The organism is Alcanivorax sp. (assembly GCF_040118815.1).
Lineage (GTDB): Bacteria > Pseudomonadota > Gammaproteobacteria > Pseudomonadales > Alcanivoracaceae > Alcanivorax.
In genome coordinates this window covers 57,672-114,437 of sequence record NZ_JBEDTC010000016.1, presented here as the reverse complement: position 1 = coordinate 114,437, position 56,766 = coordinate 57,672, and the positions used below count along the sequence as shown (strand labels likewise).

The following is a 56,766-nucleotide window of genomic DNA, read 5'->3' as shown; positions in this document are numbered from 1 at the left end:
CGTTCCCAGAGACGCCCAAGCTTTCTCTGCCCTTCACAAGGGCCGTCTTTTCCCGCTAGCAAGGAAGATCTTTGAGCCCATTAACACTGGCATTACTTCTCAGCCTGGCCGCTGGCCTCAGCATGGCGATTGGCGCCCTGGTTGGCGTGCAGCAGCATATCGCCAGAAGCTGGCTGGAGCAGGAAGTCCGGCACGGCGTCATCGCCTTCGGCGGCGGCGCTTTGCTGGCCGCCGTGGCACTGGTACTGGTCCCCGAAGCGGTCAAACACCACAGCCCATTATCGGCCACCGTGCTGTTTGTCAGTGGCGGGGTTGTCTTCATGCTGGTCGACCGGGCATTGGCAAAGCGCGGCGGCGCCATGTCGCAGCTGTTGGCCATGCTGCTGGATTTTGTTCCGGAAGCCATCGCCTTGGGCGCAGCACTGGCCAGCGGCGGCAGCCAAGCCTACCTGCTCGCCTTCCTGATCGGCATGCAGAACATGCCCGAAGGGTTCAACGCTTACCGGGAAATCTATAACAGTAACGGCAACACCCTATCCAAAAGCCGTATCGTGCTGGCCTTTGCCGGCATGGCCCTGCTGGGGCCATTAAGCGCCTGGTTAGGGTTCGAAGTGTTGGTTGAACAACCGTTTATTCTCGGTGGCATCATGCTGTTTGCCAGTGGCGGGATTCTTTACCTCACCTTCCAGGACATTGCCCCGCAAGTGCCATTGGAAAAACACTGGATGCCCGCTCAAGGTGCCGTAGCCGGCTTTGCACTGGGGCTAGTGGGGCATCTTTTGGTGCAATGAGTTGGAGCCATTGTAGGAGCGCCGCTTGAGGCGCGAGGCGAGAAATAAACGATATCGATTCTTCTTTCTTGTGCTGTCGAACGCTGACCTCCCCGATCGCCCTGCGGGCGATTTCCTTGCTTCGCAAGATTCGCACCTCGAGAGGTACTCCTACAGTCGCGTCGTAGACAGGCCGGGGTTACTCCCCCCAGCGTTTCACCAGGGTCTGTTCCAGCCCGAGATGATCCAGCAGCCGTGCCACCATAAAGTCCACCAGATCCTCCACGCTTTGTGGCTGGTGATAGAAGCCCGGTGCGGCCGGCATAATGGTGACCCCAAGGCGGGAAAGCTTGAGCATGTTTTCCAGATGAATCGCAGAAAACGGCGATTCACGGGGCACCAAAATCAGCTTGCGCCCTTCCTTGATGGCCACATCGGCAGCCCGCTCAATCAGGTTGTCGCTGGCACCTGTGGCAATGGCCGACAGGGTACCGGTAGAACAGGGGCACACCACCATGGCAGCCGGCGCCCCACTGCCTGAAGCCACCGGGGCGGTCCACTGTTCCAGCCCGCACACAACCAGCCGCCCCTTGTCGGTCTTTACCCATTCGCGTAATGCCTGCTCTGCCTTCCCCGTGCCCGCTGGGAGCTTCAGGTCGGTTTCCGTCCCGATCACAACCCGCGCGGCTTTGGACAGCAACACAAATACCTCGCAGTTCGCGTCCAGCAGGCATTGCAGCAAGCGCAAACCGTAGGGCGCGCCGGAGGCACCGGTAAAGGCAAGCGTAACCCGTTGTGTCATGACCCCATCCCGACGCCTCTGGCCATCATCGCGGCCAGAATCGGCATCAATATAAACAAATGAATTTCCGCCACCAGCACGCCGCGCAGGTTGCGTTGCAGCTTGTCATCAATTTCCGGCACATGACCTGCCTTCACCGATTTGCGCCAGCCCAGCAGCACCTTGGTGGGGTACAGGCTCAGCAAGGCAATCAGCACAAACAGCGTGACCTTACCGTGGAACCAAGGGTTGGCTAGGTAAAAGCCCCAGCCTTTTTCCGTCCAGCCAGCCCGCGCGAGGCCACTGATCAGCACCACCAGAGCCGACAAACCATAGCCAATATCCAACCACAGAAGCGTACGAATATTGCGCTCATTGATTCCCGTCCGCCACAGCAGCAGCTCACCATACAGGCACGCAAATAGCATAAGAATACTGAGGTAATGCACCGATGCCCAAAGTACCGACCAGAACATGAAGCCTCCTTGAAACTCACCACACGCTACACCGCATTGCCGCTCGTGGCGTGCAGCGTTTATTCAGCCAACGCATCCAGCAGTTTCTGATGAATACCGCCAAAACCACCGTTGCTCATCACCACCACACTCAGCGGCTCGCCTTTGTGGCAGACGACCTTGGCTATAATATCTTCCAGCGATTCACTCACCGATGAAGGCACCGGTGCCTCGCTCAGTACCGAATCCAGCGACCAGTCCAAGCCCGGCGGCTGGTACCAGATTACCTCATCGGCACAGCCCGTGCTGCCAGCCAATGCCGCCTTGTGACTCCCCAAACGCATGGTATTGGAGCGCGGTTCAATGATAGCGAGAATCTTGCCGTCACCCACCTTGCGGCGTAACCCATCCAGGGTCGTCGCAATGGCCGTGGGGTGGTGGGCAAAATCGTCATAAACCCGCACACCATCCACCTCGCCACGCAGTTCCATGCGCCGCTTCACACCGACAAATTCCGATAGGGCCGCGGCCCCGTCAGCCAGAGTCACGCCCACATGGCGGGCCGCCAACAGCGCCGCCATGCCGTTGTTGACGCTGTGACGCCCAGTCTGATCCCAACGGACCTGAGCCACTGGCTCGCCGTTATCCAGTACCGAAAAGACCGAGCCGTCGTCCTGATCCAGCCGATACCCCAACGCCTCATCTTCGCCAAAGCGCTCCACTTCACTCCAGCATCCCTTGTCCAGCGTCTCCTCCAGAGCGGTCTCGCCATGGGGCAGAATCAACCGCCCGGTGGATGGCACGGTGCGAATCAGGTGATGAAACTGGGTCTGGATTGCCGCCAGATCGGCAAAGATATCCGCGTGATCGAATTCCAGATTATTGAGGATCACGGTACGGGGCCGATAGTGCACAAACTTGCTGCGTTTATCGAAAAACGCCGTGTCGTACTCGTCCGCTTCCACCACAAAGAAAGGCGTCTCTCCCAGTCGAGCCGACACCCCGAAGTTGCCGGGCACACCGCCGATCAGGTAACCGGGGTTTAAGCCCGCGTATTCCAAAATCCAGGCCAGCATAGAACTGGTGGTGGTCTTACCGTGGGTACCCGAGACCGCCAGCACCCAACGACCGGGAAGCACCACTTCCTCCAATAGCTGCGCTCCGGAGGTATAGGGCAAGCCACGGTCCAGTACCGCCTCCACCGCCGGGTTCCCCCGGCTCAAGGCATTTCCGACCACCACCAGGTCCGGCGCTGGCTCCAGCTGGGCCGGATCGTAACCCTGGGTCAGGGTAATCCCTGCCGCTTCCAACTGATCACTCATGGGCGGATAGACGTTCTGGTCACTACCGGTGACCTGGTGTCCCTGAGCCTTGGCCAACTGCGCCAGCGACCCCATAAAGGTGCCGCAAATACCGAGAATATGAATATGCATGGGAAGGAACTGCCAACATTAAGATTCCCTGCACCATAACGGCAAGGGCCACCAAGGTGAAGAGTCTAGTCTCCCTGATTCCCCCCATCACTATTCCCGAGGGTCTCCAGCACCGACCAGCACCCGGTTATGCAGCGAGTTATTGAGTAGAGAAGACGGCGACATACCCAGCATGTTCTGGAATACATGGGACAAGTGTGACGAGTCGGAAAACCCGGCCGTCAGCGCCGCATCGGTGAGCGAGCTGCCCATGGACATCATGCTTGAGGTCACGAACAGACGGTGCCATAGCCGGTAACGACGAATCGGAATGCCCGTGGCTTCCTTGAACACACGCTGCAAACGCGCCCCGGATAACCCTACGTGACGGGCAAGATCATCGTTGGAATAATTTTGTGCCGGATCAGAACGAATCAGTTCAATAATGCACGCAATACGCGCGTCCGGTACGAACCCCTCCACCGCTGTACCGGCAGCAGGGAAAAGCAGATCGGCCAACTGCCGATATACCTCGTCTGCATCCAGGCTATCAAGATAGGCGCATTTCAATACCGCCAGTTGCCGATCCTGTAATACAGAATCACAATAAAAGCCGGGCTCGCAACCTTGCATCAAACGCTTATGGAACAGGTAATCTCGCCCCAGCGGGTCCAGAAAGCAGCAGCCTATTTGCTTTTCCTGCGAATCAGCAGTGAACGATATACCGGCGGGCATGAGGAACGTACGAGCACGAAATTTTTCACCGCCCACGTCGAGCAACACGTCGTCTTCCAAGCCAAACAAGAGCGCATGCGCGCCTGCGGAAAAGGTAATCCTATTACCCAAATAGCCCACGTAGAGAGTCCTTAAACGCCATAAGTACAGCGTCGATGGCGGCATGTCCGGTTGTGTGTGCGCATTATTTTTTTTGTCTTTCATATTTTTATTCTCGACTGAAAAACAGCCTTTTTAGAGATGCTGCACTGGAACAACAGCGCCTGTGAATCCCGTCACAGTGCGTAAAAGCCCGCCTTCGATCACGCCCCGTTCTTACAAGTCAGTATCACCAAACCTTCATATAGTCCAGTCGTCGACAAACAAAACCAGCAGCCATGGCGCCGGCTGCAATCTAATAAATAGGAGAAAATCATGTCGATCACAGCCCGTGGCTTACTCATGGCCACCGTTCTGGTATTAAGCACCAGCCAGGCATACGCCTGGTCCTGGTTCGGAAAAGACACACGCTACGCCGACACCCGCTACCCCATCGTCCTGGTGGGCGGCATCATTGCGTTCGATGACATTGCCGGTATCGATTATTTCTACGGTATCGCCGATGACATGCGCGACTACGGTGCGAATGTGTACGAAAGCAATGTCAGTGCCCTGCAAAGCAATGAGTATCGAGGCGAAGAACTGATTATCCAGATCGAAAACTATCTGGCCGTTACCGGGGCGCAAAAAGTGAACCTGATCGCCCACTCCCAGGGCGCGCCAACGTCTCGCTACGTGGCCGCGGTTCGCCCGGATCTGGTAGCGTCAGTCACGTCTGTGCACGGTGAAAACCGGGGCACCCGGGTCGCTGACATCATTCAGGGAGTACTACCACAAGGCAGCGTATCAGAAGGCTTAGCCGACATGATCGCCGGCGGTTTTGGCACGTTGTGGGAAATGGCGTCCGGCGGCCCCAATGCAAATAACCAGTCCGCCACGGCGGTCCTCGCCGATTCAACCACCGAGGGCATGGCCGCGTTCAACCAGCGCTACCCACAAGCCATGCCCACTACCGCCTGCGGCACCAATGGCCAGCATGCCGTCAACGGGGTGCGCTACTGGTCCTGGGGTGGCACCGGCGTGCATACCAACCTGCTGGACCCGTTCGACAGCCTGCTGGTCACCGTTACCCAGTTTGCCTTCCCGTCCGGGGTCAAACATGACGGCGTACTGCCTCTGTGCGGCATGTACCTGGGCAAGCCCATCCGCCACAACTACCGCCACAACCACGCGGATGCCATTCGTCAGCTGTTTGGCCTGATGGGCTGGGAAACCGACCCGAAAACCCTCTACCGCAACCAGGCTAATCGCCTGAAAAACGCTGGCCTGTAATGCGCCCACCCCGCAGGGCTTCATCGCCCTGCGGGGCAACCCGATTGAGGCAAAACCATGACACGAACACTTGCACTTCTGGCCACCGTTTTTGTGCTGGCAGCCAGTGTGTTCTGGGGGTTAAAACGCATCCCTATCCCGCATCACGCAGCCCCGGCACAGCATCAATCCGATGCAATAACAAACCTCAACCAGGCCACCAACAAGGCGCCGCTCAGCAGCATCAGGCCAGACCGGTCCCTGTCGGACACACTGGCCAGCACCTCCCTGGCGGGCACCCGGATTCCCGGCACACTGGTCACCGATGCCCAAGGGCACCTGATCCCGGACAGCAGCACCAAAGCGATCATGGATTATTTTCTTTCACTGAGCGGGGAAATGCCGGACAACGGCATTCGCAAGCTGCTCGCCCAATGGGCACAACAAAACGCAGGAGCCATCGCCGCCGATGAGCTACTGACCCTGCTTGATCGCTACCAGCTTTACCGCACCGAATTCGCCAGCGGCGACTATGCCGCCCAGTATTCCGGTGACGGCAATAACGATATCCGCCAAAAGCTGACGCTCCGCCAGCAACTGCGCGCAGACATTCTCGGCGCCGATACCGCCAGCGCGCTGTTCGCCGCAGAGAACCGTTACGACCGTTTCAGCCTGGAACGCCACCACATCATGACCTCCAACCGTTCCGAGCAGGAAAAAGCCGACGACCTGCAGGCCCTGCGGTCCACCCTCCCGAAACCACTGGCGGCGCAATACCAGCAACAATATGACCTGCAACAACTGCCTGCTCAGGAGCAGGCCATGAAGCAACAAGGCGCCAATGCAGCCGACCTGTATGCGCTCCGCCAGCAACAGTTCGGTGACACCGCCGCGCTGCGTCTGCAAAAGCTGGATCAACAACGCCAGGCATGGCAAAACCGTTACCAGGAGTACGCACAGCAACGAGATCGGATAGAGAACGCTGCGCTCGACGACGAGGACAAACAGGGGCAGCTGAGCGCCCTGCGAAGTCGTCTATTCAGCGCCAGCGAGCAACAGCGGGCAGCCGCCCTGGATCGTATGAATTAATCGGGGGGTTATCGGAGTGAACCTTTGCTCTGATCCATCGTTAGAACGCAGGATGCCAACCGTCAGGGCAGATGCAATCAGGCTCCACTCTGACCGGTCACCACCTCGGGCAGCAACAACACCACCCCGGCATAACTGGCGACCAATAACGTCATGGCCACCGCCAAGCCGAGGAAGGGGCCCACATTGAGGGAGCGATGATAGATGAAACTCTGCGCCGCCAGCTGCCAGCTCACCAGCACCAGGTACAACAGCTCGATACCGCTAAGAGACTGGCTCACACTCGCATTAATGGCCAGTAACGGCAGGCTTAGCAGGGTCAGCACCACATCAACACCCACCAACGACAGGGCCGTCTGTAACCAGCGCCCCTGCAAGCCCTTGAAGCCTAGCAACAGGCTTGTACCCGCCAGCACCACCAACAATGACAACAGCTGGCTGCTCACCAGCACGCCGATGGGCAAGGCCGTCTGCAGGCTCCCCACCAGCAGCTGCAACATAAACCAGCCCGCCAACACCAGTGCAAGCAAGGACGGGGAATGGGGGGCATTTTCCGGGCTGGCACGGAATATGGCCAACCGCCAAAACAGGGTTATCAATACAGTCATGGATCCTCCGGCCCGCTATTCTTTCAGAGCCGGGGGGAAACAGCTACCGGCTGCGAGCGTCTAGCTACGAGAAAAACATAAAAGGCACAAGACGCAAGATCTCTCCCTTTGCCATTCTCGCGGGCACAGTAGACAAGAATCATGGCTCATTCATCCCGCGTCTCTAGTGGCTAGCAGCTCGTCTTGGCCTCGTCCGACAACATCGGGTGTGTTTCATGGCCTCCTTCGCTAGAATGCACGCAAATTGAATCAAGGGGTCTCACATGGCGCGTAAAAATGCTTTCTACGCTCAGTCCGGCGGCGTCACCGCCGTCATCAATGCTTCCGCCGCCGGCGTCATCGAAGCCGCCCGGGAAAACAAAGATGTGATCGGCAAGGTCTACGCCGGCCGGAACGGCATCATCGGTGCACTCACTGAAGAGCTGATCGACACCAGCAAAGAAAGCAAAAGCGCCATCGAAGCGCTCAAGCACACCCCTGGCGGCGCCTTCGGCTCCTGCCGCTACAAGCTGAAAGACCTGAAGACCTCCCAGCGCGAGTACGAACGCCTGATCGAAGTCTTCAAGGCTCACAACATCGGCTACTTCTTTTACAACGGCGGCGGCGACTCCGCCGACACCTGCCTGAAAGTATCTCAGCTGTCCGAAAAAATGGGCTACCCGATCCAGGCCATCCACGTCCCCAAGACCGTGGACAACGACCTGCCGTTCACCGACGTGAGCCCGGGCTTCGGTTCCGTGGCCAAGTACACCGCCGTGAGCTGCCGCGAGGCCGCCCTGGACGTGGCCAGCATGTGCGCCACCTCCACAAAGGTATTCGTAATGGAAGTGATGGGCCGTCACGCGGGCTGGATTGCCGCCTCCGCTGGCCTGGCCAAGGAAGACGCCGACGACGCTCCTCACCTGATCCTGTTCCCGGAGATCGCCTTCGACAAGGCCGCGTTCATGAAGAAGGTGGATGCCACCGTCAAGAAAGCCGGCTACTGCGTCATCGTGGTTTCCGAAGGCGCCCGCTATGAAGATGGCACTTTCCTCGCCGACGCTGGCAACACCGACGCCTTTGGCCACAAGCAGCTGGGCGGCGTGGCACCGGTCATCGCACAAATGGTGAAAGACGAACTGGGCCACAAATACCACTGGGCAGTGAGCGACTACCTGCAGCGGGCAGCGCGCCACATTGCTTCTGCCACCGACGTGGAGCAGGCCTACGCCGTGGGCCGCGCTGCCGTGGAGTTCGCCGTAGCCGGCAAAAACGCGGTGATGCCCACCGTGGTGCGTAAAGATACCAAGAAATACAGCTGGACCATTGGCGAAGCCCCGCTCAAGAAAGTGGCCAATGTAGAAAAGAAAATGCCGCGCAAATTCATCAGCAAGGATGGCTTCGGCATCACCCCAGCCGGACGCGCCTACCTGGAACCACTGATTGGTGGCGAATCCTACCCGCCTTACAAAAACGGCCTGCCGCAGTTCGCCAAGCTAAAACTGGCCCCGGTGGCCAAAAAGCTGAACGACGCGTTTGAAGTGTAAACGCCGCGCGTTTTGCAACATTAAAAAGCCCCGCATTACGGGGCTTTTTAATGTTCATTCCAAATACGGCAGCTGGGCAGACAACAGCAACCACATGATCATTAATTCATTTTTGCCAGCTCCACCATAAGGTTGACCGCCACTTTCAAGTCTTCCAGCTCTTGCCCGGAAGGAACCGCTTTCTTCGCACAGTTATTCACTGCTACAGCCTGATCCATAAACAGGCGATTTTGCGGATGGCGAGCCTGTAAGCCCTTCACAATCGACGCCCTGTATGCAGAAACCTGTTTTTGCATACCCTCAGCTTTGCTTTTATCGCCACCATTAAAAGACAGCAAACCAGGAGTAATAATTTCTCGCTGAATGTATTCGTTATACCCCTTAAGCCCTGTACGCACTTTTTTTACATCCTGAGCAGGGTAATTGGCAGGCGCAGAGGCAAGCTTAACGTCTACATAATCGAGAATGCCCTGACACCCCTGCATCTCATTCAACGAAGGTGCGGCCATTACCCACTGGGCACTACCGCTCAACATCGCCGCCAATATGATTCTTTTAATATTCACTGACTTACTCCTTTAAGAAGGCATTTTCCTGGAATCATTGATATACGGTTTTAACGCAGCCTCAGTGCCGCGGCGCTAGTAACGTAATTAAACAGAAAAAGGCCTGCCCCACAATTTTCATTCATTCACCCGATACAGCGCTGCAACAGCCGCTCAAGCACGAAGACCGACCTTATTAACCGCTTTGAATCACCCCATGGCTGACACATACGAGAGAATGATGAAAGAAAACTCACCTTTGCCGGGACCGAGGAAAAGAGTGCTCAGGTGCGCTGGCTCCTTTGGAATCGTTATTTCCCGCTAACGAAAACACCCGCATCCGTGTTGCCTTCGACAAGAGTCCTCATCTAGGCATTCTGGTCGCAGGCCTGAACGTCCAGACACGTTTCCCCTTCTGACCAAAGCACACAGAATAGGAAGCACACTATAAGTGCACTTATGCATAAAAATGAGGCTCGCCATGACTGACGCGCTAACCATACAACTGATGTTTCAGGGCCAGGCCAGTGACGCACTGGCTCTGTACGAAACAACCCTCCCAGGGTTCCAGCTAATACAGAAAACACACCATGGTCCCAACGACATGGGTGACGACGGACAGATCAAGGACGGACGCTTCAGTATTGGCGGCATGCAAGTGCACTGTTTCGACAGCCCGATTCCCCACGACTTTGACTTCACCCCATCCATCTCCTTGTGCCTGTCACTGAACAGTCGAGAGGTGGTGAGTGAAACCTTTGAGAAACTGGCAGATGGCGGCACTGTGCTCATGCCGCTGGATCGCTATGATTTCAGCCATTGGTTCGGCTGGGTGAAAGACCGCTTTGGAGTGTCCTGGCAGCTATCTATGGCGTAATTCGGGCGCGCAAGTGGATCCATCCCAGCCTGCACACCCGACACAGCAACCCTTCAGGCTTTCGGGGTAAATACTTCCACGTCAGGGAGAGTATATTCCCGGTTCAGTACGGATTCTCCCGGGCGGTATACGCGCATCAGTAAATTCCAGCCTTTGGTAATATCAAGCCGGTTATCCTGTTCTCCACAGTGTTGTTGTGATCCGTAGTAAACCGTCACGGTGCCATCGTCATTCAATTCAGCAGTGCGATCACTGATCGTTGCATTGTCGGATTTCATGAAAGCATCGTCGCCATACACGGTAATAGACCAGAACGCCTTGTTCTCGGGAATGCCATAGGTGCCCACATAGCATTTATCCGGGTCAGAAGGACCTTGGTAGTTGATGTACACGGATTCTTCTTCAGGAAAAAGCCCCCAAGCACCTGCCGCTGCCAGGTGGCGGGTTGCCTCGTTTGCCTTGCCCTTCACATCCATCCAATCCGCCGGATACTGTTCGAATTCCACGAATTCCTTTTCGTAATTTGCGCGCAACGCAAGCATGCTGTCCCAATCCCAATTCGGTGATTTGAACGCATCGGCACTGGTGGCGTCGATCTTGAACTGATCGAGCAATCCATTGACCCGCTTAATTTCCTCGTTGCTGTAATCGTTAAGCTGAACACGGGGAACCGCAACCACATATTTGGTGGTTCCTTCCGGAATTTTATGCCGCCCGGATTCGGTAATCACGTCCACCACGTAATGATCGTTATCAATAATAAACAGGGAGAAATAACGGTCATCGGGCATCTCCGGCACGTTGACCCAGGCACCGCCTTCCGTGTCGATGACGCTCCCGCCGTAAAGGGTGTCGCGGTTCATCCGCACCACCGGCTGCTCATCGGTGGGCGTGGGTTTGCGGATCAAATAGAAAGCGTTGACCTTGTCGCCCGCCCGCTTTTGGAAAACCTCCATGCGGCCATCCATTTCCGCGCGAATATAGTTATCCGCAGTGACCTCTCGCTTTTCTTCCTTGGCCGCCTCCTGCGTATTCATCGTTTCGTTCTGCTGTTTGTTTTCAGGCTGGGAATCATTACAGCCCGATAACAGCGCACCGATCATCAGAACGCTCAAACCGGTTAGTTTGCGATAACTTTCCATGTCTTGCCCTCTCATTACACACTCAGGATTAAACGCCTTTTCGCAGAGTATCGATTTTTTCTGCCTGAAACGACCTTAACCCGCATTCAATCCCGGTCTTGCTTGCTGCCTCCCCGGGCGTGCTCAAGCAGATCCGCGACATATTCCTGCTCTTCATGCAGATCATCCGCGTGCACCGGGGCGTGAGGCAGGATCTGGTTCAGAATCACCGCCACCAGCCCGCACAGGCTAATCCCTTGCAAGGTAAAGTCGCCGTTGCCCATGACCATGCCACCGATACCAAAGATCAGGGTAACCGCAACGATCACCAGGTTGCGCTGGGCGTGCAGATCTACCTGGGCCTTGATCAGAGTATTCATTCCGACACTGGCGATAGAGCCAAACATAAGAATCAGGATGCCGCCCATCACAGGAGTCGGAATGCTCTGCAGCAACAGGCCAAACTTGCCGATAAATGCCAACAGGATGGCGAAGATGGCGGTCCAGGTCATGACCACGGGGTTGAACACCCGGGTTAACATCACCGCGCCGGTGACTTCCGAATAGGTTGTATTGGGAGGCCCGCCGAACAGGGCGGCCACCATGCTGGCCACACCATCGCCAGTGAGCGTGCGATGCAGGCCGGGTTTGCGGATGTAGTCCTTCCCCGTCACGTTACTGATGGCCAGCACATCGCCCACATGCTCAATGGCCGGCGCCAGCGCTACCGGCACCATGAACAGGATGGCAGGCCAGTAAAACGTGGGCGCAATAAACGTCGGCACCGACAGCCAGCCCGCCTGATTAACCCCGGAAAAATCCACCATCCCCATGCTCAGTGCGGTGAGGTAACCCGCCACCACGCCACACAGGATCGGCAGCAACCGAAACAGACCATGCCCCAGGGTGGCCACCAGCATGGTGGTCAGCAGCGACACCATGGAAACCAGCAGGGCATCCCCGTAAGGGAACATCTGCATCTCGCCATTTCCGGACATACCCATGGCGAAGTTCACTGCCGTGGGCGCCAGGCTCAGCCCAATCACCATAATGATCGGGCCGGTAACCACCGGCGGCATCAGGCGATGCAGAAACCCCGGCCCGCGCCACTTCACCAATGCCCCCAGAATCACATAGACCACGGCGGTACAGAACAACGCCCCCATGGTGGCCGGCACGCCCCACTGCTGCACCCCATGGGAAATCGGTGCCACAAAGACAAACGAGGACGCCAGGAAAACAGGAATCGTGCGACGAGTAATCCACTGGAACAACAACGTGCCCAGCCCCGCTGTAAACAGCGCCACGCTGGGATCCAACCCGGTCAGTAACGGCATTAACACCATGGCCCCAAAAGCCACAAACAGCATCTGCGCGCCGATGAGAATGATCTTCCAGTTCCAGAATCCGCCAGCCTGGCTCATGGAGTGCTCCTGTTGGCAATAATCGGGGAATGCCCCTTACTTTGTTCCGAAAATCTTGTCGCCGGCATCTCCCAGCCCCGGCATGATATAACCGTCCTCATTCAGCCCCTGATCCACCGAAGCCGTATACAGTGAGACATCCGGGTGCGCCTCCTGAACCTTGCGAATGCCTTCCGGCGCCGCCACCAGCACCAGGGCACGAATCTGGGTGCAGCCGGCTTTTTTCAGCATATCGATACAAGCCAGCATGGAACCGCCAGTGGCCAGCATCGGGTCAATCACCAGCGCCATGCGCTCGCCGATATCGTGGGCCAGCTTTTCGAAATAGGCCACTGGCTCCAGGGTAGCTTCATCACGATACACGCCCACCACACTCACCTTGGCACTGGGAATCAGCTCCAGCACGCCATCCAACATACCCAGCCCAGCCCGCAGAATAGGCACCACGGTGATTTTCTTGCCCTTGATGCGCTGGGCCGGCGCTTTGCCCATCCAGGTCTCTACCTGATAATCCTCCAGCTCCAGGTCACTGGTCGCCTCGTAGGTCAGCAAGCTACCCACTTCTGCCGTGAGCTGGCGAAAGCTGCGCGTACTCAGGCTGTTCTGGCGTAGCAGACCCAGTTTGTGTTGCACCAGAGGATGACGAATTTCGTGGACGCTCATGATCATTAACTCCTTGCTACAGGCGAAACGGGGCACGGATAACTCCGGCAATGGCGATATTGTGACGGCTACAGCGAAAATGTCACCGGTGCACACGCTGTCCCGCACCGGACCTATCGCCGGCGAAGAGCGAGTGCTAACGTCAACAAAAGAAAAACAGGGAGAAATCGTGAACAGAGCCCTTGCCGAAATGAGCCGAAAAGCGTTTGTTTATGGTTTGTTTATGAATGTGCCAGCCGCTCTCTAGCGGCCAGCTTTTCCAACCCCACGACCAAGCCGTCCATCGCCAGCATGGTGCGCGACGCCGAAAAGCTGTGGGAGGAACTGCAGGAATGGGAAAATCGACAGGAGTCACCATCATGAAACGTTATTTGATCGCACCACTGTTTGCCGTACTGGCCTTGCTATCTACGCCGCTATGGGCTGCCGACAGCATGTCTGTGGCGCAACTGAAACAGGATATGCAGGCCGGAAAAGGGCCCATCATCATTGATGTGCGCGAAGAGGACGAATATCTGGCCGGGCATATCCCTGGCGCCATCATGGTGCCCGCCAAGCAGATGGAGCACCATCTGGACATGATGGAACAATACCGCAAGGAACAGATCGTCCTGTATTGCGAGTCCGGGCGCCGTGCCAGTGCAGCCGCCACCGTGCTGGAGAACGCCGGTTTCAAGCATGTGAAACTGCTGCAAGGGGATTATCCCGGCTGGAAAGCCGCACAATAAGCATCAATTGGCCCGCTAAAGCGCCACCAGTCACCCCTAAACGCCTATGGAATAAGGATATTCTTATTCCATAGGCGCGTTCGACCTTCGGCGATTAGCCGCAGCCCGCCGCCATTGCTATAATCCGCGCCCACCCCCCACCCTGTTGAGAAGGACAGACCATGGATTTTGCTAAGGTTCCCGTCGGGAAAGACGTTCCCGAAGACATCTACGTGGCCATCGAGATTCCGGCCAATGCTGACCCGATCAAGTATGAGATCGACAAAGACAGCAACGCCATATTCGTAGACCGCTTCATGGCAACCCCCATGTTCTATCCGGCCAACTACGGCTACATTCCGAACACCTTGTCTGAAGACGGCGACCCGCTGGACGTGCTGGTTGTCACCCCCTACCCGGTGGTGCCTGGCTCCGTGATTCGCTGTCGCCCGGTCGGCATCCTGAATATGACCGACGAAGCCGGTAAAGATGCCAAGCTGGTTGCGGTACCGCACACCAAGCTGACCAAGATTTACGACAACGTAAAAGACGTCAACGATCTACCTGAGCTGCTGCTGGCCCAGATCAAGCACTTCTTCGAGCACTATAAAGAGCTGGAAGCAGGCAAATGGGTAAAAGTTGATGGCTGGGATGGCGCTGAAGCTGCCAAAGCCGAGATCATCAAATCCGTCGAAGCTTACGAAAACGCCAAGTAAGCCGACACGAGACTGGCAGAACAGCGCCATCGACAAAAAGGCCGCGCCCGGTTATCTGGACGCGGCCTTTTTGTTGTGGGAACCGCGGTGCAAGACAAGCGAGTTTCGAAAAGCAAAAACCGGAGCGCCTGGCCTTTCACGATTCTGATCTTCACAACCCGAAACTCGCTTCTCACCCCCTCTAGCGTTGTTCCCGGTAGCCCTTGGGCGTCAGCCCACTCCAGCGCTTAAACGCCTTGGAGAAATTTGCCACATCGTTGTAACCCAACGCGTACGCAGCCTCACTGATGCTGTTTCCCGGCTTCGCCAATAAGCGTTTCGCTTGCCGGTAACGCTCTTCATCCTGGAGCTGGCGATAACTGAGCCCCGCCTGCTGCAGGTGGCGTTTTAACGTGCGCGGGGAAACAGACAGCCGATCGGCCATGTTTTCCAGAGCAGGAAGTGGCGCCATATGATCCTGCAGGGCACTACGAATGCGCTCAGCCATAACGCCCTCCTCATCCGTGCGCCACTGGCGAAACTCCATCTCGCACTGCTCCCGGGCCAACGCCGCCACCTGCGGGTCCGCCAGGCGCGGGCGGGCCTGCAAAGCCGATATCGGGAACACCAGGGCATCATCGTCCTGATCAAACAAAACCGGGACACCCACATCCTTTTTCAGGGCAGCCAAATACGCCGGCGCGGGGCCTCGGCGACGAATTTCCAACCCTTCCGGCGGCGCATCCAGCAACTGCTCAATCATGAACACCAAACCCACCAGCATAGCCTCAATGACAAAATCACTGGCCACCCCCAACGATACCGTGCTGCGCAATTTCAAATGCGCCATCCCACCCTGATGCACCTGATCGATACTCAGAAAGGGCGCCCGCAGACCCAAGAACCGACAGGCCGCATCCAGCGCATCATAGGCACTGGCACTGGACAGCGCCAACAGGCCCACCGGGCCGTGCAAGGTGATACTCATGGCCCGGGCGTAGCGAAAACCGAGCCCCTGCTCCTCCGCCATAGCCACGCCACGTTCGGCCACAGTCTGGGCCAGCGACATGGAAACCCGCCGATCCGGGGCCAACAGCTCATCCCGCTCAACGCCCAGCCCAACCAGTAGACTCGGGGCATCCAGCTTCATGGCCACCAGCACGTCGTACAGCAACACCACGTAAATGCCGGGAATACCAGCATGCCCCCAGCGGCGGCCCGAATTCACCATTTGTTGGCCCTCCACGACAAGACCTCGAGTGCAAGAGTCAGCATAGTAGTTGTCATTGAGCAATGTCATCAATGGCATTTGTACCAGGAGACACTGATGAATCTGAAGCTGGTGAAAAAGCAGAAGCACCCTTCTGTCCCTATTATCCCACGCCGTATGGGATTTTCCTTTGCAGGGGTCAAGCACGATGACTACTGGTTCGATAACGACCCGGTGCTGACGCATCTGCTGAATATCCTTTCGCTGACCTTCCCTGACGGCGAGCGCTTCTTCGTGGATTCTGTTCGCGCCCTGCGCGATCAGGTAGAGGACAAGGATCGCCAGAAAGATATTTCCGGCTTCATCGGTCAGGAAGCCATGCACTCCCTAGAGCATCAGGCCTTTAATGATCTGATTGCCGATGGCAAATATGACGATATCGTCACGCATGCCCTGGGCGTCACCAACAAGCTGCTGGCCGGCGCCCGCAAATACATGTCAAAGCGTCAGCAACTGGCGGCCACTGCCGGCCTGGAACACTTCACCGCCATTCTCGCCGACGCCATTCTGCGCCGCCCGGAACTGCTGAAAAAGATGGACCCGGCAGTGCGCGACCTGTGGGTATGGCATGCCATTGAGGAAACCGAACACAAGGCAGTGGCCTACGACCTGTACACGGACGTGAATGGTAACTACCTGGAACGCCAGCGCCTGTTCCTCTCCAGCACAGCCTACCTGATTGGTTTTTCCAGCTACTTCACCTGGCAGATGCTCAAGCGGGATAATGTCCACAAAAAGCCCCTGACCCTGGCCAAAGGGCTGTGGAAAGGTTTTGGCTACAAAGGAGTCATCAGCAGTATCATCCCCGCCTGGTTCACCTACTTGAAACCCGGCTTCCACCCTTGGGATGACGATAACAGTGCGCTGATTGAAGAGTGGCGAACGAGCCTGCCCGAGCCGAAGAAAAATATCCGGGTAGCCTAAGTTCCCGTTGCATACCTCTGCCTCTAGTAGTGCCTTTTAACAAGCAGGCGTAAAAAAAGGCCGCGCCCGGATTCCGGGCGCGGCCTTTTTGGGTTCAACTGCAACCAAGCTTATTAGGTGCTCACTGTTAACGATCAACCACCTTTTACCCTTCCACCAACAGCTTGCGCAGATCAATCAGGGCGGCGTTGGCACGGGAGACATAATTGGCCATAACCAGAGAATGGTTTGCCAGCATGCCAAACCCATCCCCGTTCAGGATCAATGGGCTCCACACCGTTTCCTGGGTCGCTTCCAGTTCACGGACCATTTGACGGAAACTGATAGTGGCGTTCTTCTTGCGCAGCACGTCGGCAAAATCCACTTCCGCCGCGCGCATTAACTGAGTGAGTGCCCAAGTCGCACCACGGGCTTCATAAAACGCATCATCAATTTTGAGCCACGGCGTTTTTACGAAGTCTTCGTCGCTCTCAGGCTTAGCTGCCACGATGCTACCATCCTTGTCCACGTTCAGCTGGCTGCGCCCGACACTCTGGCTCAGTTTCAGGCTCAAGGACCCCAACCGGTTCTGCACCTCGTTCAACCAATAGTTCAGGTTATCGGCTCGGGCGTAGAACTTGCCGTCGTTCTGATTGGCGTCCGCCAGTCGATCCACATAACGCTGCAACGCCTTGATGCCCCGGCGATACTCGCTTTCCGTCGCTGGCATGGCCCAGCTTTGCGCATCGAAATTGAACTGCGGCTCGGCAATAGCCAAGTCCCTGTCTTCCTGGCTCTGGGACTGGGAACGGCTCATGTCCCGGCGTAACACCCGGCTGAAATCGCGCACCTGCACCAACACGCCATATTCCCAAGCGGGCATGTTATCCAGCCACAGACGGTGCGGGAGCACATCATTACTGAGGTAACCACCGGGCTTGGACAGCAGGGTATCTGCGACAAAAATCAGTTCCCGCGCGGTAGTCTCCCCCCGCACGGCATCCGCTTTCGCCGTCACCTCACGCAACTCGGGCTCCTGACTCCAGTACCAGCCCAGCAGCACGTCGACCAACAACAGCAAACCAAGCAACCAGGACAAACCCTTCCAGATTCGATTATTGCGAGGGTCCAGCATGGCATCCCCCATCTTTTCGCTGAATTTATCGTTACTCATGACCACTCCCAGGATCCTTCAAGCCACTACTGCGCCCAACACTATAGCTCACCAACCCACACAAGCTGCAGGCAATTAGGGAACCTCTGAATAACTCCTTACATACTCAGCGTGACCTGAAGCGTGCAAGGAGTTATTCAAAGGTTCCTGAGCTCCCGGCCGGGTTCGCGACATTCCCTCTTATTTCCAAGGTTCCACCATAGAGAGACAAAACACCACCTACAATCCACAACCTCTACACCATCCACACACTCCATCCTGCCATTGATACCTCGCCCCCTTGGCCCTGCCTGACAAACGCGCAAACTCTATCCGCATCAGTGACGCCACTGCTGGTCTACAGCCATGGGCTTTTTGGTTAAACTGCGCCAGCGAGCAGGGCTGGAGCGTCCTATTGCCGGGAGCTGCCGCCCATGTACGCCAGCGGATCCGCTCTGCCATTAACCGGTAACCAAGTAACGGGCGAAAACGCATGGCACCCGCGCCGGTTAACATAGCCTTAAAGTAACCGAATGAAACTAAGTGCCTGTTTTTACATCCAAGCGTCACGCAGTCTGGCGCATACGGCACCGGAGAGGAGTATCGAATGAAGCAGTGCTGGCAACGTTTCCTGGTCGCCATGGTTCTATTGGCCCCACTGTCCTGGGCTAACGCCAACAACCTGTTCGGTGAAGAAGAACGCCTGCCCACCGTGGATGAAGCCATCCAGCTAGTAGCCGATGCGGACTGGGATAACCAGCAACTGCTGCTGAATTTCGAACTGATCGACGAGGTGTACCTTTACCAGCACCGTTTTGGATTCACACTGCGCGACACCAACGGCAATGTGATTAACGATTTTGCCGAACTGACCCTACCCGCCGGCAAAGCCAAAACCGACGAAATATTCGGCGACGTCCAGGTGTACTTCGACCGCCTGGATCTGGCACTTCCCTTAAATAGCGTACCGCTGGTGGATACGGAACTGGAAGTGCGCTACCAGGGCTGCATTGAAGACACCCTGTGCTACCCGCCAACCAAAAAAATCATTGAGTTGGCCAATCCTCAACCGACAAAAAAGCCGGTGGCCGCTCCGCCAGCAGCGGCGTCTAACTCCAGCGCTGGCCCCGGCTTTCTCGACACGCTGCAATCCGAAGATGCCAACGCCTTCAATCAGTGGATGAAGGACCAACCCCTCGGACTGATCATCGGCCTGTTTTTTGTAGGCGGCCTGCTACTGGCCTTTACCCCGTGCGTTTTCCCCATGGTACCGATCCTCTCCGGCATTATTGCCGGGGAAAAGGAGCCCAGCGCGGCTCGCGGCTTTACCCTCAGTGTCAGCTATGTTCTCGGCATGGCGGTGCCATACACTTTGGCCGGCTTGCTGGTGGCACTTTTTGGCGCCGGTTTGAACCTGCAATTTTTGCTGCAGCAGCCCGCAGCCATCATCACTTCAGTGGTGGTCTTTATCGTACTGGCCCTGTCCATGTTCGGGCTTTATGAACTCCAGCTGCCTGCCGCCCTGCGCAACAAGCTTCATCAACCAGGACAGGAAGCCCGCGGCAACCTGATCGGCGCCGCCATTATGGGGACTATATCCGCCCTGGTGGTTTCCCCCTGCGTCACCCCGATTCTGGCAGGCGCCCTGATTTATGTGGCCGCCAGCGGCGATGCCGCCACCGGCGCCGCCTCCCTGTTTGCCCTGTCCATCGGCATGGGCCTGCCGTTAATCATCTTCGGCACCGGCGGCGGCAGCCTACTCCCGCGCGCCGGCATGTGGATGGAAGAGATAAAGCGTTTCTTCGGTGTGGTCATGCTAGGCGTGGCCATCTGGCTACTGGACCGCATCATCAGTGACACCATCACCCTGGGATTGTACGGCCTGCTACTGGCCGTCTATGGCGTACAACTCGGCGCGCTGGAACCGGCCGGCGAAGGCATTGCCCGGCTCAAACGCGGCCTAGCCCTAGTGCTGGCCCTGTATGGCGCAGTAATGATTGTCGGCGCGCTAAGCGGGGGCAAGGACCCGCTGCAACCACTGGCACACATGACCCAGCCAGCAAGCCCCGCAGCAGACAACACCGCCACTGCCGCGGCTGCAACCGCGAACGACCACGGCCCCTGGCAAACCATCGTGGGCAATGCTTCGCTGACGCAAGCGCTGTCCACCTCTCGGCAGGCGGGCAAACCGGTGCTGGTGGATTTCTTCGCTGAATGGTGTGTGGCCTGCAAAGTGCTAGAAGAAACCACCCTGAGCCACCCGGATGTGCTGAACGCCATGACCGGCTTCGACCTTTACCGGGTGGACATTACCGAGATCAACGCTGACAGCCAGACGATCATGGAGCAGTACAACATTCTTGGCCTTCCAGCCCTGGTCTTCTTCACTCCCGCCAGCGCCGAAATTCCCGATTCCCGAGTGTTGGGCGAGATGGGCCCGGAACGCTTTATTGAGCACTTGAACAAGCGGGTGATGCCGGCGCTATAACGCTCTCGGCTTTTCACGCCTGCATCGTCCCCCTGCAAACCTGCAAGCGACACCTCCACGGCAGGTTTGCGGCCCAAGGCCGCGCCCCTATACAAACCCCATGAAACGGTACCGATATCACGCAATCTTCCGGTAACTTGTAACGAATGTTGTAAAGCCCTTTTTTCTGTCATGGTTTGCCCCTAATATTGCATTTGTGCGAGAAAGCCCGGACTAATCCGGATTTTTCCAGCACGATCACTGCAAATAACGACAAATTCGCAAGGGGACCCGTTTTGGCTTCCATTCTGGTCTTACATGGCCCAAACCTGAATCTGCTCGGCACCCGCGAGCCGGACAAGTACGGCCACACCACCCTGGCGGATATCGACCAGCAACTGCAGGAACAGGCCAGCACGGCCGGCCATCACCTGCAACATCTGCAGAGCAACGCAGAGTACGAGCTGGTCGAGCGCGTTCACGATGCCCGCACCGAGGGCATCGACTTCATCATCATCAACCCGGCGGCGTTCACCCACACCAGCGTGGCTCTGCGCGATGCCCTGCTGGCAGTGAACATTCCCTTTATCGAAGTGCATCTGTCCAACGTGCACGCCCGGGAAGCCTTCCGCCACCACTCCTATTTTTCCGATATTGCCAAGGGCGTTATCTGCGGACTCGGTGCCACCGGCTATGCACTGGCACTCACCGCTGCTCTCGAACAACTGGATGACTGAACATGGATATTCGCAAAATCAAGAAACTGATTGAGCTGCTAGAAGAATCCGGCATTGAAGAGCTGGAGATCTGTGAAGGGGAAGAATCCGTACGCATCAGCCGTGGCTCACGCCAGCCGGCGGTCCCGGCTCAGTATTACGCCGCACCGCAGGCACCAGCCCCGGCACCGGCCCCCGCGCCTGCTGCTGCCGAAGCCCCCGCCCCGGCAGACAACACTCCCAGCGGCCATCTGGTGCGCTCTCCCATGGTCGGGACTTTCTATCGCTCACCGTCACCGGGTGCAGCCTCCTTTGCTGAAGTGGGCAAGAAAGTTCAGGCCGGCGATGTGCTGTGCATCGTGGAAGCCATGAAAATGATGAACCAGATCGAAGCCGACAAGTCCGGCACTCTGGATGCCATTCTGGTAGAAGACGGCGAGCCGGTTGAATTCGACCAGCCTCTGTTCTCCATCGTTTAACGGAGGCCCCCATGCTGGAAAAGGTAGTCATTGCCAACCGCGGTGAGATTGCTCTGCGCATCCTTCGCGCCTGCAAGGAGCTGGGCATTCGCACCGTGGCTGTTTACTCCAAGCCCGACCGCGACCTGATGCATGTACGCCTGGCCGACGAGGCCGTGTGCATCGGCCCCGCGTCGTCCACGGATTCGTACCTCAATATCCCCGCGCTGATCAGCGCGGCGGAAGTCACCGATGCTGACGCCATTCACCCCGGCTACGGTTTTTTGGCAGAAAACGCCGACTTCGCCGAAAGCGTAGAGCGCTCCGGCTTTACCTTTATCGGCCCCAAGGCAGACACCATTCGCCTGATGGGTAACAAGGTCGCGGCCATCGAGGCCATGAAAAACGCCGGCGTCCCCACCGTGCCCGGCTCCAACGGCCCCATCGGCGATGATGACGACGCCTCACTGGCCACCGCCGAGAGGATCGGCTATCCGGTAATTATCAAGGCCGCAGCGGGCGGCGGCGGGCGAGGCATGCGCGTGGTGGAAGAGGCAAAACAACTGCTCAACGCCATCACCCTGACCCGCTCCGAAGCCAAAAACGCCTTCGGCGATGCCACCGTATACATGGAAAAATTCCTGCAGAAACCACGTCACGTGGAAGTGCAGGTACTGGCCGATGGTGCCGGCCACGCGGTTCATCTGGGCGACCGCGACTGCTCCCTGCAGCGCCGCCACCAGAAAGTCGTGGAAGAGGCCCCCGCACCGGGGATTCCCCAGCATCTCAAAGACGAAGTGGCAGAGCGCTGCGTTAACGCCTGCAAGGAGATCAACTACCGGGGCGCGGGCACCTTCGAATTCCTCTATGAAAATGAGGGGTTCTACTTTATCGAAATGAACACGCGGGTTCAGGTCGAGCATCCGGTTACCGAGATGGTCACCGGGGTGGATATCGTCAAGGAACAGCTGCGTATTGCCGGTGGCGAAGGGCTCACGCTGCAACAGTCCGACGTGCAGTTCCAGGGCCATGCCATTGAAGTGCGGATTAACGCGGAAGACCCGGTGCGATTTACCCCCTGCCCGGGGAAAATCACTTACTTCCACGCACCCGGTGGTAACGGCGTCCGGGTCGACTCACACATCTACAGCGGCTACACCGTCCCACCGTACTACGACTCCCTGATCGGCAAACTGATCACCTGGGGCGAAAGCCGCGACATCGCCTTTGCTCGGATGAAAAACGCGCTGGACGAAATCGTGGTGGAAGGCATCAAGACCAATATCGCGCTGCACCGCGACAAAATCTTCAAGGACAAGGCGTTCATTGAAGGCGGAGTGGATATCCATCACCTGGAGAAAAAGCTGGGCGATCAGTAAACGCCCTCTTTGACCTCTGCTCTGCACACACCAAAGGCCGCGCCCGGCAACCCGGCGCGGCCTTTGGCTTTCTGCTAACCCCGCCTCGCCCCTCGCAAACAGGGCAGGCAGCGCCGGGCAGCAGAATCGGCTAGACTGCCGCCAGTTTTCCGCCCTTCTATTCACTATATCTTGCAGGAGTGTCCATGGCCTGGCTTCAGCTCCACCTCGCCACCACTGAACAACATGCCGATGCCTTTCAGTCCGCACTGGAAAACCTCGGCGCCGTGGCCGTGACCCTCACCGATGGAGCAGACCAGCCCGTGTTCGAACCACCGCCGGGCACCCGCCCGTTGTGGCAAAACACCGTGGTCAGCGCACTGTTTGAACAGGACCAGACTCCCGAGTTGATACTTGCCGCTCTCACAGCCCAGGGGCTGAGCGCAGAAGCCAGCCACCACGAAACCCTGGAAGACCAGACCTGGGAGCGAGCCTGGATGGACGACTTCGCACCCATGCAGTTTGGTGAACGGCTATGGATCATCCCCAGCTGGAGCGACGCACCGGACCCGCAAGCCGTGAACCTGAAACTGGACCCGGGCCTCGCTTTCGGCACCGGCACCCACGAAACCACCGCCCTGTGTCTGCAATGGCTGGATCAAGCTGACCTGCACGACAAAACCGTACTCGATTTCGGCTGCGGCTCCGGGGTGCTGGCCATCGCCGCACTGCTGCTCGGTGCCGGTGAGACCACAGGCACGGATATCGATCCCCAGGCGCTGATCGCCAGCGAAGACAATGCCCGCAATAACGGCGTAGCCAACTCACTGACCCTGCACCTGCCGGAGCAAATGCCAGAGAGCTACCAGTGCGACGTACTGGTAGCCAACATCCTGGCCGGCCCACTGGTGGAATTGTCCGAGCTGCTGGCTGGTTATTGTCGCCCCGGTGGCACACTGGCCCTGTCCGGCATTCTGGCAGAGCAGGCCGACAGCGTTCGCGCCGCCTATGCCCCCTGGTTTGATCTGACCCCCACCACCCAACAGGGTGACTGGGTACGCATTGACGGGGTGCGCCGCGTCACCTGAATCCACAGATTCGGGGAAAACTGAGTGACAGGTCCTTGCGGCCTGTCCTGCTTTTTCTGTAAAACATAACTAATTCATCTGCGCGCGTTTTCTGGATTCTAGGGTTGCGTAAAGTGTTCCGTGAAAGCCTGTTGTGTGCAGCATGTTGCGTCTCGTCCAATAACAATTCAGGCGAAAGCCATGGCCACCCAATACAAGACCCGCTGCCCCCACTGTGCAGCCCAGTTCAAGATTACCGATGAACACCTGAAACAGGCACGCGGGGCGGTGCGGTGTGGCTCCTGCCTGCAGATCTTCCAGGCCAATGATTATCTGGTTGATCCCCCGGCAGCCCAGCAAATCGCTCCACAAGATCGTTGGGCCGGGGCACTGGACAGCGCCCACAATGACGCTGCGCCTTCCGGGGACGAGCAGAAGTTCGGCGACGATGATGGCGCCGACACCGATGGCCTGAGCATTCAGGGCATGGAGCTGAGCGACTCCTTCATGAACCTGGATGCCGATGACCCCGCCGGCGGGATGGGCGAAGACTTCGCCGACATGCAAGGCGCCGGTCGGGCCAGCCACCATGAAAATGCCGACGAGTCCTGGGCCGAAGCTTTGCTGCAGGAACTGGAAGACGACGAACCCGCCGCCTCCAACCCGAGCGCAACGACAACACCCCCCCAGCCCCCTGCCAGCAACCCTGTAGCTGAACAGCCGAGAGCACGCAAAACAGCGGACACCCAGCAGCAGAAACAACCCCAATCAACAGACACCGAAGACGATGACAACCTGTTCGGCGGGCTAGATCTGTTTGGCGACGACCTTTATGAAGAACCCGTCCCCATCGGCAAGCCAGTGCGCGAACGTGACAACCATTTTCGCCCGCGCCGGGACTGGGGCGGCATGTTCAAGTGGACCTCTCTGTCGGTTATTGCCCTGGTCGTGCTGGTCGGCCAATACGCCTTCTTCAATTTCGATGACCTGGCGCGTAGCCCGCAATGGCGCCCCCTGTATCAGCAAGCCTGCGATGTACTCGGCTGCCACCTGCCCAGCCGCTCAGACATCACCCAGCTGCGCGGCGCCAACCTGGTGGTACGCAGCCACCCGAATTACGCCAACGCCCTGATTGTAGACGCCATCCTGTTCAATGAGGCCAAGTACCCCCAGCCCTTCCCGGAACTGGAACTGAGCTTCAGTGCCCTCAATGGCGGCCCCGTAGCCAGTCGACGCTTCACCCCCCAGGAATACCTGCAAGGGGACCTGCTCGGCATGGACACCATGCCCACACGCACCCCGCTCCATATCTCGCTGGAAATTGTGGACCCGGGCGACAAGGCGGTGAACTACAACCTGCGCTTATTGCCGGCACCACAGCCCCGCGACCAGGTCAGTCAGCGCTAACCGCGCCTCGCACGCCTCATACACCCCATTCGCCTCATACAATAGAAATCGATCGGCAGCCCGTCAGCTCATGACAGGCTGCCCTTTCATCCCGGGCCATCGATCTCTATCATTGTCTCCCCTTTTAGACACTCCAAGCCCGGCGCCATGCAGATCGGACCCTACAACCTGCCCAACTCCCTGATTCTGGCCCCCATGGCCGGCGTCACGGACCGCCCTTTCCGGCGTTTGTGCAGGGATCTGGGAGCGGGCCTGCTTGTGTCGGAAATGGTGACCTCGGACACCCGTCTGTGGAACTCTCGAAAGTCTCGCCAACGGCTGGATCACAGCGGCGAACCGGGCCCCATCTCTGTCCAGATTGCCGGCGGCGAGCCGGCCATGCTGGCAGATGCGGCCCGCGCCAACGTGGACCACGGCGCCCAAATTATTGATATCAATATGGGCTGCCCGGCGAAAAAAGTGTGCAAGCGCGCCGCAGGGTCCGCCCTGCTGGCCGATCCGGATCTGGTCACCCGCATCCTGGATGCGGTGGTTAATGCGGTGGATGTCCCCGTCACCCTGAAAATCCGCACCGGCCCCGACCGCGATCAGCGCAATGCCCTCGCCATTGCCCGCATCGCCGAAGCCGCCGGTATCCAGGCCCTCGCCATTCACGGGCGCACCCGCGCCGACAAGTTCAACGGAGACGCCGAATACACCACCATCAAGCAGGTGGTGGACGCGGTGAATATTCCGGTAATGGCTAACGGAGACGTGGATAGCCCGGAAAAAGCTAAACGGGTACTGGAATCCACTGGCGCCGGTGGTATCATGATCGGCCGCGCTGCTCAGGGTAACCCGTGGATCTTCCGGGACACCCTGTATTACCTCGAGCACGGCTCGCTGCCCGCAGCGCCGTTAGTAACGGAAGTCCATGATTGTGTGCAGCAGCACCTGTCCGAACTGCATCATTTTTATGGTGAGTTCATGGGGGTGCGTATCGCACGCAAGCACTTGGGCTGGTACACACAGAACCTGCCCGATGGGGAAGACTTCCGGCGCGGGTTTAACACACTGGAAAATGCCACCGACCAATGCGTGGCAATCGAGCAGTTTTTCCAACAGATCAGCGCCACTACCGACCGGGTTCGCTTCGGTCGTTATGGCGAGGTGTCTGCCCGGAAGAAAAACGGAGCCCTGGCCGCATGACCCTTTCTTCAGTTAACACAGCCGCTGCACGGACACTTACTGAAATGAACACCGCTGAAGCACGAAAGCAGCCGCATCTCACTATTGCGCGCAGTGAAACCCACGATACCTTGCGCAATTGTGTGCGACGTTCGTTAAACGATTATTTCAACCAGCTGGACGGCGAAGCCGTGAGCGAGCTCTACCCGATGGTACTGGCTGAAATGGAAATTCCCCTGCTTGAGAAAGTGCTCGAGTACACCCGTGGTAACCAGACCAAAGCCGCCGAGCTGCTGGGCCTGAACCGCGGCACTCTGCGCAAGAAACTCAAGCAGTACGGTCTGCTGTAACAGTAGGCCGTTACGAATCAGGGCAGTAGAGACTACTGCCCTTTTTTTGTTTCTGGACGACTCGATTTTCGCTAACTCGCAACACGCTTCATGCACCACGTAACACGCCTTAGCACGCGCGTGATGCGGGTCAGCGTGCAAGCATCAGCAAAGGTGACTTATGAGCAACGCGGTTGAACGTGCACTGATCAGTGTTTCCGACAAGACTGGCATCGTCGAATTTGCCAAGGCCCTGGCCGAGCAAGGCGTGGAAATTCTTTCCACTGGCGGTACCTACAAGAAACTGCAGGACGAAGGCATCGCAGTGCGCGAAGTTTCGGACTACACCGGTTTCCCGGAAATGATGGCTGGCCGGGTGAAAACCCTGCACCCGAAAGTGCACGGCGGCATCCTTGGCCGTCGCGGCCAGGACGAACAGGTGATGGCCGACAATGACATCAGCCGCATTGATCTGGTGGTGGTTAATCTGTACCCGTTCGAAGCCACCGTTGCCAACCCGGATTGCTCCCTAATCGATGCCATCGAGAACATCGATATCGGCGGCCCGACCATGGTGCGCTCGGCGGCCAAGAACAATGCCAGCGTGGGCATTGTCACCAATGCGAACGACTACCAGCGCGTGCTCGACGACATGACCGCCAACAACGGTGCGCTGTCCGACACTCTGCGTTTCGACCTGGCCATCAAGGCCTTCGAACACACCGCAGCCTACGACAGCGCCATTGCCAACTACTTTGGCAAGAAAGTTGGCGAGAATAATGACGACTTCCCGCGCACCATCAACCTGAACTTCGAAAAGACCCAGAACATGCGTTATGGCGAGAACCCGCACCAGAAAGCGGCCTTCTACACCGAGCGCACCCCGGCAGCAGCCTCCATCGCCACCGCGAAACAGCTGCAGGGCAAAGAGCTAAGCTACAACAACATCGCTGATACCGACGCCGCACTGGAATGTGTGAAGGGCTTCACCAAGCCGGCCTGTGTGATCGTCAAACACGCCAACCCCTGTGGTGTGGCCGTCAGCCTGGATGGCATTAGCACCGCCTATGATCTGGCTTTCGCCACCGATACCGAATCAGCCTTCGGCGGCATTATCGCCTTCAACCGCAAGCTGGATGCCGCCACTGCCCAGGCCATCGTCGATCGTCAGTTTGTGGAAGTAATCATCGCACCCAGCGCCACCGAAGAGGCCCTGGCCATCACCGCCGCCAAGAAAAATGTGCGTGTGCTGGTGTGTGGCGAGATCGAAGGCGCGGCGGCTGCCGGCCTGGACTACAAGCGCGTTAACGGCGGCCTGCTGGTGCAAGACCGTGACATCGGCATGATCACAGAAGGTAAACTCAAAGTCGTCACCAAGCGCGCCCCCACCGAGGCGGAAATGCATGACCTGATCTTCGCATGGAAAGTCGCCAAGTTCGTCAAGTCCAACGCCATTGTTTACGCCAAAGATCGTCAGACCATCGGCGTGGGTGCCGGCCAGATGAGCCGCGTCAACTCGGCACGCATCGCCGCCATCAAAGCTGAACATGCCGGCTTGCCAGTGGAAGGCTCCGTGATGGCCTCCGATGCCTTCTTCCCGTTCCGCGACGGCATCGACAACGCTGCCAAGGTGGGCATCAGCTGTGTGATCCAGCCGGGCGGCTCGATCCGCGACGAAGAAGTCATTGCCGCCGCCGACGAAGCCGGCATGGCCATGGTCTTCACCGGCATGCGTCATTTCAGGCATTAACGCTTACACGCCGGCACGCTACACGCACCACGCTTTTTGCGTGCCAGCGTGAAGCGTGGTGCGTGCATGCACTCGAACGGAGTGAGAGAAATCATGAAGGTACTCATCATTGGCGGCGGTGGCCGCGAGCATGCGCTGGCATGGAAAGTGGCTCAGGCCGAACAGGTAGAAACCGTCTTTGTGGCGCCCGGTAACGCGGGTACCGCCCGCGAAGCCAAGCTGGAAAATGTCGCTCTCGACGTATTGGATCAGCCCGCGCTGCTGGCGTTCGCCAAAGACAACGGCATTGACCTGACCATCGTTGGTCCGGAAGCGCCGCTGGTGGAAGGCCTTGTGGATACCTTCCAGGAAAACGGCTTGAAGTGCTTTGGCCCCAGTAAGGCTGCCGCCCAGCTGGAAGGCTCCAAGGCCTTCACCAAGGACTTTCTGGCCCGCCAATCCATCCCGACCGGCGCCTACGGCAACTTCACCGACATGGACGAAGCTCTCGCCTATGTCCGTGAACAAGGTACCCCCATCGTCATCAAGGCCGACGGCCTGGCCGCCGGCAAAGGCGTGATCGTCGCCATGAACTTGCAAGACGCCGAAGACGCCGTGCGCGACATGCTCGACGGCAACAAGTTTGGCGACGCCGGCCACCGCGTGGTGGTGGAAGAGTTCCTGGAAGGGGAAGAAGCGAGCTTTATCGTCATGGTAGACGGCAAGAATGTGCTGCCCATGGCCACCAGCCAGGACCACAAGCGCGTGGGCGACGGCGACACCGGCCCCAACACTGGTGGTATGGGCGCCTACTCCCCGGCACCGGTGGTTACCGATGCGGTCTACCAGCGCATCATGGACGAAGTGATCACACCCACCGTGGAAGGCATGGCCGCCGAAGGCATGCCCTACACCGGCTTCCTGTATGCCGGGCTGATGATCAACCCGGACGGTGCTCCCAAGGTAATCGAATACAACTGCCGTTTCGGTGACCCGGAAACCCAGCCAATCATGATGCGTCTGCAGTCCGACCTGGCCGGGCTTTGCCTCGCCGCGCTGGACGGCAAACTGGACCAGACCGAGATCCAGTGGGACCCACGCCCCACCCTGGGTGTGGTCATGGCCGCTGGCGGCTACCCGGACAGCTACAACAAGGGTGACGTGATCGAAGGGCTGGATCAGGCCGATTCCGACACCGTGAAAGTCTTCCACGCGGGCACCGCCGAAAAAGACGGCCAGGTGGTCACCAGTGGTGGCCGGGTACTGTGTGTCACCGGTGTCGGCGATACGGTTGGCGAAGCCCAGGCCAACGCCTATGTGGGTGTGAAGCAGATCACATGGCGCGACGCCCAATACCGATCCGACATCGGCTACCGTGCAGTGGCCCGCGAAAAAGCATAAAGTACAGGCAACTAAGAATTAAAGGTGAGCCGGCCCCGGCTCACCTACCAACACACCTTCGGGGGTTGCCATGTCGAATCAGACGGCGGATATGTCACGTCTTGAGGATTTCATTCCTTTTGATTGCCTGAGCGAATCCCATCGCAATGAAATTCAGGGCCAGATCGAGGTAGTCAAAATTGGCCCCGGCCGACTGCTGTTCAAACGCGGCCAGAGCAGTGACAAGGCCTACTTCCTGGTAGAAGGTGCACTGGATCTGACCGACGCCAGTTTTCAGGTGCGCCACTTCACTGCTGACGATGATGAAAACTACCTGGCGATCGACAATTACGCCGAACACACCATCAACGCCATCACCGCCGAAGCCACCACGCTCTACGCCATCGACCGCAACAAACTCGACCTGCTAATGACCTGGACCCAGGCCGCTGAGTCCATGCTCGATGAGGACGACGACGAGACGGAACGGGACTGGATGGACGCGCTGCTGTCCTCGGAACTGTTCTCCGCGGTTCCCCCCGCCATGATTCACAGCCTGTTCGTGAAATTCGAGGAACGCGACGTCCAGCTCGGCGAAACCATTGTTACGGAAGGCGAAGACGGCGACACCCTCTTCGTGATCAAACAGGGCAAAGCCATGGTCACGCGAATGAAGGGAGCCAAACAGGAAACCCTGGCGGCCCTCTCCGCTGGCCGTTTTTTCGGTGAAGATGCCCTTATCAGTGACAGCCCTCGCAACGCGACCATTACCATGACCAGCGATGGCGTGTTGATGTGCCTGGGGAAAAATGACTTTCAGGCGATCCTGCAGGACTCTGTGATCCGCCACGTCACTGAAGATGAGCTGGACACCATGGTGTTGGAAGCCGATACCGCCTGTATCCTGGTGGATGTGCGCCTGCCCATGGAATTTCGCCATGACCGCACTCCCGGCGCCCGCAACCTGCCGCTCAACGAATTACGCCGCGATGTACAAAACCTCGAGAAGGATTTTTTCTACGTGGTGTGCGGTGACGGTCGACGTAGTGAGCTTGGAGCCTATATCCTCTCCGAAGCAGGCTTGAACGCCTATGTGCTTGACCGGGGAAAACCGACGGATGCAAAAGAAGAATCCCATGCTGAGGCTGAACAAGCCTGACTCTCTATTCTTTCTTCTGGTGCTGGCCTTGTGCGCCAGCGCCAATGCGGTCTTCGCAGACGTCCCGCCGCCCTTCGTCGTCCATAGCCAGCCCGACCAGGCACGCATCACCATCTATTCCGAATATTACCGTGACGCCTCCGGCGACGCGGATATTGGCACCATCAGCCAACCCCCTGTTACCGAACATTTTCAACCCGCCACACGCTATATCGAACGGCTAGGCATTCGCGACGGTTATTGGTGGGTGCGCGTTGCCCTGCAAAACGAGCTAAGCAACACCCAGGACTACGCACTGATTCTCAAGGGCAACCCCAATGCCCGCGTGTTCCTGCCCGGCACCGATGGCCTCTACACCCGGGCGAGCCAGGAGAAGCGTATTCCAGGGCGCGATGCCAGCTACCGTCTACACCTGCCCACCGGCGAGCCACAGCTGATATACCTGCAGCTCCAACCCCAGGGCTACCTGACCTACGGCCTGACCCTGAACGGGATCAACGCCCAAGTGGAACAACAGAGTCACACCAGCGCGGTGTACATGCTACTCGCCGGCGCCCTGCTAATTCTGGCCATCTACAACCTGATCGCCGGCACCATGCGCGGCGGGAGAACCTACTTTTACCACTGCGGCTTTATTCTCGCCATTATGGTCATCAGCCTGGTGCTGGCCGGTTTTCTTCCCCTGTCGCTGACAGAAAACAGCACCGTTCAGCCCCGCATTCTGTTCGTTATGATGATGATCGCGCTGTTTTCCGCCACCGGAGTGGCACGCTCCTTTTTCGATCTTTCCCTCAAAGCGCCCCTACTGCACCGCGTCACGGTAATGCTGAAATGGGGCGCGCTCGCCGTCATCCCCCTGACTCTTGCGCTCCCCATTGCCCTGGCCGCCAGCCTCAGCTTTGCCTCAGTCAGCCTGGCCGCATTTATCCTGCTGATTCTGGGCTACACCAGCTGGCACCGCGAGCTGAATGGCGGCGGGCTGTTTTTCCTGACCACCCTGCTGGTCAGCGGCCCAGCCCTGCTGGTGTGCCTGGCCTATCTGGGTATCCTGCAAACCAGCGCGGAGCTGCCCCAGTGGCTGCTGGCCACCACCGTGCTGGAAGCCGTCACCCTGGGAATCGGTTTGCGGGTCAGTCATCGCCATCTGGCACTCCTGAATATCGAACAACAACGCTCACAGGCCGTAGCCGAAACCGTGGATACCACTCGCCGAGAAACCCTGTCACGGATTGGCCATGATGTGCGCACCCCTCTCAGCGGCATTCTCGGTATGGCGGAGATCCTCTCCGACACCCCACTCACCCCGAACCAGCGCGAGTGTGTCGGCGCCATTCAGAACGCTGGCGATAACTTACTGCGCATCATCAATGACGTGCTTGAGCACTCGCAGCTCTCCACCCGCGGCACCGATATCAACCACAGCGCCCTGGATATCCATGACCTGGTCATGGAAGCTGTGGATCTGTTCAAGGAACGGGCAGAAGAGAAGCAGATTGAGCTGATCACCCACGTGCATACCAATGTGCCGGCCCGCGTGGTCGGCGATGCCGGTCGCCTGCGCCAGATTCTCACCAACCTGATGGGCGCCCTGATTCGCCACGGCCACCCGGGTGAGCTGGTGGTCGACGTGTCCATGGAACCCACCGGGCAGGCCGACCGCGTGCGTTTTGGCTTTACCGGCAGCGCCATGAACGAGGAAACCCTCAAACGCTTGCGGGACAACCAGAAGCAGAACGAGAGTAGCCACCTGAGCCTGGCCATCGCTGAACAATTGGTAGAGGCCCTGGGCGGCCGCATGGGCACGCTGCAAGATCACAGGGATGTGCACTACTGGTTTGTCGTGCCATTGCCTGCCGAAGACACCCCCACGCCCCCTTCCAACGTGGACACGTCCGTCCTGTCCGGGCGCAGCTTGTTAGTGGTAGATGATTCCAGCACCGTAACGCGAGTGCTTCGCCACCACGCGTTGTCCTGGGGCATGCGTGTTACCGCCTGCCACGACCCACGCGAAGCGCTCGCCTCACTACGCACTCAAGCCAACATCAATGAACCCTACGACGTGGTGGTGCTGGACCACCACATGCCCGGCATGGACGGCATGCAGCTGGCCGCCCGTATCCATGAAGATCCAGTGATCGTACATCCCACCGTGCTGGTCATGCTCACCGGCATCAACAATGCGCCCACCTCCACCCAGGCCCGCAATGTGGGCATTCACCGGGTCCTGTCGAAACCGGTTTCCTCTCCGCGTTTACGGGCGGTGCTCGCCGAAGAGCTGGGTTCCGGGCAACGCCCCGAGCAAGCGGCCAAACCCCAATACCAACCCGACCCGGGCCTGAAACTGCTGGTGGCGGAAGACCATTACCTGAGCCAGAAGGTAATTCGCGGCATGCTGGGAAAATTGGGCCTGAAAGCGGATATTGCCTCCAACGGCAAGGAAGCACTGGAACTGGCCAGTAACACGCGCTACGACCTGATTCTAATGGATTGCGAGATGCCGGAAATGGATGGCTTTGAAGCCACCCGGATGATCCGGGCACAGGAACAGAAACACGCCCTGCCTGCCGTGCCGATTGTGGCGCTGACCGCTCATATCCTGCGAGAGCACAAGGACCGTAGTCTGGCTGCGGGCATGAACGCCCACCTGCCCAAACCAGTGGAACTGAATGTGCTACGCGAAACACTGGTACGCTTTACTCGCCCCGGCCCCACTGATTCGGAGCCATGGCCCGACAACCACGAAAACCGCGACTGAAAGAACCCACGGCAGCCAGCCGAAGATCAATCACCGGCACTGACCGCCCGCCCCTGGCACCACTGGCGCAACCGGCCCAGCGATTCTGCCATGGTCACCGACAGCGGCACCGTGGCGGCCAGCTCGGCCTCCAGCAAGGCCTGATCCAGTGGCTGATGACCGGCGCCAGCGCTGTATAACCCGGCAACCACGGCCTGTTCTATCTCCGCCCCGGTGAAACCATCGCTGTGCTCCGCCAGACGGAACAAATCGAAGCTCTGCGCGTGCTGGCCGCGTTTTTCCAGATGGATGCGGAAAATCACTTCGCGCACAGCACTGGAAGGCAGATCCACAAAGAAAATTTCATCCAGGCGCCCCTTACGAATCAGCTCCGGGGGTAGCCGCTCAATATCGTTGGCGGTGGCCACCATGAACACCTGGCTGCGATTTTCCGCCATCCAGGTCAGCAAGGTGCCGAGCACGCGGCGGGAAGTGCCGCCATCGTTATCCCCCACGGCGATGCCTTTCTCGATCTCATCGATCCATAGCACACAGGGAGACATGGTTTCCGCCATGGCCAACGCCTCACGCACATTGCGCTCGGACTCACCAAAAAACTTGTTATAAATGGCGCCCATATCCAGCCGCAGCAACGGCAGCCCCCACAGGCCGGCCACCGATTTGGCAGCAAGGCTTTTGCCGCCGCCCTGCACGCCCACCAGCATCACCCCACGGGGCGAATCGATACCCTGCCCCTGATTTCCATGGAAGGCGCTTTCACGCTTACCCAGCCAGTCTTTCAGACCCTGCAACCCGCCCACATTCGCGAAGCTGTCAGTGTCGTATTCGTAGCTGAGGACACCATCCATTTCCATCAACGCAAACTTTGCCTTGTTCACTTCCGGCAAGTCCGCCTCGGTGATGGCACCATCGTGGATAATGGCTCCACGGGCCAACTTACGGGCATCTTCCACGCTCAAGCCACGCAGGTTGCGCACCAGCCGGTCAAGCGAGGCCCGATCTGCGCGCACCCGTTCGCCCCGCTCTTTCTTGAAACGCCGCGCCTCATCCTGAACGATATGTTCCAGCTGTTTTTCATCGGGCATGGACAAGCTGAAACGAGTGCAATAACGGCGCAGCTCTGCTGGGATGGTTAGCTCATGGCTGATTAACACCAGGGTGTGATGCAAGCGTTCATGGTGCAGGGCGATTTCCTTGAGCAAGCGCACATGCTTCGGCTCTCCATCCAGATAAGGATGCAGGTCGCACAACGCATAGATCCCCGGCTCATTGGTACCGCGAATCTGCCCCAGCATGGCATCCGGCTCAATGGTGTGCTTCTGGCTGGGGCTATCTTCCAGCTCCAGCCTGCGCAGGCCATCTACCGCATTCCAGCCGAACACCGGTCGTCCTTCCCGCATCCCCAGACGGCGAATTAAATCCAGCGCCCGCAGCTCCTCCCAGGTTTCAATCACCACGATGGGATAGCGGGACTCGAGCAGCATTTTCAGGTCGTTCAGATCACTCATTCTTTAACGCTTCACGCTTCACGCTTCACGCAACACGCTGGCGCGCAACGCCCTTCTTGTTTTGAGGGTTGTTAGGCTACACTAGATATCCCATTTCTTTCAGCATGCAAGCATATTGCGTGTTTGCGTGCAGCGCTGAGACCATGACTGAACGCCGACTATCACCTCTAGATCGCCTGCTGGCCCGCGCCGACAATGCCTTGCGCACCCTCACGCCGGGAACCGTGCACGCGGAACGCAGCCCCACGCCGTCGCCCTCAAGCCCCGGCGGCGCAACACAGCCAGGCCTGTTGCCCACCGACCAGCGCCGCCATGTGCTGGGATTAATGCGCATTAACCATACCGGTGAGGTGTGCGCCCAGGCGCTTTATCAAGGCCAGGCCAGCACCGCCAGCTTGCCGCATATTCGCCACGCCATGGAAGAATCGGCCCGGGAAGAAGAAGATCACCTGGCCTGGTGCGAGGAGCGCATTCAGGAACTGGGCGGCGTACCCAGCAAACTCAATCCTCTGTTTTACGCCATGAGTTATGCGGTAGGCGCCACCGCCGGGCTGATTGGCGATCGCTGGAGCCTGGGTTTTGTCACAGAAACCGAAAACCAGGTGGTGAAGCACCTGGAAGCGCACCTGTACCAAGTGCCCGAAAGCGACCTGCGTACCCGCGCCATTCTTGAGCAGATGAAAACCGACGAACTCAAGCACGCCGTCACCGCCAAAGACGCCGGCGGCGCAGACCTGCCCCCGCCGGTACGCCACGCCATGACCCTGATGAGCAAGGTGATGACTTTTACCACCTATCGGATTTGAGCCGCTGTAGGAGCACCTCTTGAGGTGCTCCTACAGCGGCTTCGTAACCAACAACAAAAAGGTCGCACCCAAGGGTGCGGCCTTTTTGTTGCGTGTTGCATGCAGCGTGAAGCGTGCTGCGGGTTTAACCCAAGTTGCGGCTATAGAAGATCTCCAGCATCTCGGTGCGCAATCGCTCTTCAATCTGGTCCAGCTCTTCCTGCTCGAACTCATCACTACCCGCACCAAACAGATAGTTATCGATATCGAAGTCCTTCAGCAACATCTTCGTGTGGAAGATGTTTTCCTGATACACATTCACGTCGATCATCTGATAGGCGTTCTGGGTATCTTCGGTCAGGAAGTTCTGGATGGAATTGATGTCGTGATCAATAAAGTGCTTGGTGCCATCCAGGTCACGGGTCATACCACGCACCCGATAGTCCACGGTAACGATATCGGAATCGAAACTGTGGATCAGGTAGTTCAACGCGCGTAGCGGCGAAATCACGCCACAGGTAGACACATCCACATCCACGCGGAACGTGGAAATACCGTTATCCGGGTGGGATTCGGGGTAGGTGTGTACCGTCACGTGGCTCTTGTCCAGGTGAGCCACTACCGTTTCCGGCAACGGGCCCGGTGCCTCTTCGTCCCAGTCGGACCCATCCGGCGGCGTTTCGTGCTCAGCGATCAGCATGGTCACGCTGGCGCCCTGCGGGTCGTAATCCTGGCGGGCCACATTCAGAATGTTGGCACCAATGATCTTGGTCACGTTGGTGAGAATCTCGGTGAGACGCTCCGCGTTATACAGCTCGTCAATATATTCGATGTATTCCTGACGATGCTGCTCGGTCTTCGCATAAGCAATATCGAAAATATTGAAGCTCAAGGATTTGGTCAGGTTGTTGAAACCGTGAACCGTAATCTTGGGATTGGGATCTTTCACCACAGCCGTACCCCATGGGCGTTTCACCGCCACGTTAAGACAAACACACCACCGCACTCCGTGCGGCTACCTTGTTTGCAACATCCCTAAGGACGCCGCGAATCACCGACCTTGCCGGCGTATTGCGTTACCGAGACGCCCGTCGGGCACCTCAGTCTTCAATGGTATAACTATGGGTGATCTCGACACCACCGCGTGTCAGCATAATGCTGGCAGAGCAATATTTTTCTGCAGACAGCTCAACCGCCCGTTTCACATGGGCTTCCTTGAGGCTGTTACCGCTGACAATAAAATGCAGGTGAATCTTGCTGAACACCGCCGGCACTTCATCAGCCCGCTCTGCGGTCAGCTCGCACCGGCAATCGGTCACGTCCTGACGGGACTTCTTGAGAATATGGATCACATCAAAGGAGGAACAACCGCCCACGCCCAACAACAGGGTTTCCATGGGGCGCGGCCCACGGTTCTGACCACCGTGGTCCGGCGGGCCATCCATCAGCACCTTGTGGCCGCTTTCTGTTTCCGCTTCATAGCAGGCTTCACCCTGCCATTTAACCACTGCTTTCATGGCGATCTCCTGGTCTGTCACCCCATATCAAACACAGGCCGAACGCCTGATTGCGCGCGCCCCGGAAGGGGGCGCAGAGTACCATAGCAAGGGGCCCGCGCCACCCCTTTCAGAGCGGGCCGATAGGAATATTTTGCTGATTTATCAGCACCCCGGAAAATCGGCGTATTTGGCTGAAAACCCGTTACTTAATCCGGGTTTAGCTACCGCCCACCCTGTGAAAATCGAGAGTGAGAGCCAGTTCCCTTGGCATAACTAATAAAAACAGGCAATATCCGTACGCTTATTGGCTAAGACATTTTTCTGGCTTCAAGACTGAGCGCCCATGACTGACGGCAACAAAATTATACCAAATCTGGACCACTTCCTGGCCCATTGCCACCGCCGCAAATACCCGGCGAAAAGCACGATCATCTATGCCGGCGATGAATCGGATGCGCTGTATTACATCCTGAAAGGCTCTGTGACGGTCATGATCGAAGACGACGATGGTCGCGAGATGATCATGGCGTATCTCAATGAAGGGGATTTCTTCGGTGAAATGGGTCTGTTTGAAAACGACCCCTCTCGTTCCGCTTGGGTAAAAGCCAAGACTGAGTGTGAAGTCGCCGAGGTCAGCTATGCCAAATTCAGGCAGCTGGCCCGCGAAGACGCCGACATTCTGTTCACGGTATCCGCCCAGATCGCAGGTCGCCTTCGCGCCACCACCCGAAAGGTGGGGGATCTGGCATTCCTGGATGTGACTGGCCGTGTTGCAGGCACCTTGCTGGATCTGTGCAAACAGCCCGATGCCATGACGCACCCGGATGGCATGCAGATCAAGGTCACCCGCCAGGAAATCGGCCGCATCGTCGGCTGTTCCCGAGAAATGGTCGGCCGGGTACTCAAGAACCTGGAAGAACAGGGGCTGGTATCCGTGAAGGGTAAAACCATGGTGGTCTACGGCACTCGCTGAGTGACGAATTGAAAGTGCAACGTTAAAACGCGGATTGGCGTAGTGCCAATTCTCAACAAAGAGGCCGCGCCCAACCGATTGGGCGCGGCCTCTTTGCTTTCAGTTCCCGCGTAGGTCGAATTCACCCAAGGGCACAGAGAGCCTGAAAGGCGTAATCCGACAACCAGACCAGACATGCAGCCTTTCAAACCCACCGCAGGCTGTCGGCTTACGCCGCTTCGCGGCTAAGCCGACCTACACAATCAAGTCGACCTACGAAACCACGTAACTGTTCGGCTCAGAAGAACAGTTTCTTGAGTTCAGCGCCCGGGTCCTCCGCACGCATGAAAGCCTCGCCAACCAGGAAACTGTGGATGCCGCTCTTACGCATCAACTGCACGTCAGCGCTGCTATGAATTCCACTTTCGGTAACAACCATGCGATCCCCCGGCACTTGCTGTGCCAGTGTCAGAGTCGTATCCAGGCTGGTTTCGAAGGTGTGCAGATTGCGGTTATTGATCCCGATCAGCTCGGCGTTCAAGGCCACCGCCCGGTGCAGCTCCTCCTCGGTATGAACCTCCACCAGCACATCGCAGCCAGCGCGCTGGGCCGCATGATATAACTCGTCCATTTGCGCATCGGACAGCGCCGCAGCGATCAGCAGCACCGCATCCGCGCCCATGGCACGGGACTCGAAAATCTGCCACGGGTCGATCATAAAATCCTTACGCAGCACCGGCAGGTTCACCGCGTTGCGAGCAGCACGCAGGTAGTGTTCGTCGCCGTGAAAAAAATCCTTGTCGGTGAGCACCGACAGGCAGGCCGCGCCGTTGGCTTCGTAGCTACGGGCAATCGACACCGGATCGAAATCATCGCGGATCACACCCTTGCTGGGTGACGCTTTTTTAATTTCGGCGATCACCGCCGGCTGGTGGTCTCTCACCCGGTCGAACAAGCTGGCGATAAACCCCCGCGCCTTGCGCTGGTTCTCCGCCATGGATTGCAAATCGCCCAGGGTATAATTGTTCTTGCCGACGGCAATCTCTTCCTGCTTGCGGGCGATAATTTTGTCGAGAATAGTGCCTGTGCTCATAACCTCGCTCCTTATGCTGATTCGTCGCCAACCTTGAGGGCTGAACTGAACTGGGCAAGCTCGCGCATACGCTCGGCGGCTTCTCCATTGTGGATCAGGTCTTCCGCCATGCGCACCCCTTCTTTGTGAGTCCGGGTAATATCGCTCACATAAATGGCAGCACCGGCGTTCAAGGCAATCATGTCCGCTGCCTTATTGGCCGCTTCCGTAGTGCGCTTGCTGAAGGCGTCCTTGATCAGCGCCAGGGACGCAGCCGGGTCGGTCACATCCAGGCCCACCAGGGAATCAGATTCCAGCCCCAGGTCTTCCGGTGTCAGGTCGTACTCCTGCACCTCACCGTCCTTGAACTCCGCCACATGGGTGCGTGCGGCCAGGCTGATCTCATCCAGCCCATCCTTGCTGTGCACCACCATGATGTGTTCGCCGCCTAATCGGCCCATCACTTCGGCCAGGGGACGACAGAGTTTTTCCGAAAACACGCCCATCACCAGGCGTTGCACGCCAGCCGGGTTGGTCATTGGGCCAAGAATATTAAACAGGGTACGCATACCCAGTTCCTTGCGCGGCCCCACGGCATATTTCATGGCCTTGTGGTGATTCGGCGCAAACATGAAGCCCACGCCCACACTGTCTACACACTGGCCGATCTGCGCCGGGTTGAGATCCAGCGCAATCCCTGCAGCTTCCAGCAGGTCCGCCGAGCCACTCTGAGAGCTAACAGAGCGACCGCCGTGCTTGGCCACATGAGCCCCGGCGGCAGCGGCAACAAAACTGCTGGCCGTGGACACATTGAACAAATTGGCGCCATCACCACCGGTGCCGACGATATCCACCAGGTACTGGCGGTTTTCCAGAGTGACCCCGGTAACTAGCTCCCGCATAACCATAGCTGCACCGGTGATTTCATCCAGGGACTCGCTTTTCATCCGCAAGCCCATCATCAGAGCACCGATCTGTGCATCGGTGGCACCACCGGTCATCACCTGGCTCATCACATCACGCATTTCCTCGATGCTCAGATCAATGTGGTCAACCACCTTGGCCAGCGCTTGCTGAATATTCATGCCGCGTCCCCCTGCTCGTCGTGCTTCAAAAAATTCTCAAGCAGGGCATGACCGTGCTCACTCAATATGGATTCCGGGTGGTACTGCACCCCTTCAATGGGCAGCGTCTTATGGCGCATCCCCATGACTTCATCCACGCTGCCATCATCCTTCAATGTCCAGGCGGTCATTTCCAGGCAGTCCGGCAGGCTGTCTTTTTCCACCACCAGCGAGTGATAGCGAGTCGCCGTATAGGGCGACGGCAAATCACGAAACACCCCTTGGCCACTGTGATAAATCGGCGACGTTTTGCCATGCATCACCTGGCGGGCGCGAACCACCTTTCCGCCAAAGGCCTGACCAATGCTCTGGTGGCCCAGACACACGCCCAGAATCGGCAGTTTGCCGGCAAAGTGCTTAATGGCAGCAATCGAAATACCCGCCTCGTTGGGCGTACACGGGCCGGGGGAAATCATCAGGCGGTCCGGGTTCAGGCCTTCAATTTCTTCCAGGCTGATCTGGTCGTTGCGATGCACCAGCACCTCGGCACCCAGCTCCTGCAGATACTGCACCAGGTTGTAGGTGAAGCTGTCGTAATTGTCGATCATCAGCACGCGCATTATCGCTGCCCTCCGTCTGCCAGGTTGAGACCACCCAATGCCATGTTTACCGCCCGGAATACCGCCCGGGCCTTGTTCATGGTCTCGTCCCATTCGGATTGCGGCACGGAATCGGCAACGATGCCGGCACCGGCCTGCACGTACAGGCGCTGATCCTTGATCACGGCGGTACGAATGGCGATAGCCGTATCCATGTCGCCGTTGAAGCCAATATAGCCTACCGCCCCCCCGTAAACGCCGCGCTTGGTGGGCTCAAGTTCGTCAATGATTTCCATGGCACGAATCTTTGGCGCACCACTCAGGGTACCGGCCGGGAACGTCGCGCGCAGAACATCCAGCGGCCCCATATCATCACGTAACTCGCCATCCACGTTGGATACGATATGCATCACATGAGAATAGCGCTCCACCACCATCTGGTCGGTAACTTCCACCTTGCCCGCCTTGGAAACACGGCCAATATCGTTTCGCCCCAAATCGATCAACATCAAGTGCTCGGCAATTTCCTTGGGGTCCGCCAACAGATCTTGTTCCAGAGCCTGATCTTCCGCCTCATTGGCTCCGCGTTTGCGGGTGCCGGCCAATGGCCGCACGGTGGTTCGTCCCTGCTCGGCACGTGCCAGAATTTCCGGCGACGACCCGGCAATATGAAAATCATCCAGATCCAGGTAGAACATATACGGAGACGGGTTCAAGTAGCGCAGGGCGCGGTACAGATCCAGCGCCGGTGCCTGGAACGGGCAGCTCATACGCTGGGAGGGAACCACCTGCATCACGTCACCGGCGAGTATGTATTCACGGACCTTCTCGACCCCTGCCTTGAATGACTCTTCCGGGAATTCATTGTGGAAATCGTTCTCGTCCACCGGCTCGCCGTAAACCGTGTGCTCCGGTTCTGGCAGCGGAGAGCGCAGCTGGGTCTCCAGCTCATCCAACCGCTGCTCCGCGCGCATCAACACGCCCTCCTCCGCCGGGTCCACATGCACCACCAGGAACAGCGCACCGCGCAGATTATCGAAGACCACCACTTCCTCGGACCGCATCAGCAGGATATCGGGCACCCCCAGCACGTCCTCACCGGGCGCCGGCCCCAGACGCGGCTCGAAATAGCGCACACTGTCGTAACCGAAATATCCCACCAGGCCGCCGTTGAAACGGGGCAAGTTGGGCAGATCCGGGCTGCGGTAGGCCTGGCGGTACGTCTCAACCCAGGCAATGGGGTCGGCCACGTCCTGCTGTTGGCGACCGCTGGGGCCATCCACCTGCACCCGCTGCCCAGTGATCCGCACCACCTCGGTGGCCGGCAGTCCGATAATCGAATAGCGTCCCCAGCGCTCACCGCCCTGCACCGACTCAAACAGATAGGTATAAGGGCCAGACGCCAGTTTGCGGTAGGCCGACAGCGGGGTATCCAGATCCGCCAGCACCTCGCGAACCACGGGCACCCGGGTATAGCCCTGCCGGGCAAATTGATCCAATTCTTGTGGTGACATGATTGTCCTTAGCATTTCGCTACGGTCCGACTCTCGGACGGACCGCGATCAAGAGCAATAATTGTAGAGGAAAATCGAACAAAAGACGTGTCAGTGCAGACACAGGGGAAGCATCACCATCGCCAGCTGGCGGGTGTGGGGAGGAAAAGCAGATTGTCGATCAGGGCACAGTCCAAGGGACGTCCTTTCTCAATCATTAGCGTTGCCGTGGATTCTAGCGAATGAGAACGCCAGACGCCAGATGCTCGCCGCCAGACGCTGAAAACCCGGAGGAAACTGCTAGACTGGCGTCTTCGATCTGCACGCACTGTAGCGTGCGACGTCAGGCGTCAACTCAGGAGCTCCATGAAAATCCTCGCTCTTTACACCGCCAGCGACTCTCGCGGCCCGGTGGAAAGCCAGCCTGCGGTGCAGCTACGCGCGGGTTGCGGCATTGTTGGGGACCGCCATTACCGCCGCAATGCCAAACCGGCAGAGCAGATCACCCTGATTGAATCCGAGGCCATCGCCACTTATAACCGCGAGCATAAGCAGCAGGTCGAGCCACACACCCTGCGCCGTAACGTGCTGACCGAAGGCGTCGATCTCAACGCACTGGAAGGCCGGGAATTTCTGCTCGGCAACATTCGCCTGCGCGGCATCGAGTTGTGCGAGCCCTGCTCCGTGGTGGGTCACCTGCTGGCCGGCGACCTGACCCCGCCGCAAGTCATCAAGGCCCTGCTGGGCCGTGGCGGGCTACGCTGTGAAATTCTGTCCAGCGGCGTGGTTCGCGTAGGCGATAACATTGACACCCATGTGACCGAAATCCTGTAGGGGAGATATCGGCTCACGCCGATTCCGCCCTACACAACCTTATCCAGGAAGCTTGGCTCGAATGAACGACATGGAAACGATGGAAACGACTGACCCGATCAAGCAAACCCGCCAATGGCTCGAGGACGTGGTCATCGGCCTGAACCTGTGCCCGTTTGCGCGCAAACCCTTCAACGCCGGGCAGGTACGCTTCACTGTCAGCGACAGCCGCAATGTGGAAACGCTGCTGGGCGACCTGCACGAAGAACTGGACCGCATGGATCGCACCCCTGCCGACGAGACCGACACCACCCTGTTGATCATTACCGATCAGCTGGAAGACTTTCTTGATTACAACGATGTTCTGGATCTGGCCGACGGCCTGTTGGAACAACAGGGCTGGGAAGGCACCTACCAGATCGCCAGCTTCCACCCCGCGTACCAGTTCGCCGATACCGCTGCGCATGCCCCGGAAAACTACACCAATCGGGCGCCTTACCCGATCCTGCATATTCTGCGTGAAGCCAGCCTGGACAAAGGCCTGGCCAGCTACCCGAATCCGGAGCAGATCCCCGAACGCAATATGGACACTCTCAACGGGCTAACAGAGGCACAGTGGCTCGCCCTGTTCGGTGGCTTGCCGGGAGCCAGCCGGTGAATCTGGATCTGTCAGATATTTTGCTGGTCACGGCGCTGATCGTCATCGGCGCCCTGTTCTGGCGCTCCCACGGCATTCGCGAGCGAGCACTCACGGCCACCCACCGTTTCTGCGAACGCGAACAGCTGGAGTTTCTGGATGAGAGCGTCGGCCTGGAAAAGCTGACCCTGAGCAAAGACAACAACGGCAAACGCCGCATCACCCGCATTTACCGATTCGAATTCACCGTCACCGGCGGGGAGCGTTACGAAGGGCGCACCGTGGTGCAGGGCGGCGTCACCCAGCGGGTAGAATTACCGCCCCACCGCTACACGCCGCCACCGGAAGAATTGCACTGACCGCAAGGCCCTGCCTCAGGTGTCGTAGCTGGCCTTGCTGCCATCAAAATTCACCATCCAGGGAATGCCGAAGCGGTCGTTACACATCCCAAAACGTTCCGCCCAGGGCGTTTCTTCCATGGGCATCTTTATCTCGCCCCCTTCCGCCAATGCCGCAAACAGGGTTTGCGCCTGCTCCACACTATCGGCCTGCACACTCAGTGTGGTCCCTTGGGCTTTTTCAAAATACTCCGGCGGACAATCCGACCCCATCAACACAATGCCATCACTTTGCAGGCAAACATGGCAGATATGGTGATGGGATTCCGGCGGCACCTCGTCCGCCATGGGCGACTCTCCCATGGTCAGCTGAAAAACGATATCCGCGTTCAGGCACTCAGCATAAAATGCGAACGCCTCACGGCAAGTACCGGGAAAATTCAGGTAGGGATTAAGACGGATCTTGGACATGACATCTCTCCTTGAATGAAATTAGCTTTCCCTAACTAATCGAACGAGACCACCGCTTTTCGACAGACCGCCCTGTTTTGTAGGAGCGTCGCTGGCGGCGCGATAACGACCTTATGGGATCGCGCCGCCAGCGACACTCCTACGGGAAGGGCTACTTCACCCGCTGCTTTTCCAGCTTGCGGGCCAGGGTGCGGCGGTGCATGCCCAGACGGCGGGCGGTTTCGGAGATATTAAACCCGGTTTCCGCCAGGGTTTCGTGGATGCGTTCCCATTCCAGGGTTTTCAGATCCGTGGCACGGGCTGTCAGGGCCACATCGGTGGATCCTTCCGCCCGGTTGAAGGCATCTTCGATATCGTCGGTATTGGAAGGCTTGGCCAGATAATGGCAGGCTCCCAGCTTCACCGCCTCCACCGCCGTGGCGATACTGGCATAGCCGGTCAGCACCACAATCAGCATGTCTTCATCGTGTTCATGGAGCGCCTGCACACAGGCCAGCCCGGACGATTCGCCCTTGAGTTTCAGGTCCACCACGGCATAACCCGGCTGGTGGTTTTTTAGCAGCGCCTGCATGGATTCCAGGCTGTCCGCATGAACCACCTGATAACCCCGGCGCTCGAACGAACGGGTCAGGGTGCGGGCAAAGGCGTCATCGTCTTCCACAATCAATAGCTGTCTTTCAACATCCAGCATTTCAGACACCGTTGTTTCCTCCTGTTTCCTGCTCCAGAGTGACCACTGACAACGGCAGGGACAAGGTCACCAAGGCGCCACCCTGGTCCAAATTACTCGCTTTCAGATTGCCGCCCAGAGTACGCAGTACATTCATCACCAGAAACAGCCCAAGACCACTGCCCGGCCGTCCCTTGCTGGACTGGTAGGGGCGCCCCAGATTATCGAGCATCGCCTGCGGGAAACCCGGCCCACGATCTGTCACCGACACCAACAGGGTTTCTTCTTCGCGGTGCACCGCCAGCCGCACCCAATGGGGAGAAGCTTCCAGGGCGTTATCCAGCACATTGTGGATGCTCTGCCTGAGCGCAGAATCCGACACGATGCTCAGGTCCTCACCAAAATCATTGCGATAGGCAAAGTCCTTCACCGGACGGGTTTCACGCCACTCGTCGACCAGATCATCGAGGAATTCGCGTACCGTGGTTTCCTCCGACGATTCTCCACGGGCCTCCCCGGCCGATAACAGAATGCCGCTGACAATAGACTTGCAGCGCAATACCTGGGTCTGCATTTCGGCAATTTCCTGGGCCATGTCCCCGTCGGTCTTGAACGGCTCCATGTGTTTCCAGTCCCCCAGAATTACCGACAGGGTTGCCAGCGGTGTACCCAGTTCATGGGCCGCGCCGGAGGCCAACAGACCCATGCGCACAATGTGCTCCTCTTCCGCCGCCCGCTGGCGCAGTTCCGCCAGGTGCTCATCACGTTGACGACGGTTGCGGGTAATGCGGTTAATGAAGATCACCAGCAAGCCGCCGTTGAGCACAAAGCAAATCATCATCCCTTCGATGTAGAGGCTGAACAGCCCCTCGGAGTGATCCAGCGGCATGGGTAGCGGATGGCCGTACCAGGCCAGCCAGCCAAAACACAGGGTGGTGGTAATCAGAATGACCCAGGTAGACCAGACCTCCAGCAGCACCGCCCCCAGAATCACCTGCAACAGATACAGGAACACGAACGGATTGGTCGCACCGCCACTGAGCGCAAGCAGCATGGTCAGCGTTGCCACATCGATCAGCAGGGACAGAAACAGCTCGGTATTCCCAACGGGCTTCGCCAGCCGCAGGCGCAACACACTGACCGCATTGAGCAACAACAGACCAAACAGCACCACCAGCATTTGTGACACGGGCAGTTTGATACCGAAGCCGTAGTTAACCACCAGAATGGTGGCGAACTGGCCGAACATGGCAATCCAGCGAAGCTGAATCAGCAACTGCAGGTTCTTGCGACCGGTCAGGTCATCGCTACTGCGGCGCAGCGCAGAAAACAGCGAACCCGACAGGGAAGCCTTGGAGGGTGAGGACGACGACATGGTTTCCATAACCCCAGTTTAGCGCGTTCGGCGTGAATCCCGCAGCACCAGCCAAGCAGCCAGCAGCATGCCGAAGGCCAGGGCAAACCAGGTGATGGCGTAGACGCGATGATTATTGCGGAACTGAATGACAGTAAGCCCGCCCACAGGAAACTCTTGGTCTGCGGCTTGCGCATCCACGAAATACGGCGCCACCGGCGACAGTCCCTGGCGCTCTGCCATGGCCTGCACATCCCGGGAGTACCAGCGATTCTCGGCCGGCACATTATCCCGCAGCACACCTCCGCCGGGATGACTGAGACGCAGCAACCCGGTGACGGTGACCGGTTCAGCCGACGTATATTCGCCCGACTGGGCGGCATCTTTTTGTTCCTGGGGCACAAACCCCTGGTTCACATAGACCCAGCTACCGTCGGCACGTTGTAACGGCGCCATCACCCAATAACCCTGCCCCGCTTGCGTCGCCGCTGAAACCAGCGCAACGGCCCCGGGCCGATACTGGCCGCTCACACTGACATGGAGGTATTCATGACTGTCTTCACTGACAGAGGGCCAGTCAGGTTGCGACGGAGCCATCATGGCGTCGGCATGCACCCGGGCATCCACCCGGGCAATCAGATCTTCCTTCCAGGCCAGCCGTTTCACCTGCCAGGCACCCAACGCCACAAAGCCGGCGAAGGCGACTGCAGTCAACAGCAGAAACAGGAAAGTGAAAATACGCCGACGAGCCATGGTCATGCCTCTTCAAACGTGGGGAAAGGAAGGGAGGAGACCGGCAACGCCGATCTCCGTCTTACGCATGTTGCTTGAAGCATGTTGCGTGATGCGTCTCCTAATCCATCATCCCCGGCATCATGTTCACGTTCAGGTTATGCATTACCCACAGTGAACCGGCCAAGGTAATGAAGACCAGAATCAGCGTGAAGATCAGCGCCAGCATGTTCCAGCCCCCTTCCGAATGGAAGTTCATGTGCAGGAAGAACACCATGTGCACCACAATCTGCACCAGCGCAAAGCCCAGAATCACCATCACGGTGGTGGTGGAGCTTTCCAGCACATCACCCATCACCAGCCAGAACGGAATCACGGTAAGGATCACCGCCAACACAAACCCGGTGGCATATTCCTTCAGGGAAACGTGGGGAATGTCCGCATCGTGATGATCATGATCGTGTGTATGCTCGCTCATGGCAGCACTCCCATCAGGTAAACGTAAGTGAACACGCCAACCCAGACCACGTCCAGGAAGTGCCAGAACATGGACAGGCAGAACACCCGGCGCTTGTTTTCCGGAATCAGACCGTGTTTTTTCAGCTGGAACAGCAAGGTCACCAGCCACACGATGCCGAAGAACACGTGCAAACCGTGGGTACCCACCAGCGCGAAGAAGGCAGTCCAGAAGCCACTGGTTTGCGGCCCGGCGCCCACGCTAATCAGGTGATGGAACTCATACAATTCCAGGCTCAAAAAGCCCAGCCCCAGCAGGCCGGTAACGGCCAGCCAGAACATGGTGCCCTTCACCTTGTTGGCCTGCATATGCAGCATGGCGAAGCCATAGGTGATGGACGACACCAGCAACAACGACGTGTTGATGGCGATCAGGCTCAGATCGAACAGCTCCATGCCGGTGGGCCCGCCCGCATAGCTGCGCCCAAGCACCCCGTAGGTGGCAAACAGGGCAGCGAAGATCAGGCAGTCGCTCATCAGGTAAATCCAGAAACCCAGCAGGGTCCCGTTCTGGGGGTGATGATCCCCCTTCACCAGAAACTCCAGCTGGCCGTCCTGCGTGCTGTTCACATCAGCAGTCATGGTATTTTCAGACATTGGCAAGCACCCGTGTACGTTCTGCTTCAATCCGTTCTACTTCTTCCGCCGGAATGTAGTAGTCACGGTCGTAATTGAAGGTGTGGTAAATCGCGGTTCCAATCAGCGTCACGAAAGACACGCCAGCAACCAGCCACATGTGCCAGATCATAGCAAAGCCGATAACCACACTGATGCCGGAAAGCACGATACCCGCCCAGGTGCCCTTGGGCATGTGAATCGGAATAAAGCCGGATTCAGGGCGCTGGAAACCGTGCTGCTTCATCTGCCACCAGGCATCCAGATCATGCACTCGCGGAGTAAACGCAAAGTTATACGGGGGCGGGGGTGAAGACGTGGACCACTCCAGGGTACGGCCATCCCACGGATCACCCGTTTCATCACTGAGCGCCTCGCGGCGCATGAAGCTCACCACCAGCTGGATAATAAAGGCAGCAATACCCACGGCGATCAGCACCGCACCGAAGGCGGCAATCTGGAACCAGATTTGCAAGGACTGATCCTCGAAGTGGCTGACGCGACGGGTTACACCCATCAGGCCGAGTACGTACAGCGGCATGAAGGCGAAGTAGAAACCGATCAGCCAGAACCAGAAGGACATCTTGCCCCAGAATTCATCCAGCTTGTAACCGGTGGCTTTCGGGAACCAGTAAGTGATGCCCGCAAACAGGCCGAACAGCACACCACCGATAATCACGTTATGGAAGTGCGCAATCAGGAACAGGCTGTTATGCAGCACGAAGTCCACCGGCGGCACCGCCAGCAACACCCCGGTCATGCCACCGATCACAAAGGTGACCATGAAGCCCATTGTCCACAGCATGGGCACATCGAACTTGATGCGGCCCCGGAACATGGTGAACAGCCAGTTGAAGATCTTCGCCCCTGTCGGGATCGAGATAATCATGGTGGTGATCCCGAAGAACGAGTTCACACTGGCCCCCGAGCCCATGGTGAAGAAGTGATGCAGCCACACCAGGTACGACAACACGGTAATCACCACAGTGGCGTAGACCATGGAGGTGTAACCGAACAGCGGCTTGCGGCTGTAGGTGGCCACGATCTCGGAGAAAATACCGAACACCGGCAAGATCAGGATGTACACCTCGGGGTGACCCCAGATCCAGATCAGGTTCACGTACATCATGGCGTTGCCGCCCAGATCGTTGGTGAAGAACGCCGTATCCAGGTAACGGTCCATGGTCAGCATGCCCAGCACCGCCGTCAGCACCGGGAACGCCGCCACGATCAGGATGTTGGTGCACAGGGAGGTCCAGGTGAACACCGGCATCTTCATCAAGCTCATGCCCGGAGCGCGCATCTTGACGATGGTCACCAGCAGGTTCACGCCCGACAACAGCGTCCCCACCCCGGCAATCTGTAACGCCCAGATATAGTAATCCACCCCGACCCCGGGACTCTGCAATATCCCCGATAGAGGCGGATAGGCCAGCCAGCCGGTCTTGGCAAATTCACCCACAAACAGGGACACCATCAACAAGGCGGCGCCACCGGTGGTCATCCAGAAACTGAAGTTGTTCAGGAACGGGAAGGCCACATCACGGGTGCCGATTTGCAAGGGAATCAGGTAGTTCATGATCCCGGTCACCAACGGCATGGCCACGAAGAAAATCATGATCACGCCGTGGGCGGTGAAGATCTGGTCGTAGTGATGGGGCGGCAGATAGCCGGTGGAATCGCCAAAGGCCATGGCCTGGTGCAGGCGCATCATGATCGCGTCGGCGAAGCCGCGCAGCAGCATCACCAAGCCAAGAATGATGTACATGATGCCGATTTTTTTGTGGTCAATGGTGGTGAACCACTCGTTCCACAGGTAGCCCCACAGCTTGTAGCGGGTCAGGGCGGCGAGCGTCGCGATACCACCCAGTGCCACCACGACAAAGGTGCCGAGGATAATCGGGTCATGGAAGGGAATCGCGTCCCAGGTAAGGCGACCAAAAATCAGCTTGGTCAGGTCCAGGTTCTCAAACATGGGCGGCACCTACTGCGTTTGCGATCAGGAAAGAATTATTCATGGTGGCCTCCATGCTGCTGATGATCACCATGGCCTTCATGGTCAGCCTCGGCATCGCCATGGTGACCGGCGTGCTTGTCCATGCCACCGTGGTACATCATGTCTTCCATACAGGTCTGGCCGGGTTCCACGCAGCGATTGAAGATGCCGTAGTAAAGCGTCGGATCCACCTGGCCGTAATAGCTCACCGGGTCAGCAATGCTCGGCTCTTCCAGTTGCAGGTATTCATCGCGGCTCAAGTTCCCGTCGCTGGCTTTCACCTTGGCGACCCAGCTGGCGAAGTCCTCTTCGCTCAACCCGTGGAAATCGAATTTCATCTGCGAGTAGCCGGCACCACTGTAGTTGGCAGAAAAACCTTGGTAGACGCCCGGTTCGTTGATCACCCCATGCAGCTTGGTCTCCATGCCCGCCATGGCATAGATCTGCCCGGCCATGGCCGGAATGAAGAAGGAGTTCATCATGGTAGAAGCGGTGATCTTGAAACGAATCGGGTGATTCACCGGCGCCGCCAATTCATTGACGGTGGCGATGCCCTGCTCCGGATAGATAAACAGCCACTTCCAGTCCAGCGCCACCACTTCCACGGTGAGCGGTTCCAGCCCCACCGGTACTGGCGTTTCAGCATCAATCCGATCCAGCGGACGATAGGGATCCAACTTGTGGGTGCTCACCCAGGTCATGGCGCCCAGCGCGATGATGATCATCAGCGGAACAGACCAGATCACCAGCTCGAGCACGGTGGAATGGGTCCAGTCAGGCTTGTAGTTGGCCTCGGTGTTGCTCTCCCGGTAATGCCAGGCAAACCAAAACGTCAGTACGATCACCGGTACAATGACCAGCAACATCAGTACGGTTGCCCAGACGAGCAAATCCCGCTGTTGCACGGCCACGTCACCAGAGGGGGACATCACGACTGCGTCACAGCCCGATAGCAAGGCGGCGACAAGCAACGTCAACGACGCTCCACGCAAGTATTTGAATAATTGCATTGGCGAATCTTCTGGTTGGCTTTTAGGTAAACAGGACTCTATCCAAGGGCATGGGTAGCCGGTATTGGACATTTTGTCCCATAGGCTTAAAGTCCTAACCATACTTGATGAACATCAAGGCACAAACAACAACTCTGGTGAAGAGCCCCTAACATGTCTCAGACCTATCCGGCGTCCATGCCGAGCGAAAAAAACCACGCTTCCGTGGCCCCAAATGAAATCGCCGTGGGCGTGGTCATCGGCCGTACCTCCGAGTATTTCGACTTCTTTGTATACGGCATCGCCTCCGTACTGATCTTTCCGCAGCTGTTTTTCCCTTTTACCGGCCAGCTGCAGGGCATGCTCTACTCCTTCATGCTGTTCGCCCTGGCCTTTGTGGCGCGTCCCTTCGGCACGGCCCTGTTTATGTGGATTCAGCGCCAGTGGGGGCGCGGCATCAAGCTCACCGCCGCGCTGTTCCTGCTGGGCACCGCCACCGCGGGCATCGCCTTCCTGCCCGGCTATGAAAAGCTGGGCGGCTACGCCATTGCCCTGCTCGCCCTGTTCCGGGTAATACAGGGCATCGCATTCGGCGGCTCCTGGGATGGCCTGCCCTCCCTGCTCGCCCTGAACGCCCCCAAGGAAAGCCGCAGCTGGTACACAATGATCGGCCAACTGGGCGCGCCGCTGGGCTTTGTGATCGCCAGCGCCCTGTTCCTGTATCTCTATAACAGCCTGAGCGCCGCGGACTTCCTGGGCTGGGGCTGGCGTTACCCGTTCTTCGTGGCCTTCGCCATTAACGTGGTCGCCCTGTTTGCGCGCCTGCGCCTGGTGCTGGGTGAGGAATACACCGAAGCCATGCAGGAAAGCGAGCTGGAACCGATCCGTACTTCCGAGATGGTGCGCGAGGAAGGCCACAATATTTTCATTGGCTCTTTTGCCGCCTTGGCCAGCTATGCGCTGTTCCATGTGGTGACCATCTTCCCGCTCTCCTGGATCGCCTTTCAGGGCAGCCAGACCACCGCCGAAGTGCTGACCGTACAGGTGTTGGGAGGCTTCGTGGGCATCCTGGCCACCATCGGCTCCGGCTGGATCGCCGCCCGCATCGGCAAGCGCACCACCGTGGGCGCCCTGGCCGCCATGATCGGGGTCTTTAGCCTGCTTACGCCGCTGTTGATGGGCGGCACCCCGGTCATGCAAGACACCTTCATCCTGCTCGGCTTTGCCCTGCTCGGCGTCTCCTACGGCCAAGCGTCCGGCACGGTGACCGCCAACTTCGCCCCGCGCTTTCGCTACACCGGCGCCGCCCTCACCTCTGACTTCGCCTGGCTGTTCGGCGCTGCCTTCGCCCCACTGGTAGCCCTGGGCCTGTCCGCCAAATTCGGACTCATGTCAGTGACGGTGTATCTGCTATCCGGCGTGATCTGCACCCTGCTGGCGCTGGCAGTGAATCAGTCGCTGGAGGAACACGGGGACGAGGGTTGAAAGTGCAAAGTTAAACGTTGAAACGCGGCCTTGCGCCGCCGTTCAGCTGAAACCACAGAGGCCGCGCCCGGACATCAGGCGCGGCCTCTTCGTTTTCGCCACTCCTGATCTACAACGCCGCTGCAGGAACGAAGCGAAGCGTAGTAACGCACGAAGTGCGGCCCGAAGGGTGAGCGTAGCGAATACGCCGCTTGAGGCGCGAACCGCGTGTTAACGCGGAATCGTCCAGAGGACGATCAAGCATCTCTGAACTCGATGATGCTGCAGATATCCTGTTCCTCGCTGTCGCTCGGTTCGCGGCTCAAGCGCCGCTCCTACGGCGGCTCTGTAGAAAACATAAAAGGCGAATCCCCCCCTGTGGGAGCAGGCGTTCGACCGCGATAGCCGTGGCACTGTGTTGTTTCGCGGTGGAACCACCGCTCCCACAATGCTATCTGCACCAGTAAAAAAGGCCGCACCCAGATCAGAGCGCGGCCTTTTTCCTATCCGACCCGGCAAACCCCAGATCGCGTTTGAACTTTACACTTTCAACTTTTAACTCAGACTCCCCAGCGCCGCCTTGGTAAACGGCGCAATGTCCTCTTCTTTCCCTTCGCGCATTTTTACCAGCCAGTTCGGGTCCTGCAGCAGGGCACGGCCCACGGCGATCATGTCGAACTCGTCGTTATCCATGCGGCGCTCCAGCTCGTCCAGCCCCGCCGGGTTGGCGGTGCCGCCCATGCCATCCGGGCTGTTGAGGAAGTCCCCGTCCAGACCCACGCTACCCACGGAAATCACCGGCTTGCCGGTAATCTTCTTGGTCCAGCCCGCCAGGTTCAGGTCAGAGCCTTCAAATTCCGGCAGCCAGAAACGGCGCGTGGACGCATGGAACACATCGACACCGGCCTCAACGAACGGCATCAGAAAACGCTCCAGCTCTTCCGGGTTCTGGGCCAGCTTCGCCTCGTAATCCTGCTGCTTCCACTGGGAGAAACGCAGCACGATGGCAAAATCTTCACCTACCGCTTCGCGTACCGCCTTGACGATTTCAATGCCGATACGGGCACGGTTCTCGATGGAGCCACCATATTCGTCATCACGCTGGTTAGTGCCTTCCCAGAAGAACTGGTCGAGCAGGTAACCGTGGGCACCGTGGATTTCGACCCCGTCAAAGCCCACCTCTTTGGCGGCCTTGGCGGATTCAGCAAAGGCACGGACCACATCCTGGATATCCGCCTTGCTCATGGCTTCGCCGTTTTCCTTGCCGGGCTTGAACAGACCAGAAGGCGAATAAGCAGGCACATCTTTATCCGGGCCAATGCCGGGTTTTCGCACCGAGCCTACATGCCACAGCTGGGGAATGATCTGGCCACCGGCCTCGTGCACCGCATCCACCACCTTCTTCCAGCCCGCCATGGCCTCGTCACCATAAATGGCCGGCACTCGCTCGTAACCGTTGGCGGCCTTGTGGCCCACGAAGGTGCCTTCGGTAATGATCAGGCCTACCTCACCTTCGGCGCGGCGCTGGTAGTAGCCCACCACCTGATCGTTAGGCACATACCCCGGAGAAAACGTACGGGTCATGGGCGCCATGGCCACCCGGTTACGCATTTTCAGGGATTTGTGTTCAAAAGGACGTAACAGGCTATCCAGGGAACTACTCATCGGGCTCTCCTCATCAATCTTGTTTATTCAATCTTCGTTTATTCACTCTCTAAGCCGAGCCTATATCTGGCTCAGCTTGAGCATTCGGGGAACAGAGAAAGGGGCTAGCAATGGCAACCACCCTCGCAATAGCCCTTTCAGCGGCACTCTCAACAACACTTGCTCAATAACAAACAGAATCAGCGCATCCACCCTCACGGGTGGTCAATTCAATTTGGTTGCGTAATAAAACCTTATTTGGTTTCTTAATGCAACCATTCTGATCTATACTGCCGCCATGACACGTAAACGTTTCGACGACATGGGCTGCTCGGTGGCCTGCGCCCTCAATGAGGTCGGTGACTGGTGGTCCCTGCTGGTGGTCAAGCAGGCCATGCTGGGCACCCGCCGCTTTGTGGATTTCCAGCACAGCTTGGGCATCGCCAAGAACATCCTCTGCAACCGCCTGTCGCGGCTGGTGGATAACGGCGTGATGGTGCGTGTGGACGTGGGCGAGCACGGCAAGCGCTACGAATACCGCCTCACCGACAAGGGCCGCGATCTGTTTACCGTGGTCACCGCCCTGCGCCAGTGGAGCGAACGCTGGAACGGCGAGAAAGACGCCATGCAACTGGTGGACGGCCAGAGCGGCGAACCACTGGCCCCGGTAGTGGTTAAGAACCAGCAAGGCAAAGCACTCACCGTGCGGGATGTGCGGTTTGTGGATAAAGATGGCCAGCCATGGGAGAACGTCGGGTGACTGCAGTGTCAGCGCTGCAAAAACGCTGGAACCGCGTCGTCGCCCCGCTTCTGCCCAACCCGCAAGCCACCTGGCAACAACTGGCCTCCCACTACAGCGAACCCCATCGCCACTATCACACACTGGATCACGTCGCCGCCTGCCTGAACTGGCTGGATCAATACCGTCACCTGGCCGACGACCTACTGTGCATTGAACTGGCCCTCTGGGCCCACGATGTCATCTACGATCCCCGCGCCAACGACAACGAGACCCGTAGCGCAGACTGGTTTGCCCATCAGTTTGTCGATAGCGATCTGACCGACCAACAGCGTACCCGTGTACAGGAACTCATCCTCGCCACCCTCCACCCGCACCCACCGACAGATACCGACATGGCCCTGCTGCAAGATATCGACCTGAGCATTCTTGGGGCGGATGCGAAATTGTACGACCGGTATGAAGGGTGGATTCGGCAGGAATATGAGTTTGTGCCGGAAGCGGCATTTCGGAAAGGGCGTAGTGCGGTGTTGCAGAGTTTTCTGGATCAGGATGTGATTTATCACACCGCTGATCTAAGGGAGAAGCTGGGGTTGCCAGCCGGAGAAAACCTCAGTCGCGCTTTGGAAAATTTGCGGGATTAACGCCCTATCCGTAGGAGCGGCCTCGCGGCGCGATTTTCAAAAACCGGGATCAGGTCTTGATGTTGCATTCAAGTGCATGGGGCAAGACCTGACTCC

The 56,766-nt window shown here is 58.1% G+C and carries 56 protein-coding genes; 29 read left to right on the top strand and 27 right to left on the bottom strand.

Annotation, left to right across the window (positions count from 1 at the left end):
* Window positions 1-71 precede the first annotated feature (71 nt).
* Entirely contained in the window at window positions 72-791 is a 720-nt protein-coding gene (locus tag ABNH18_RS13655; RefSeq protein ID WP_349383360.1) for a ZIP family metal transporter, read from the top strand.
* Window positions 792-969: 178 nt separating this feature from the next.
* Here the strand turns inward: ABNH18_RS13655 and ABNH18_RS13650 are convergent, their stop codons facing one another.
* From ABNH18_RS13650 to ABNH18_RS13635, 4 genes are all read right to left on the bottom strand, one after another.
* Window positions 970-1,572, bottom strand: a complete 603-nt coding sequence (locus ABNH18_RS13650; RefSeq protein WP_349383359.1) for a flavin prenyltransferase UbiX — start codon at window positions 1,570-1,572, stop codon at window positions 970-972.
* The gene (locus ABNH18_RS13645; protein WP_349383358.1) at window positions 1,569-2,027 is read right to left on the bottom strand and encodes a DUF2214 family protein; all 459 of its coding nucleotides are present in this window, start codon (window positions 2,025-2,027) and stop codon (window positions 1,569-1,571) included. The genes ABNH18_RS13650 and ABNH18_RS13645 overlap by 4 nt, the downstream gene beginning before the upstream one ends.
* Before the next feature lie 59 nt (window positions 2,028-2,086).
* Window positions 2,087-3,439, bottom strand: a complete 1,353-nt coding sequence (mpl, locus tag ABNH18_RS13640; RefSeq protein WP_349383357.1) for a UDP-N-acetylmuramate:L-alanyl-gamma-D-glutamyl-meso-diaminopimelate ligase — start codon at window positions 3,437-3,439, stop codon at window positions 2,087-2,089.
* Window positions 3,440-3,529: 90 nt separating this feature from the next.
* Entirely contained in the window at window positions 3,530-4,357 is an 828-nt protein-coding gene (locus ABNH18_RS13635) for a helix-turn-helix transcriptional regulator (RefSeq protein WP_349383356.1), read from the bottom strand.
* A gap of 210 nt (window positions 4,358-4,567) precedes the next feature.
* Between ABNH18_RS13635 and ABNH18_RS13630 the strand changes: the two genes are divergently transcribed.
* Together ABNH18_RS13630 and ABNH18_RS13625 are read left to right on the top strand one after the other, a co-directional pair.
* Window positions 4,568-5,524 (top strand): esterase/lipase family protein, encoded by a 957-nt coding sequence (locus ABNH18_RS13630; RefSeq protein WP_349383355.1) that lies wholly within the window; start codon window positions 4,568-4,570, stop codon window positions 5,522-5,524.
* A 57-nt stretch (window positions 5,525-5,581) separates the two neighbouring features.
* Window positions 5,582-6,592 carry a lipase secretion chaperone gene (locus ABNH18_RS13625; protein ID WP_349383354.1) on the top strand — a complete coding sequence of 337 codons (1,011 nt, stop codon included), beginning with the start codon at window positions 5,582-5,584 and terminating at the stop codon, window positions 6,590-6,592.
* 77 nt (window positions 6,593-6,669) lie between these two features.
* Here the strand turns inward: ABNH18_RS13625 and ABNH18_RS13620 are convergent, their stop codons facing one another.
* On the bottom strand, window positions 6,670-7,200 hold the full coding sequence (locus tag ABNH18_RS13620; RefSeq protein WP_349383353.1) for a hypothetical protein: 531 nt from the start codon (window positions 7,198-7,200) through the stop codon (window positions 6,670-6,672).
* 263 nt (window positions 7,201-7,463) lie between these two features.
* On the opposite strand from ABNH18_RS13620, the gene ABNH18_RS13615 reads away from it, so the two are divergent.
* The gene (locus tag ABNH18_RS13615; RefSeq protein WP_349383352.1) at window positions 7,464-8,726 is read left to right on the top strand and encodes a 6-phosphofructokinase; all 1,263 of its coding nucleotides are present in this window, start codon (window positions 7,464-7,466) and stop codon (window positions 8,724-8,726) included.
* A gap of 101 nt (window positions 8,727-8,827) precedes the next feature.
* Here ABNH18_RS13615 and ABNH18_RS13610 read toward each other — a convergent pair whose 3' ends face one another.
* Window positions 8,828-9,292 (bottom strand): hypothetical protein, encoded by a 465-nt coding sequence (locus ABNH18_RS13610; protein ID WP_349383351.1) that lies wholly within the window; start codon window positions 9,290-9,292, stop codon window positions 8,828-8,830.
* Between the two features lie 460 nt (window positions 9,293-9,752).
* On the opposite strand from ABNH18_RS13610, the gene ABNH18_RS13605 reads away from it, so the two are divergent.
* Entirely contained in the window at window positions 9,753-10,148 is a 396-nt protein-coding gene (locus ABNH18_RS13605; protein ID WP_349383350.1) for a VOC family protein, read from the top strand.
* A 53-nt stretch (window positions 10,149-10,201) separates the two neighbouring features.
* On the opposite strand, the gene ABNH18_RS13600 is transcribed toward ABNH18_RS13605, so the two are convergent.
* From ABNH18_RS13600 to upp, 3 genes are all read right to left on the bottom strand, one after another.
* On the bottom strand, window positions 10,202-11,290 hold the full coding sequence (locus ABNH18_RS13600) for a DUF1214 domain-containing protein (protein WP_349383349.1): 1,089 nt from the start codon (window positions 11,288-11,290) through the stop codon (window positions 10,202-10,204).
* Window positions 11,291-11,376: 86 nt separating this feature from the next.
* Window positions 11,377-12,693 (bottom strand): uracil-xanthine permease family protein, encoded by a 1,317-nt coding sequence (locus ABNH18_RS13595; RefSeq protein WP_349383348.1) that lies wholly within the window; start codon window positions 12,691-12,693, stop codon window positions 11,377-11,379.
* 36 nt (window positions 12,694-12,729) lie between these two features.
* Window positions 12,730-13,356 (bottom strand): uracil phosphoribosyltransferase, encoded by a 627-nt coding sequence (gene upp / locus ABNH18_RS13590; protein ID WP_349383347.1) that lies wholly within the window; start codon window positions 13,354-13,356, stop codon window positions 12,730-12,732.
* On the opposite strand from upp, the gene ABNH18_RS13585 reads away from it, so the two are divergent.
* The 3 genes from ABNH18_RS13585 (at window position 13,355) to ppa (ending at window position 14,779) form a co-directional block, all read left to right on the top strand.
* Window positions 13,355-13,603, top strand: a complete 249-nt coding sequence (locus ABNH18_RS13585; RefSeq protein ID WP_349383346.1) for a hypothetical protein — start codon at window positions 13,355-13,357, stop codon at window positions 13,601-13,603. The genes upp and ABNH18_RS13585 overlap by 2 nt on opposite strands.
* A gap of 112 nt (window positions 13,604-13,715) precedes the next feature.
* On the top strand, window positions 13,716-14,084 hold the full coding sequence (locus ABNH18_RS13580; RefSeq protein WP_349383345.1) for a rhodanese-like domain-containing protein: 369 nt from the start codon (window positions 13,716-13,718) through the stop codon (window positions 14,082-14,084).
* Between the two features lie 161 nt (window positions 14,085-14,245).
* The gene (ppa, locus tag ABNH18_RS13575) at window positions 14,246-14,779 is read left to right on the top strand and encodes an inorganic diphosphatase (protein WP_349383344.1); all 534 of its coding nucleotides are present in this window, start codon (window positions 14,246-14,248) and stop codon (window positions 14,777-14,779) included.
* A gap of 181 nt (window positions 14,780-14,960) precedes the next feature.
* Here the strand turns inward: ppa and ABNH18_RS13570 are convergent, their stop codons facing one another.
* Window positions 14,961-15,989 (bottom strand): AraC family transcriptional regulator, encoded by a 1,029-nt coding sequence (locus ABNH18_RS13570; RefSeq protein WP_349383343.1) that lies wholly within the window; start codon window positions 15,987-15,989, stop codon window positions 14,961-14,963.
* 96 nt (window positions 15,990-16,085) lie between these two features.
* Here ABNH18_RS13570 and ABNH18_RS13565 point away from each other — a divergent pair, with 96 nt between their 5' ends.
* Window positions 16,086-16,952, top strand: a complete 867-nt coding sequence (locus ABNH18_RS13565) for a metal-dependent hydrolase (protein WP_349383342.1) — start codon at window positions 16,086-16,088, stop codon at window positions 16,950-16,952.
* Window positions 16,953-17,097: 145 nt separating this feature from the next.
* Here the strand turns inward: ABNH18_RS13565 and ABNH18_RS13560 are convergent, their stop codons facing one another.
* The gene (locus tag ABNH18_RS13560; RefSeq protein ID WP_349383341.1) at window positions 17,098-18,105 is read right to left on the bottom strand and encodes a DUF2333 family protein; all 1,008 of its coding nucleotides are present in this window, start codon (window positions 18,103-18,105) and stop codon (window positions 17,098-17,100) included.
* 586 nt (window positions 18,106-18,691) lie between these two features.
* On the opposite strand from ABNH18_RS13560, the gene dsbD reads away from it, so the two are divergent.
* From dsbD to ABNH18_RS13500, 12 genes are all read left to right on the top strand, one after another.
* On the top strand, window positions 18,692-20,572 hold the full coding sequence (gene dsbD, locus ABNH18_RS13555; RefSeq protein WP_349383340.1) for a protein-disulfide reductase DsbD: 1,881 nt from the start codon (window positions 18,692-18,694) through the stop codon (window positions 20,570-20,572).
* A 275-nt stretch (window positions 20,573-20,847) separates the two neighbouring features.
* Complete coding sequence (gene aroQ, locus ABNH18_RS13550) at window positions 20,848-21,288, top strand: type II 3-dehydroquinate dehydratase (RefSeq protein ID WP_349383339.1); 441 nt, start codon at window positions 20,848-20,850, stop codon at window positions 21,286-21,288.
* A 2-nt stretch (window positions 21,289-21,290) separates the two neighbouring features.
* The gene (gene accB / locus ABNH18_RS13545) at window positions 21,291-21,746 is read left to right on the top strand and encodes an acetyl-CoA carboxylase biotin carboxyl carrier protein (RefSeq protein WP_349383338.1); all 456 of its coding nucleotides are present in this window, start codon (window positions 21,291-21,293) and stop codon (window positions 21,744-21,746) included.
* Between the two features lie 11 nt (window positions 21,747-21,757).
* The gene (gene accC, locus ABNH18_RS13540) at window positions 21,758-23,104 is read left to right on the top strand and encodes an acetyl-CoA carboxylase biotin carboxylase subunit (protein WP_349383337.1); all 1,347 of its coding nucleotides are present in this window, start codon (window positions 21,758-21,760) and stop codon (window positions 23,102-23,104) included.
* 185 nt (window positions 23,105-23,289) lie between these two features.
* Window positions 23,290-24,171: a 50S ribosomal protein L11 methyltransferase gene (gene prmA, locus ABNH18_RS13535; RefSeq protein WP_349383336.1), complete on the top strand. Its 882-nt coding sequence runs from the start codon at window positions 23,290-23,292 to the stop codon at window positions 24,169-24,171.
* A gap of 180 nt (window positions 24,172-24,351) precedes the next feature.
* The gene (locus tag ABNH18_RS13530) at window positions 24,352-25,557 is read left to right on the top strand and encodes a zinc-ribbon and DUF3426 domain-containing protein (RefSeq protein WP_349383335.1); all 1,206 of its coding nucleotides are present in this window, start codon (window positions 24,352-24,354) and stop codon (window positions 25,555-25,557) included.
* Window positions 25,558-25,704: 147 nt separating this feature from the next.
* A complete protein-coding gene (dusB, locus tag ABNH18_RS13525; RefSeq protein WP_349383334.1) occupies window positions 25,705-26,745 on the top strand; it encodes a tRNA dihydrouridine synthase DusB in 1,041 nt (346 codons plus the stop codon).
* A 44-nt stretch (window positions 26,746-26,789) separates the two neighbouring features.
* A complete protein-coding gene (gene fis / locus ABNH18_RS13520) occupies window positions 26,790-27,074 on the top strand; it encodes a DNA-binding transcriptional regulator Fis (RefSeq protein ID WP_007148571.1) in 285 nt (94 codons plus the stop codon).
* 160 nt (window positions 27,075-27,234) lie between these two features.
* The gene (gene purH, locus ABNH18_RS13515; protein ID WP_349383333.1) at window positions 27,235-28,803 is read left to right on the top strand and encodes a bifunctional phosphoribosylaminoimidazolecarboxamide formyltransferase/IMP cyclohydrolase; all 1,569 of its coding nucleotides are present in this window, start codon (window positions 27,235-27,237) and stop codon (window positions 28,801-28,803) included.
* A gap of 93 nt (window positions 28,804-28,896) precedes the next feature.
* A complete protein-coding gene (gene purD, locus ABNH18_RS13510; protein WP_349383332.1) occupies window positions 28,897-30,183 on the top strand; it encodes a phosphoribosylamine--glycine ligase in 1,287 nt (428 codons plus the stop codon).
* A 70-nt stretch (window positions 30,184-30,253) separates the two neighbouring features.
* Complete coding sequence (locus ABNH18_RS13505; protein ID WP_349383331.1) at window positions 30,254-31,321, top strand: cyclic nucleotide-binding domain-containing protein; 1,068 nt, start codon at window positions 30,254-30,256, stop codon at window positions 31,319-31,321.
* Window positions 31,281-34,076 (top strand): hybrid sensor histidine kinase/response regulator, encoded by a 2,796-nt coding sequence (locus tag ABNH18_RS13500; RefSeq protein ID WP_349383330.1) that lies wholly within the window; start codon window positions 31,281-31,283, stop codon window positions 34,074-34,076. The genes ABNH18_RS13505 and ABNH18_RS13500 overlap by 41 nt, the downstream gene beginning before the upstream one ends.
* A gap of 26 nt (window positions 34,077-34,102) precedes the next feature.
* On the opposite strand, the gene ABNH18_RS13495 is transcribed toward ABNH18_RS13500, so the two are convergent.
* Window positions 34,103-35,584 carry a Ycf46 family AAA ATPase gene (locus tag ABNH18_RS13495; protein ID WP_349383329.1) on the bottom strand — a complete coding sequence of 494 codons (1,482 nt, stop codon included), beginning with the start codon at window positions 35,582-35,584 and terminating at the stop codon, window positions 34,103-34,105.
* A 143-nt stretch (window positions 35,585-35,727) separates the two neighbouring features.
* Between ABNH18_RS13495 and coq7 the strand changes: the two genes are divergently transcribed.
* Complete coding sequence (gene coq7, locus ABNH18_RS13490; RefSeq protein ID WP_349383328.1) at window positions 35,728-36,390, top strand: 2-polyprenyl-3-methyl-6-methoxy-1,4-benzoquinone monooxygenase; 663 nt, start codon at window positions 35,728-35,730, stop codon at window positions 36,388-36,390.
* 124 nt (window positions 36,391-36,514) lie between these two features.
* Here coq7 and speD read toward each other — a convergent pair whose 3' ends face one another.
* Both speD and ABNH18_RS13480 read right to left on the bottom strand, forming a co-directional pair.
* Window positions 36,515-37,321 (bottom strand): adenosylmethionine decarboxylase, encoded by an 807-nt coding sequence (speD, locus tag ABNH18_RS13485; protein WP_369699525.1) that lies wholly within the window; start codon window positions 37,319-37,321, stop codon window positions 36,515-36,517.
* Window positions 37,322-37,469: 148 nt separating this feature from the next.
* Entirely contained in the window at window positions 37,470-37,886 is a 417-nt protein-coding gene (locus tag ABNH18_RS13480; RefSeq protein ID WP_349383327.1) for an OsmC family protein, read from the bottom strand.
* Between the two features lie 325 nt (window positions 37,887-38,211).
* Here ABNH18_RS13480 and crp point away from each other — a divergent pair, with 325 nt between their 5' ends.
* Complete coding sequence (gene crp, locus ABNH18_RS13475) at window positions 38,212-38,841, top strand: cAMP-activated global transcriptional regulator CRP (protein ID WP_349383326.1); 630 nt, start codon at window positions 38,212-38,214, stop codon at window positions 38,839-38,841.
* A 277-nt stretch (window positions 38,842-39,118) separates the two neighbouring features.
* On the opposite strand, the gene trpC is transcribed toward crp, so the two are convergent.
* Genes trpC through trpE form a run of 4 tightly spaced genes read right to left on the bottom strand, consistent with a single transcriptional unit; the run spans window position 39,119 to window position 43,069 of the window.
* A complete protein-coding gene (trpC, locus tag ABNH18_RS13470; RefSeq protein WP_349383325.1) occupies window positions 39,119-39,913 on the bottom strand; it encodes an indole-3-glycerol phosphate synthase TrpC in 795 nt (264 codons plus the stop codon).
* 11 nt (window positions 39,914-39,924) lie between these two features.
* Window positions 39,925-40,977: an anthranilate phosphoribosyltransferase gene (gene trpD / locus ABNH18_RS13465; RefSeq protein WP_349383324.1), complete on the bottom strand. Its 1,053-nt coding sequence runs from the start codon at window positions 40,975-40,977 to the stop codon at window positions 39,925-39,927.
* Window positions 40,974-41,576 (bottom strand): anthranilate synthase component II, encoded by a 603-nt coding sequence (locus tag ABNH18_RS13460; RefSeq protein ID WP_349383323.1) that lies wholly within the window; start codon window positions 41,574-41,576, stop codon window positions 40,974-40,976. Before ABNH18_RS13460 ends, trpD begins: the two co-directional genes overlap by 4 nt.
* Window positions 41,576-43,069 carry an anthranilate synthase component I gene (gene trpE / locus ABNH18_RS13455; RefSeq protein ID WP_349383322.1) on the bottom strand — a complete coding sequence of 498 codons (1,494 nt, stop codon included), beginning with the start codon at window positions 43,067-43,069 and terminating at the stop codon, window positions 41,576-41,578. Before trpE ends, ABNH18_RS13460 begins: the two co-directional genes overlap by 1 nt.
* A 345-nt stretch (window positions 43,070-43,414) precedes the next feature.
* On the opposite strand from trpE, the gene ABNH18_RS13450 reads away from it, so the two are divergent.
* The 3 genes from ABNH18_RS13450 (at window position 43,415) to ABNH18_RS13440 (ending at window position 44,857) form a co-directional block, all read left to right on the top strand.
* Entirely contained in the window at window positions 43,415-43,882 is a 468-nt protein-coding gene (locus ABNH18_RS13450) for an MOSC domain-containing protein (protein WP_349383321.1), read from the top strand.
* Between the two features lie 61 nt (window positions 43,883-43,943).
* Window positions 43,944-44,519 carry a DUF1415 domain-containing protein gene (locus ABNH18_RS13445; protein WP_349383320.1) on the top strand — a complete coding sequence of 192 codons (576 nt, stop codon included), beginning with the start codon at window positions 43,944-43,946 and terminating at the stop codon, window positions 44,517-44,519.
* Window positions 44,516-44,857 (top strand): DUF3301 domain-containing protein, encoded by a 342-nt coding sequence (locus tag ABNH18_RS13440; protein ID WP_349383319.1) that lies wholly within the window; start codon window positions 44,516-44,518, stop codon window positions 44,855-44,857. Before ABNH18_RS13445 ends, ABNH18_RS13440 begins: the two co-directional genes overlap by 4 nt.
* Window positions 44,858-44,872: 15 nt before the next feature.
* Here ABNH18_RS13440 and ABNH18_RS13435 read toward each other — a convergent pair whose 3' ends face one another.
* The 8 genes from ABNH18_RS13435 to cyoA all read right to left on the bottom strand — a co-directional run bounded on the left by ABNH18_RS13435 (window position 44,873) and on the right by cyoA (window position 52,200).
* Complete coding sequence (locus ABNH18_RS13435; RefSeq protein WP_349383318.1) at window positions 44,873-45,307, bottom strand: VOC family protein; 435 nt, start codon at window positions 45,305-45,307, stop codon at window positions 44,873-44,875.
* A gap of 151 nt (window positions 45,308-45,458) precedes the next feature.
* Entirely contained in the window at window positions 45,459-45,998 is a 540-nt protein-coding gene (locus tag ABNH18_RS13430; protein ID WP_349383370.1) for a response regulator transcription factor, read from the bottom strand.
* A gap of 1 nt (window position 45,999) precedes the next feature.
* The gene (locus ABNH18_RS13425) at window positions 46,000-47,352 is read right to left on the bottom strand and encodes an ATP-binding protein (RefSeq protein ID WP_349383317.1); all 1,353 of its coding nucleotides are present in this window, start codon (window positions 47,350-47,352) and stop codon (window positions 46,000-46,002) included.
* Window positions 47,353-47,370: 18 nt separating this feature from the next.
* Window positions 47,371-48,084, bottom strand: a complete 714-nt coding sequence (locus tag ABNH18_RS13420; protein ID WP_349383316.1) for an SURF1 family protein — start codon at window positions 48,082-48,084, stop codon at window positions 47,371-47,373.
* Between the two features lie 100 nt (window positions 48,085-48,184).
* A complete protein-coding gene (cyoD, locus tag ABNH18_RS13415; RefSeq protein ID WP_007150500.1) occupies window positions 48,185-48,541 on the bottom strand; it encodes a cytochrome o ubiquinol oxidase subunit IV in 357 nt (118 codons plus the stop codon).
* On the bottom strand, window positions 48,538-49,176 hold the full coding sequence (cyoC, locus tag ABNH18_RS13410; RefSeq protein ID WP_007150293.1) for a cytochrome o ubiquinol oxidase subunit III: 639 nt from the start codon (window positions 49,174-49,176) through the stop codon (window positions 48,538-48,540). The genes cyoD and cyoC overlap by 4 nt, the downstream gene beginning before the upstream one ends.
* The gene (cyoB, locus tag ABNH18_RS13405) at window positions 49,169-51,169 is read right to left on the bottom strand and encodes a cytochrome o ubiquinol oxidase subunit I (protein WP_349383315.1); all 2,001 of its coding nucleotides are present in this window, start codon (window positions 51,167-51,169) and stop codon (window positions 49,169-49,171) included. Before cyoB ends, cyoC begins: the two co-directional genes overlap by 8 nt.
* Window positions 51,170-51,204: 35 nt before the next feature.
* Window positions 51,205-52,200 carry a ubiquinol oxidase subunit II gene (gene cyoA, locus ABNH18_RS13400; protein WP_349383314.1) on the bottom strand — a complete coding sequence of 332 codons (996 nt, stop codon included), beginning with the start codon at window positions 52,198-52,200 and terminating at the stop codon, window positions 51,205-51,207.
* A 153-nt stretch (window positions 52,201-52,353) separates the two neighbouring features.
* On the opposite strand from cyoA, the gene ABNH18_RS13395 reads away from it, so the two are divergent.
* Window positions 52,354-53,664 carry an MFS transporter gene (locus tag ABNH18_RS13395; protein WP_349383313.1) on the top strand — a complete coding sequence of 437 codons (1,311 nt, stop codon included), beginning with the start codon at window positions 52,354-52,356 and terminating at the stop codon, window positions 53,662-53,664.
* A gap of 534 nt (window positions 53,665-54,198) precedes the next feature.
* On the opposite strand, the gene ABNH18_RS13390 is transcribed toward ABNH18_RS13395, so the two are convergent.
* Entirely contained in the window at window positions 54,199-55,308 is a 1,110-nt protein-coding gene (locus tag ABNH18_RS13390) for an NADH:flavin oxidoreductase (protein ID WP_349383312.1), read from the bottom strand.
* Between the two features lie 277 nt (window positions 55,309-55,585).
* Between ABNH18_RS13390 and ABNH18_RS13385 the strand changes: the two genes are divergently transcribed.
* Both ABNH18_RS13385 and ABNH18_RS13380 read left to right on the top strand, forming a co-directional pair.
* Entirely contained in the window at window positions 55,586-56,047 is a 462-nt protein-coding gene (locus tag ABNH18_RS13385) for a winged helix-turn-helix transcriptional regulator (protein WP_349383311.1), read from the top strand.
* On the top strand, window positions 56,044-56,670 hold the full coding sequence (locus tag ABNH18_RS13380) for an HD domain-containing protein (RefSeq protein ID WP_349383310.1): 627 nt from the start codon (window positions 56,044-56,046) through the stop codon (window positions 56,668-56,670). The genes ABNH18_RS13385 and ABNH18_RS13380 overlap by 4 nt, the downstream gene beginning before the upstream one ends.
* Window positions 56,671-56,766: the final 96 nt, after the last annotated feature.

Bases quoted from the DNA above. Each gene is read 5' to 3' on its own strand.
- ABNH18_RS13650 (WP_349383359.1), bottom strand. From the start codon at position 1,572: ATGACACAACGGGTTACGCTTGCCTTTACCGGTGCCTCCGGCGCGCCC.
- ABNH18_RS13645 (WP_349383358.1), bottom strand. From the start codon at position 2,027: ATGTTCTGGTCGGTACTTTGGGCATCGGTGCATTACCTCAGTATTCTT.
- mpl (WP_349383357.1), bottom strand. From the start codon at position 3,439: ATGCATATTCATATTCTCGGTATTTGCGGCACCTTTATGGGGTCGCTG.
- ABNH18_RS13635 (WP_349383356.1), bottom strand. From the start codon at position 4,357: ATGAAAGACAAAAAAAATAATGCGCACACACAACCGGACATGCCGCCA.
- ABNH18_RS13630 (WP_349383355.1), top strand. From the start codon at position 4,568: ATGTCGATCACAGCCCGTGGCTTACTCATGGCCACCGTTCTGGTATTA.
- ABNH18_RS13625 (WP_349383354.1), top strand. From the start codon at position 5,582: ATGACACGAACACTTGCACTTCTGGCCACCGTTTTTGTGCTGGCAGCC.
- ABNH18_RS13620 (WP_349383353.1), bottom strand. From the start codon at position 7,200: ATGACTGTATTGATAACCCTGTTTTGGCGGTTGGCCATATTCCGTGCC.
- ABNH18_RS13615 (WP_349383352.1), top strand. From the start codon at position 7,464: ATGGCGCGTAAAAATGCTTTCTACGCTCAGTCCGGCGGCGTCACCGCC.
- ABNH18_RS13605 (WP_349383350.1), top strand. From the start codon at position 9,753: ATGACTGACGCGCTAACCATACAACTGATGTTTCAGGGCCAGGCCAGT.
- ABNH18_RS13600 (WP_349383349.1), bottom strand. From the start codon at position 11,290: ATGGAAAGTTATCGCAAACTAACCGGTTTGAGCGTTCTGATGATCGGT.
- ABNH18_RS13595 (WP_349383348.1), bottom strand. From the start codon at position 12,693: ATGAGCCAGGCTGGCGGATTCTGGAACTGGAAGATCATTCTCATCGGC.
- ABNH18_RS13585 (WP_349383346.1), top strand. From the start codon at position 13,355: ATGATCATTAACTCCTTGCTACAGGCGAAACGGGGCACGGATAACTCC.
- upp (WP_349383347.1), bottom strand. From the start codon at position 13,356: ATGAGCGTCCACGAAATTCGTCATCCTCTGGTGCAACACAAACTGGGT.
- ABNH18_RS13580 (WP_349383345.1), top strand. From the start codon at position 13,716: ATGAAACGTTATTTGATCGCACCACTGTTTGCCGTACTGGCCTTGCTA.
- ppa (WP_349383344.1), top strand. From the start codon at position 14,246: ATGGATTTTGCTAAGGTTCCCGTCGGGAAAGACGTTCCCGAAGACATC.
- ABNH18_RS13570 (WP_349383343.1), bottom strand. From the start codon at position 15,989: ATGGTGAATTCGGGCCGCCGCTGGGGGCATGCTGGTATTCCCGGCATT.
- ABNH18_RS13565 (WP_349383342.1), top strand. From the start codon at position 16,086: ATGAATCTGAAGCTGGTGAAAAAGCAGAAGCACCCTTCTGTCCCTATT.
- ABNH18_RS13560 (WP_349383341.1), bottom strand. From the start codon at position 18,105: ATGAGTAACGATAAATTCAGCGAAAAGATGGGGGATGCCATGCTGGAC.
- dsbD (WP_349383340.1), top strand. From the start codon at position 18,692: ATGAAGCAGTGCTGGCAACGTTTCCTGGTCGCCATGGTTCTATTGGCC.
- accB (WP_349383338.1), top strand. From the start codon at position 21,291: ATGGATATTCGCAAAATCAAGAAACTGATTGAGCTGCTAGAAGAATCC.
- accC (WP_349383337.1), top strand. From the start codon at position 21,758: ATGCTGGAAAAGGTAGTCATTGCCAACCGCGGTGAGATTGCTCTGCGC.
- prmA (WP_349383336.1), top strand. From the start codon at position 23,290: ATGGCCTGGCTTCAGCTCCACCTCGCCACCACTGAACAACATGCCGAT.
- ABNH18_RS13530 (WP_349383335.1), top strand. From the start codon at position 24,352: ATGGCCACCCAATACAAGACCCGCTGCCCCCACTGTGCAGCCCAGTTC.
- dusB (WP_349383334.1), top strand. From the start codon at position 25,705: ATGCAGATCGGACCCTACAACCTGCCCAACTCCCTGATTCTGGCCCCC.
- fis (WP_007148571.1), top strand. From the start codon at position 26,790: ATGAACACCGCTGAAGCACGAAAGCAGCCGCATCTCACTATTGCGCGC.
- purH (WP_349383333.1), top strand. From the start codon at position 27,235: ATGAGCAACGCGGTTGAACGTGCACTGATCAGTGTTTCCGACAAGACT.
- purD (WP_349383332.1), top strand. From the start codon at position 28,897: ATGAAGGTACTCATCATTGGCGGCGGTGGCCGCGAGCATGCGCTGGCA.
- ABNH18_RS13505 (WP_349383331.1), top strand. From the start codon at position 30,254: ATGTCGAATCAGACGGCGGATATGTCACGTCTTGAGGATTTCATTCCT.
- ABNH18_RS13500 (WP_349383330.1), top strand. From the start codon at position 31,281: ATGCAAAAGAAGAATCCCATGCTGAGGCTGAACAAGCCTGACTCTCTA.
- ABNH18_RS13495 (WP_349383329.1), bottom strand. From the start codon at position 35,584: ATGAGTGATCTGAACGACCTGAAAATGCTGCTCGAGTCCCGCTATCCC.
- coq7 (WP_349383328.1), top strand. From the start codon at position 35,728: ATGACTGAACGCCGACTATCACCTCTAGATCGCCTGCTGGCCCGCGCC.
- ABNH18_RS13480 (WP_349383327.1), bottom strand. From the start codon at position 37,886: ATGAAAGCAGTGGTTAAATGGCAGGGTGAAGCCTGCTATGAAGCGGAA.
- crp (WP_349383326.1), top strand. From the start codon at position 38,212: ATGACTGACGGCAACAAAATTATACCAAATCTGGACCACTTCCTGGCC.
- trpC (WP_349383325.1), bottom strand. From the start codon at position 39,913: ATGAGCACAGGCACTATTCTCGACAAAATTATCGCCCGCAAGCAGGAA.
- trpD (WP_349383324.1), bottom strand. From the start codon at position 40,977: ATGAATATTCAGCAAGCGCTGGCCAAGGTGGTTGACCACATTGATCTG.
- ABNH18_RS13460 (WP_349383323.1), bottom strand. From the start codon at position 41,576: ATGCGCGTGCTGATGATCGACAATTACGACAGCTTCACCTACAACCTG.
- trpE (WP_349383322.1), bottom strand. From the start codon at position 43,069: ATGTCACCACAAGAATTGGATCAATTTGCCCGGCAGGGCTATACCCGG.
- ABNH18_RS13450 (WP_349383321.1), top strand. From the start codon at position 43,415: ATGAAAATCCTCGCTCTTTACACCGCCAGCGACTCTCGCGGCCCGGTG.
- ABNH18_RS13445 (WP_349383320.1), top strand. From the start codon at position 43,944: ATGAACGACATGGAAACGATGGAAACGACTGACCCGATCAAGCAAACC.
- ABNH18_RS13435 (WP_349383318.1), bottom strand. From the start codon at position 45,307: ATGTCCAAGATCCGTCTTAATCCCTACCTGAATTTTCCCGGTACTTGC.
- ABNH18_RS13430 (WP_349383370.1), bottom strand. From the start codon at position 45,998: ATGCTGGATGTTGAAAGACAGCTATTGATTGTGGAAGACGATGACGCC.
- ABNH18_RS13425 (WP_349383317.1), bottom strand. From the start codon at position 47,352: ATGTCGTCGTCCTCACCCTCCAAGGCTTCCCTGTCGGGTTCGCTGTTT.
- ABNH18_RS13420 (WP_349383316.1), bottom strand. From the start codon at position 48,084: ATGGCTCGTCGGCGTATTTTCACTTTCCTGTTTCTGCTGTTGACTGCA.
- cyoD (WP_007150500.1), bottom strand. From the start codon at position 48,541: ATGAGCGAGCATACACACGATCATGATCATCACGATGCGGACATTCCC.
- cyoC (WP_007150293.1), bottom strand. From the start codon at position 49,176: ATGTCTGAAAATACCATGACTGCTGATGTGAACAGCACGCAGGACGGC.
- cyoB (WP_349383315.1), bottom strand. From the start codon at position 51,169: ATGTTTGAGAACCTGGACCTGACCAAGCTGATTTTTGGTCGCCTTACC.
- cyoA (WP_349383314.1), bottom strand. From the start codon at position 52,200: ATGCAATTATTCAAATACTTGCGTGGAGCGTCGTTGACGTTGCTTGTC.
- ABNH18_RS13395 (WP_349383313.1), top strand. From the start codon at position 52,354: ATGTCTCAGACCTATCCGGCGTCCATGCCGAGCGAAAAAAACCACGCT.
- ABNH18_RS13390 (WP_349383312.1), bottom strand. From the start codon at position 55,308: ATGAGTAGTTCCCTGGATAGCCTGTTACGTCCTTTTGAACACAAATCC.
- ABNH18_RS13385 (WP_349383311.1), top strand. From the start codon at position 55,586: ATGACACGTAAACGTTTCGACGACATGGGCTGCTCGGTGGCCTGCGCC.